This is a genomic window from gamma proteobacterium symbiont of Lampromicra miyakona (assembly GCF_059730895.1).
Genome location: NZ_AP035932.1, coordinates 569,027 through 626,697 on the forward strand (window position 1 = coordinate 569,027; position 57,671 = coordinate 626,697).

General features: G+C 57.5%; 44 protein-coding genes (2 of these 44 running past the window's edge). 20 read left to right on the forward strand and 24 right to left on the reverse strand.

The genetic code is table 11. The features are described 5' to 3' along the window. Window positions 1-52, reverse strand: the 5' portion of a protein-coding gene (gene zupT, locus AC6I8P_RS02720; protein WP_021509618.1) for a zinc transporter ZupT. The gene continues 716 nt to the left of window position 1, outside the view; only the first 52 of its 768 coding nucleotides appear in the window; the start codon lies at window positions 50-52; the stop codon falls past the left edge of the window. Window positions 53-262: 210 nt separating this feature from the next. Here zupT and ygiD point away from each other — a divergent pair, with 210 nt between their 5' ends. Beyond that, window positions 263-1,033 carry a 4,5-DOPA-extradiol-dioxygenase gene (gene ygiD, locus AC6I8P_RS02725; protein WP_370445707.1) on the forward strand — a complete coding sequence of 257 codons (771 nt, stop codon included), beginning with the start codon at window positions 263-265 and terminating at the stop codon, window positions 1,031-1,033. A 35-nt stretch (window positions 1,034-1,068) separates the two neighbouring features. Here ygiD and AC6I8P_RS02730 read toward each other — a convergent pair whose 3' ends face one another. From AC6I8P_RS02730 to tolC, 3 genes are all read right to left on the reverse strand, one after another. After that, window positions 1,069-2,232 carry a glutathionylspermidine synthase family protein gene (locus AC6I8P_RS02730; RefSeq protein ID WP_021509615.1) on the reverse strand — a complete coding sequence of 388 codons (1,164 nt, stop codon included), beginning with the start codon at window positions 2,230-2,232 and terminating at the stop codon, window positions 1,069-1,071. Window positions 2,233-2,240: 8 nt separating this feature from the next. Continuing rightward, a complete protein-coding gene (locus AC6I8P_RS02735; RefSeq protein WP_021509614.1) occupies window positions 2,241-2,915 on the reverse strand; it encodes a DUF1190 family protein in 675 nt (224 codons plus the stop codon). Window positions 2,916-3,056: 141 nt separating this feature from the next. Further along, window positions 3,057-4,529 (reverse strand): outer membrane channel protein TolC, encoded by a 1,473-nt coding sequence (tolC, locus tag AC6I8P_RS02740; protein WP_058776524.1) that lies wholly within the window; start codon window positions 4,527-4,529, stop codon window positions 3,057-3,059. Window positions 4,530-4,742: 213 nt separating this feature from the next. Here tolC and nudF point away from each other — a divergent pair, with 213 nt between their 5' ends. The 9 genes from nudF to AC6I8P_RS02785 all read left to right on the forward strand — a co-directional run bounded on the left by nudF (window position 4,743) and on the right by AC6I8P_RS02785 (window position 17,032). Next, window positions 4,743-5,378, forward strand: coding sequence for an ADP-ribose diphosphatase (gene nudF, locus AC6I8P_RS02745; RefSeq protein WP_021509612.1), 636 nt, complete (start codon window positions 4,743-4,745; stop codon window positions 5,376-5,378). Beyond that, window positions 5,375-5,800, forward strand: a complete 426-nt coding sequence (locus AC6I8P_RS02750; RefSeq protein WP_021509611.1) for a DUF1249 family protein — start codon at window positions 5,375-5,377, stop codon at window positions 5,798-5,800. The genes nudF and AC6I8P_RS02750 overlap by 4 nt, the downstream gene beginning before the upstream one ends. A 64-nt stretch (window positions 5,801-5,864) precedes the next feature. Continuing rightward, the gene (cpdA, locus tag AC6I8P_RS02755) at window positions 5,865-6,692 is read left to right on the forward strand and encodes a 3',5'-cyclic-AMP phosphodiesterase (RefSeq protein ID WP_136547119.1); all 828 of its coding nucleotides are present in this window, start codon (window positions 5,865-5,867) and stop codon (window positions 6,690-6,692) included. Between the two features lie 3 nt (window positions 6,693-6,695). Further along, on the forward strand, window positions 6,696-7,277 hold the full coding sequence (gene yqiA, locus AC6I8P_RS02760) for an esterase YqiA (RefSeq protein ID WP_058771368.1): 582 nt from the start codon (window positions 6,696-6,698) through the stop codon (window positions 7,275-7,277). 46 nt (window positions 7,278-7,323) lie between these two features. Continuing rightward, window positions 7,324-9,219 (forward strand): DNA topoisomerase IV subunit B, encoded by a 1,896-nt coding sequence (gene parE, locus AC6I8P_RS02765; protein WP_021509608.1) that lies wholly within the window; start codon window positions 7,324-7,326, stop codon window positions 9,217-9,219. A gap of 271 nt (window positions 9,220-9,490) precedes the next feature. After that, window positions 9,491-10,390, forward strand: a complete 900-nt coding sequence (locus AC6I8P_RS02770; RefSeq protein ID WP_058776526.1) for a LysR substrate-binding domain-containing protein — start codon at window positions 9,491-9,493, stop codon at window positions 10,388-10,390. Window positions 10,391-10,648: 258 nt separating this feature from the next. Continuing rightward, the gene (locus tag AC6I8P_RS02775; protein WP_394521361.1) at window positions 10,649-12,772 is read left to right on the forward strand and encodes an Ig-like domain-containing protein; all 2,124 of its coding nucleotides are present in this window, start codon (window positions 10,649-10,651) and stop codon (window positions 12,770-12,772) included. 47 nt (window positions 12,773-12,819) lie between these two features. Next, on the forward strand, window positions 12,820-13,698 hold the full coding sequence (locus AC6I8P_RS02780) for an OmpA family protein (protein WP_249219474.1): 879 nt from the start codon (window positions 12,820-12,822) through the stop codon (window positions 13,696-13,698). A 205-nt stretch (window positions 13,699-13,903) separates the two neighbouring features. After that, window positions 13,904-17,032 carry an Ig-like domain-containing protein gene (locus AC6I8P_RS02785; RefSeq protein ID WP_481657326.1) on the forward strand — a complete coding sequence of 1,043 codons (3,129 nt, stop codon included), beginning with the start codon at window positions 13,904-13,906 and terminating at the stop codon, window positions 17,030-17,032. Between the two features lie 72 nt (window positions 17,033-17,104). On the opposite strand, the gene AC6I8P_RS02790 is transcribed toward AC6I8P_RS02785, so the two are convergent. Both AC6I8P_RS02790 and AC6I8P_RS02795 read right to left on the reverse strand, forming a co-directional pair. Next, window positions 17,105-17,413, reverse strand: a complete 309-nt coding sequence (locus tag AC6I8P_RS02790; RefSeq protein WP_058759782.1) for a putative quinol monooxygenase — start codon at window positions 17,411-17,413, stop codon at window positions 17,105-17,107. Window positions 17,414-17,449: 36 nt separating this feature from the next. Continuing rightward, on the reverse strand, window positions 17,450-18,031 hold the full coding sequence (locus AC6I8P_RS02795) for an NAD(P)H-dependent oxidoreductase (protein ID WP_211725067.1): 582 nt from the start codon (window positions 18,029-18,031) through the stop codon (window positions 17,450-17,452). A 162-nt stretch (window positions 18,032-18,193) separates the two neighbouring features. On the opposite strand from AC6I8P_RS02795, the gene AC6I8P_RS02800 reads away from it, so the two are divergent. Beyond that, a complete protein-coding gene (locus tag AC6I8P_RS02800; RefSeq protein WP_481657327.1) occupies window positions 18,194-18,958 on the forward strand; it encodes a transporter substrate-binding domain-containing protein in 765 nt (254 codons plus the stop codon). A gap of 169 nt (window positions 18,959-19,127) precedes the next feature. Here AC6I8P_RS02800 and AC6I8P_RS02805 read toward each other — a convergent pair whose 3' ends face one another. The 6 genes from AC6I8P_RS02805 to AC6I8P_RS02830 all read right to left on the reverse strand — a co-directional run bounded on the left by AC6I8P_RS02805 (window position 19,128) and on the right by AC6I8P_RS02830 (window position 24,441). Continuing rightward, on the reverse strand, window positions 19,128-19,991 hold the full coding sequence (locus tag AC6I8P_RS02805; RefSeq protein ID WP_021509600.1) for a ketose-bisphosphate aldolase: 864 nt from the start codon (window positions 19,989-19,991) through the stop codon (window positions 19,128-19,130). Window positions 19,992-20,091: 100 nt separating this feature from the next. Next, window positions 20,092-20,943, reverse strand: coding sequence for a class II fructose-bisphosphate aldolase (locus tag AC6I8P_RS02810; RefSeq protein ID WP_058776532.1), 852 nt, complete (start codon window positions 20,941-20,943; stop codon window positions 20,092-20,094). Window positions 20,944-20,952: 9 nt separating this feature from the next. After that, a complete protein-coding gene (locus AC6I8P_RS02815; RefSeq protein ID WP_058759786.1) occupies window positions 20,953-22,044 on the reverse strand; it encodes a PTS fructose transporter subunit IIC in 1,092 nt (363 codons plus the stop codon). Window positions 22,045-22,055: 11 nt separating this feature from the next. Beyond that, a complete protein-coding gene (locus AC6I8P_RS02820) occupies window positions 22,056-22,370 on the reverse strand; it encodes a PTS fructose transporter subunit IIB (protein WP_021313325.1) in 315 nt (104 codons plus the stop codon). A 23-nt stretch (window positions 22,371-22,393) separates the two neighbouring features. After that, entirely contained in the window at window positions 22,394-22,864 is a 471-nt protein-coding gene (locus AC6I8P_RS02825) for a PTS sugar transporter subunit IIA (protein ID WP_010618474.1), read from the reverse strand. 17 nt (window positions 22,865-22,881) lie between these two features. Next, window positions 22,882-24,441: a BglG family transcription antiterminator gene (locus AC6I8P_RS02830; protein WP_498030946.1), complete on the reverse strand. Its 1,560-nt coding sequence runs from the start codon at window positions 24,439-24,441 to the stop codon at window positions 22,882-22,884. A 408-nt stretch (window positions 24,442-24,849) separates the two neighbouring features. Here AC6I8P_RS02830 and parC point away from each other — a divergent pair, with 408 nt between their 5' ends. The 3 genes from parC (at window position 24,850) to ftsP (ending at window position 29,554) form a co-directional block, all read left to right on the forward strand. Further along, window positions 24,850-27,123: a DNA topoisomerase IV subunit A gene (gene parC / locus AC6I8P_RS02835; protein WP_021509596.1), complete on the forward strand. Its 2,274-nt coding sequence runs from the start codon at window positions 24,850-24,852 to the stop codon at window positions 27,121-27,123. A 38-nt stretch (window positions 27,124-27,161) separates the two neighbouring features. Beyond that, window positions 27,162-27,899, forward strand: a complete 738-nt coding sequence (locus AC6I8P_RS02840; protein WP_132464300.1) for a 1-acylglycerol-3-phosphate O-acyltransferase — start codon at window positions 27,162-27,164, stop codon at window positions 27,897-27,899. Between the two features lie 227 nt (window positions 27,900-28,126). Further along, window positions 28,127-29,554: a cell division protein FtsP gene (gene ftsP, locus AC6I8P_RS02845; protein ID WP_282996580.1), complete on the forward strand. Its 1,428-nt coding sequence runs from the start codon at window positions 28,127-28,129 to the stop codon at window positions 29,552-29,554. A 275-nt stretch (window positions 29,555-29,829) separates the two neighbouring features. On the opposite strand, the gene dkgA is transcribed toward ftsP, so the two are convergent. Continuing rightward, complete coding sequence (dkgA, locus tag AC6I8P_RS02850; RefSeq protein ID WP_021509593.1) at window positions 29,830-30,657, reverse strand: 2,5-didehydrogluconate reductase DkgA; 828 nt, start codon at window positions 30,655-30,657, stop codon at window positions 29,830-29,832. A 205-nt stretch (window positions 30,658-30,862) separates the two neighbouring features. On the opposite strand from dkgA, the gene AC6I8P_RS02855 reads away from it, so the two are divergent. After that, window positions 30,863-31,780, forward strand: coding sequence for an AraC family transcriptional regulator (locus AC6I8P_RS02855; protein ID WP_058771382.1), 918 nt, complete (start codon window positions 30,863-30,865; stop codon window positions 31,778-31,780). 21 nt (window positions 31,781-31,801) lie between these two features. On the opposite strand, the gene AC6I8P_RS02860 is transcribed toward AC6I8P_RS02855, so the two are convergent. After that, entirely contained in the window at window positions 31,802-32,461 is a 660-nt protein-coding gene (locus AC6I8P_RS02860; protein WP_021509591.1) for a DedA family protein, read from the reverse strand. 105 nt (window positions 32,462-32,566) lie between these two features. Further along, entirely contained in the window at window positions 32,567-33,757 is a 1,191-nt protein-coding gene (gene metC / locus AC6I8P_RS02865; protein WP_498030947.1) for a cystathionine beta-lyase, read from the reverse strand. An 838-nt stretch (window positions 33,758-34,595) separates the two neighbouring features. Here metC and exbB point away from each other — a divergent pair. Together exbB and exbD are read left to right on the forward strand one after the other, a co-directional pair. Beyond that, complete coding sequence (exbB, locus tag AC6I8P_RS02870) at window positions 34,596-35,324, forward strand: tol-pal system-associated acyl-CoA thioesterase (protein WP_031280126.1); 729 nt, start codon at window positions 34,596-34,598, stop codon at window positions 35,322-35,324. A gap of 5 nt (window positions 35,325-35,329) precedes the next feature. Beyond that, window positions 35,330-35,752, forward strand: a complete 423-nt coding sequence (gene exbD, locus AC6I8P_RS02875; RefSeq protein ID WP_021509588.1) for a TonB system transport protein ExbD — start codon at window positions 35,330-35,332, stop codon at window positions 35,750-35,752. A 112-nt stretch (window positions 35,753-35,864) separates the two neighbouring features. Here the strand turns inward: exbD and AC6I8P_RS02880 are convergent, their stop codons facing one another. From AC6I8P_RS02880 to AC6I8P_RS02895, 4 genes are all read right to left on the reverse strand, one after another. Further along, window positions 35,865-38,207 carry an Ig-like domain-containing protein gene (locus tag AC6I8P_RS02880; protein WP_338670733.1) on the reverse strand — a complete coding sequence of 781 codons (2,343 nt, stop codon included), beginning with the start codon at window positions 38,205-38,207 and terminating at the stop codon, window positions 35,865-35,867. A 192-nt stretch (window positions 38,208-38,399) separates the two neighbouring features. Next, a complete protein-coding gene (locus tag AC6I8P_RS02885) occupies window positions 38,400-40,205 on the reverse strand; it encodes an Ig-like domain-containing protein (RefSeq protein WP_498030948.1) in 1,806 nt (601 codons plus the stop codon). Between the two features lie 12 nt (window positions 40,206-40,217). Next, on the reverse strand, window positions 40,218-43,352 hold the full coding sequence (locus AC6I8P_RS02890) for an Ig-like domain-containing protein (RefSeq protein WP_498030949.1): 3,135 nt from the start codon (window positions 43,350-43,352) through the stop codon (window positions 40,218-40,220). A 192-nt stretch (window positions 43,353-43,544) separates the two neighbouring features. Next, window positions 43,545-45,389, reverse strand: coding sequence for an Ig-like domain-containing protein (locus AC6I8P_RS02895; RefSeq protein ID WP_498030950.1), 1,845 nt, complete (start codon window positions 45,387-45,389; stop codon window positions 43,545-43,547). Window positions 45,390-45,790: 401 nt separating this feature from the next. Between AC6I8P_RS02895 and AC6I8P_RS02900 the strand changes: the two genes are divergently transcribed. Further along, window positions 45,791-47,113 (forward strand): MFS transporter, encoded by a 1,323-nt coding sequence (locus AC6I8P_RS02900; RefSeq protein ID WP_211725074.1) that lies wholly within the window; start codon window positions 45,791-45,793, stop codon window positions 47,111-47,113. 550 nt (window positions 47,114-47,663) lie between these two features. Here the strand turns inward: AC6I8P_RS02900 and AC6I8P_RS02905 are convergent. The 5 genes from AC6I8P_RS02905 to AC6I8P_RS02925 are packed head-to-tail and all read right to left on the reverse strand — an operon-like array spanning window position 47,664 to window position 52,873. Next, complete coding sequence (locus AC6I8P_RS02905) at window positions 47,664-48,626, reverse strand: Csu type fimbrial protein (RefSeq protein WP_059012047.1); 963 nt, start codon at window positions 48,624-48,626, stop codon at window positions 47,664-47,666. Continuing rightward, window positions 48,623-51,055: a fimbria/pilus outer membrane usher protein gene (locus tag AC6I8P_RS02910; protein ID WP_481657330.1), complete on the reverse strand. Its 2,433-nt coding sequence runs from the start codon at window positions 51,053-51,055 to the stop codon at window positions 48,623-48,625. The genes AC6I8P_RS02905 and AC6I8P_RS02910 overlap by 4 nt, the downstream gene beginning before the upstream one ends. Next, window positions 51,055-51,753 (reverse strand): fimbrial biogenesis chaperone, encoded by a 699-nt coding sequence (locus AC6I8P_RS02915; RefSeq protein ID WP_481657331.1) that lies wholly within the window; start codon window positions 51,751-51,753, stop codon window positions 51,055-51,057. Before AC6I8P_RS02915 ends, AC6I8P_RS02910 begins: the two co-directional genes overlap by 1 nt. 24 nt (window positions 51,754-51,777) lie before the next feature. Next, window positions 51,778-52,281, reverse strand: coding sequence for a Csu type fimbrial protein (locus AC6I8P_RS02920; protein ID WP_021509579.1), 504 nt, complete (start codon window positions 52,279-52,281; stop codon window positions 51,778-51,780). A gap of 22 nt (window positions 52,282-52,303) precedes the next feature. Then, on the reverse strand, window positions 52,304-52,873 hold the full coding sequence (locus tag AC6I8P_RS02925) for a spore coat protein U domain-containing protein (RefSeq protein WP_021509578.1): 570 nt from the start codon (window positions 52,871-52,873) through the stop codon (window positions 52,304-52,306). A 547-nt stretch (window positions 52,874-53,420) separates the two neighbouring features. On the opposite strand from AC6I8P_RS02925, the gene AC6I8P_RS02930 reads away from it, so the two are divergent. Both AC6I8P_RS02930 and AC6I8P_RS02935 read left to right on the forward strand, forming a co-directional pair. Beyond that, window positions 53,421-55,520: a putative bifunctional diguanylate cyclase/phosphodiesterase gene (locus AC6I8P_RS02930; protein WP_481657332.1), complete on the forward strand. Its 2,100-nt coding sequence runs from the start codon at window positions 53,421-53,423 to the stop codon at window positions 55,518-55,520. A 162-nt stretch (window positions 55,521-55,682) separates the two neighbouring features. Further along, a protein-coding gene (locus AC6I8P_RS02935; RefSeq protein WP_498030951.1) for a putative bifunctional diguanylate cyclase/phosphodiesterase crosses the window boundary here: on the forward strand, window positions 55,683-57,671 show its 5' portion. 102 nt of this gene lie beyond the right edge of the window; the window shows 1,989 of its 2,091 coding nt (coding positions 1-1,989); it begins with the start codon at window positions 55,683-55,685; its stop codon lies beyond the right edge, outside the window.

A 57,671-nucleotide genomic window follows, 5' to 3' on the forward strand; every position in this document is an offset into this window, starting at 1 on the left:
CGACGAAGGTGGCACCGCCAGCCAGGATGGTTAGCAGCAAAGGTACTGACATAATGGGCTCCTTAATGATAATGATTACCAGTTACAATATAGTTAACCCCATAAAATATCGAGTTATTTAGCGTAAAGTTATGTCGGCAAAATCTTGTTCAAATTTGCTGATAAACATCATCACGCTTATCAGCGTTTTTCCCCTGGCGAAAGCGCGTATCGTGACAGTCATTAACGCGATCCCGACGCCAGAGGATGAATAATGACCCGCATGCCCGCTCTGTTTCTCGGCCACGGCAGCCCGATGAACGTATTAGAAGACAACCGTTATACCCGCGTATGGCAGCAGCTGGGCGAAACCCTGCCGCGTCCGCGCGCTATTCTCGCCATCTCGGCGCACTGGTACACGCGCGGCACGGCGGTGACGGCGATGAGCAATCCGCGCACCATCCATGATTTTGGTGGCTTCCCGCAGGCGCTGTTCGACGTGCGCTATCCGGCGCCGGGTTCGCCAGCGCTGGCACAGCGCGTTATCGATCTGCTGGCGCCGGTGGCGGTGCAGGCCGATCAGCAGTGGGGCTTTGATCACGGCTCGTGGGGCGTGCTGGCGAAGATGTATCCACAAGCGGACATTCCGTTGATTCAGCTCAGCATCGATGGCACCCAGCCGGCGGCGTGGCATTTTGCGCTGGGACGTAAACTGGCGGCGCTGCGTGACGAAGGTGTGATGCTGGTGGCCAGCGGCAACGTGGTGCATAACCTGCGCATGATTCGCTGGCAGGGTGCGGAAAGCGCTTATCCGTGGGCGGAGAGCTTCAACCAGTTTGTGCGCGATAATCTGGACTATGAAGGCGAGGCGGCGCAGCATCCGCTGGTGAATTATCAGCAGCATGAAGGCGCGCAGCTGGCTAACCCGACGCCGGAGCACTATCTGCCGCTGCTGTATATTCTCGGCGCGCGAGCTGAAGGTGAGGCGGTGAGCATCCCGGTGGAAGGCATGGAGATGGGTTCGATCAGTATGCTGTCAGTGCAGGTTGGCTGACACCTGTGCCGCCCGCAGACCGGGCGGCACGTGCATTACTCAATAAATGTGTGCGGATAGAAACGCGACAGATCCTGGGTGATCAGCGCACGATCTTCGCGCAGACCGATACCGGCAGGCTGATCGTCAATCAGCCAGCTGCCAATCAGCGTATAGCTGTCGCCAAACTTCGGCAGCGGCCAGAACTGCTGGACGATCATGCCCTCTTCGCCATAAGGGCCATCGGCGCGCGCGATTTCCTGACCGTTTTCCACGATGGTGATATTGGCACCTTCGCGGGAAAACAGCGGTTTCACCACATATTTTTCCATCTGCGGCGCGCTGGCATCATCGGCAAACCAGGCGGGCAGCAGGTTAGGATGGTTGGGGAACATCTCCCACAGCAGCGGCAGCAGCGCTTTGTTGGAGAGAATGCTTTTCCACGCCGGCTCCAGCCAGCGCACGCCGGCATCGGCCAGCTTGGTCGAGAACATCTCGCGCAGCATGAATTCCCACGGATAGAGCTTGAACAGGTTACTGATCACCTGATCGTGCTGATCGGTAAACTGACCTTTTTCGCCCAGCCCGATCTCATCAATGTAGAGAAATTCACTCGGCAGACCGGCTTCAGTGGCGCAATCCTGCAGATACTGTACCGTGGCGCGATCCTCTTCCGTATCGCGACAGCAGGCAAAGTGCAGCCAGTTAAAACCGTGCTGCTGGTGCAGCGTGGCGAAGCGCTCAATCAACTGCTCTTGCAGGCTGTTGAATTGATCGCTGCCCTGCGGCAGGTTGCCGGCGTTGAGCTGATCCTCCAGCCAGATCCACTGGAAAAACGCCGCTTCGTACAGCGAGGTTGGCGTATCGGCGTTGTTCTCCAGCAGCTTGATCTCGCCTGTGCCATCCCACGCCAGATCGAGACGTGAATAGAGCGACGGCTGACGCTGCTGCCAGGATTCGCGCACGAAGTCCCAGGTGTGTTTCGGAATACAGAAACGGGTGAGCAGCGCTTCGCTGTTCACCACTTTTTCGACCGCCTGCAGGCACATCTGGTGCAGTTCGGCGGTGGCCGCTTCCAGCTGTTCAATTTGCGCCAGCGTAAACTGGTAATAAGCGTCTTCGCACCAGTAGGGTTCGCCATACATGGTGTGAAACTGAAAGCCGTACTCGGTCGCCTTTTCGCGCCAGTTCGGACGTTCGCTGATAGCAATACGTTGCATGCGCGGGCTTAGCCTCCCAGCGAGCGGCTGCCGGTGCTGGTGGCACTGCTACGCTGCATGGTGTTCTGTTTGGCTACCGTCTCACCAAAGCCGCCACGGGTGATGGTGGACGTAGTGGCCGGTTTCGGCGCCAGCGCGGTTTTCGGCACGTTTACCGTCCGGCCGGAGGTGGCCGCACCGTAGTTCTTACCGGAAGCATCAACAAACTGGCCGTTTGCCGGGCTGTTAGGGGTTTTTGGCGAGAACAGCGGCTGCTGCGCAAAGCCGGCACCGCCGCCCATCAGACGACCCATCATGTAGCCGGCCATCAGAGGCATCCAGAAGCTGCCGCTCTGCTGCGCTTCAGCGTTGTTCGCCGTGGTACCGACGCCCGCCTGTGCCGGGGTTTGCTGACACTGGTTTTCGCCGAATTCCGCGACGCAATCTTCACGCGTGGCGTATTTTGGCGCGGTGCGCTCAGCCTCTTTCAGCGCGTTGTTGTAAGCGGTGGTGCACTGGGCGCTTTGGCCCGGATTGGCTTTCGCACAATCATCGGCGTTCTGGTACATCGAAACCGTTTCATCGCTCTGTTCGCAGCCTGCCAGCATAAACACGGCGGTGACCGCCAGTGCGACCGGCGTTAAATGGCGTGCCTGCCAGCTTTTACGGAAAGCGGCATGACGAATATTTTTTGTCCGTTTCATTATCTTCATCCTGTGCCCAAAGGTGGGGCTTAGGATAGGTGATGAGTGGTGGAAAATGAAGCGGGAAGCCGGGTGGCAAGGGGATCTTTACGTTGTTATACGTTTGAATGCGAAAGGGGCCGCAAGCGGCCCCTTGAAGGCTTAATTAGCGAAAGGATTGGCACTGTTACGTGCCGCGGCCGGACGGGCCTGAGCGGCGGCGGAAGCGGAGGTCGCTTTCGGGCCGTTATCCACGCGCGCGGCCTGCTGGCTGTTTTCCGGCGCGACCACTTCTGGCGAGGTCGTCACTTCTTTGCCCAGCGTGCTGTTCAGCTGCTGCAGATCCTGCTCGTTCAGCGTGCCCAGCGCATATTTGATGTTCAGCTGGTTGATCAGGTAGCTGTAACGCGCATTCGACAGCTGCTGTTTAGCGTTAAACAGCGTGGTGGTCGCGTCTAACACATCAACGATGGTACGCGTACCCACCTGATAACCGGCTTCCGAGGCATCTAATGAGCTCTGCGCCGAGATAACCGACTGTTTGTAAGCGTCGATGCTGCTGATCGAAGCGTTCACGTTATTGAACGAAGAACGGACGGTCTGGATCGCGCTACGATGCGCGCCTTCCAGCTGCTCGCTGGCGGCGACAAAGTTATACTGCGCCTGTTTCACCTGCGAGGTCACTGAACCGCCGCTGTACAGAGGCAGTGAGAAGCTCAGGCCAACCTGGTTGGAGCCCGTGATTGAATCAGTGGTACCGGCGCTCTGATTAGCGCGACTGCCGCCGTATTTGCTGTTCGACAGACCGGTAGAAGCGGTCAGATCCAGCGTCGGCATGTGGCCGGACTCGGCGGAGCGAATCTGCTCACGCGCCAGATCCTGGCTCAGACGGGCAGACAGCAGGTTGAGGTTACGGCTCTCAGCCTGTTTCAGCAGACTGGACACCGCTTCCGGACGCGCCGTTTTGAAACGATCGATATTCAGTGACGCTAGCGACAGATAATCCATGCCGGTGATCTGACGCAGCGATTCCACCGCGTTATCCAGATCGTTACGCGCGGTTACTTCGTTGGCCAGCACGCTATCGTATTGAGCACGGGCGTTCTGCACATCGGTGATGGCCACCAGACCGACGTTAAAACGCTGGGTGGTCTGATCCAGCTCGCGGTAGATCGACTGTTTCTGCGCTTCAGTGTAAGAAAGCGTATCAATGGCCTTCAGCACGTTGAAATAGGCGGTTGCGGTGTTCAGGATCAGATCCTGCTGCGCTACCTGATAAGTAACGTCCTGAATGCCGGCCGTTTTTTCCTGCAGCGTCAGCGCACGCCATTTCGACATGTCGAAAATCGTTTGCGTTAATTGCAGCGAGGCGCTGGTCGTGTTGGAATGGAGACCGCTGTTGTCGCGATAGCCGCTGTTATAGGTATAATCTGCACCCAGACCCAGCTGCGGCAGCAACGGGCTACGCGCTTCGTTAATTTTCTCAAAAGCAGCGTCGCGATCGGCGGCTGAAGCACGCAGATCCGGGTTGCTGAGGCGCGCCTGCTGGTAGACCTGCAACAGGTTTTCTGCCTGGCTGGCAAGGCTGAAACCGCCCAGGCTCAGTCCAATAAAAAGTGGGAGCAGTTTTTTCATTTGCATTCCTTGTGTTGCAGCAAATGCACAGAGAGTGTGCTGCAGGTAAGCCAAAAAATAATCGCCGATTCTACAGAGGCGGCGTCAGAGATAAGTTGGCTGAACGTGCCTTCTCCCCCTAATTTACGTAAATAATTCAGAAAGAACCACTCGGACGGAGCACAAGGGTTGGCTTTTCTTCGCTCCATCCCAATCTGCATAAGGAACCAGATGATGGCGGGTGAAAAAAAATCCCCTGTGACTTTCACAAAAAACGATGTAGAAATTATTGCACGCGATACTCGCTACGATGGTTTTTTTTCCATCGTCAGTTACCGCTTCCGCCACCGCCGTTTCAATGGCGACATGAGCGGTGAAGTGGTGCGCGAAGTTTTTGAGCGCGGACACGCTGCCGTGCTGCTACCCTATGATCCCCTGCGCGACGAAGTAGTGCTGATCGAACAGATCCGCATCCCGGCCTATGATTCCAGCGCCACGCCCTGGCTGCTGGAGATGGTGGCCGGCATCATTGAACCGGGTGAAACGCCGGAAGATGTGGTGCGTCGTGAAGCGGTCGAAGAGGCTGGCCTCAAGGTTGGCCGCGTCAAACCGATAGTGAATTACTTAGCCAGCCCCGGCGGAACCTCTGAGCGTTTGTCGGTGCTGGTGGGCGAAGTGGATGCCAGCCAGGCAGAGGGAAATCACGGGCTGGAGGAAGAGAATGAGGATATTCTTGTGCATGTGGTAAGCCGCGAACAGGCTTATCGCTGGGTGGAAGAGGGGATTATTGATAACGCGGCATCTGTCATCGCTCTGCAATGGCTGGCGTTGCACCATGAGAAACTAAGAGAAGAGTGGAAGCCAACATGAAACAGCGCTATACCCCTGATTTCCCCGAAATGATGCGTCTGTGCGAAACCAATTTCGCTCAGCTGCGCCGCCTGCTGCCGCGCAGTGACGAGGCAGGTGCGTCGGTGATGTATCAGGTGAACGGCGCCAGTTATCAGCTGACTATTGAAGAGTCGACGCGCTATACCACGCTGGTGGAGATCCGCCAGGTGGCACCCGCAGTGAGCTACTGGAGCCTGCCGTCCATGTCGGTGCGGCTCTACCATGATGCGATGGTGGCTGAAGTGTGTTCCACTCAGCAGATCTATCGCTTCAAAGCGCGCTATGATTATCCTAATAAAAAATTGCATCAGCGCGATGAAAAACATCAGATTAACCAGTTCCTTGCCGACTGGTTGCGGTACTGCCTGGCGCACGGCGCGATGGCCGTGCCGGTGTGCTGATAGCGATACCCTGAATCCGCACGGGTATATAACGCAACGATAGCGTGGAGAGAAAGGAAACGCTTTGGATAGCCTGCTAACTCTTCCTGCGGCAAATGGGTCCGATATCAGGATTTTACAAATTACGGATACCCATCTTTTCGCGGGAAAACATCAATCGCTGCTTGGAGTGAATACCTGGTCGAGTTTTGATGCGGTGCTGGACGCCATCGCGGCGCAACAGCGCGATTACGATCTGATTATCGCCACTGGCGATCTCGCCCAGGATCACACCGTCGAAGCTTATCAGCATTTTGTTGCGGGCATTGCGCGTCTGCCGAAGCCGTGCGTCTGGCTGCCGGGCAATCACGATTTTCAGCCAGCGATGGTGGATACGCTGGCACAGGCCGGCATCGCCGCGGACAAGCATGTGCTGCTCGGCGAGCACTGGCAGCTGGTGTTGCTGGACAGCCAGGTTTTTGGCGTGCCGCACGGCATGCTGAGCGACTATCAGCTGGAGTGGCTGGACCGCACGCTGCGTCAGTTCCCCGAACGCTACACGCTGGTGCTGCTGCACCATCATCCGCTGGCCTCTGGCTGTACCTGGCTTGACCAGCACAGCCTGCGCAATCCGCATCAGCTGGATGCGGTGCTGCAAAACTTCCCGCTGGCGCGCCACCTGGTGTGCGGCCACATTCATCAGGAGCTGGATCTCGACTGGCACGGCCGCCGCGTACTGGCGTCGCCTTCGACCTGCGTCCAGTTCAAACCGCACTGCACCAACTTCACCATTGATACCGTGGCGCCCGGCTGGCGCTGGCTGACGCTGCAGGCGGATGGCACGCTGCACACCGAAGTGAATCGTCTGCAGAGCGATCTGTTCCGTCCGGATCTGGATTCCGAGGGCTACTAAACCATGGCGGCGCTGATTTATCTGCACGGATTCAACAGCTCACCGCAGTCGGCTAAAGCGACGCAGTTACAGCAGTGGTGTCAGGCGCAGCATCCGCACATTGAGGTGCTGGTGCCGCAGCTGCCGACTTTTCCCGCTGAGGCTGCTGCGCTGCTGGAAGAGTTGGTGATGCAGTATGCCGGGGAACCGCTCGGGCTGGTGGGGTCATCGCTCGGTGGTTATTTTGCCACCTGGCTGTCGCAGTGTTTCATGCTGCCGGCGGTGGTGGTGAATCCGGCGGTGCGGCCGTTTGAACTGCTGGTGGATTATCTGGGTGAAAACCGGAATCCCTACACCGGCCAGCAATATGTGTTAGAGTCTCGCCACATTTACGATCTGAAAGTGATGCAGATTGACCCTCTGGAAGCGCCCGATCTACTCTGGCTGCTGCAACAAACCGGCGATGAAGTGCTCGACTATCGCCAGGCGCTGGATTACTACAGCGCGTGCCGTCAGACGGTAGAAGAGGGCGGCAATCATGCCTATATCGGATTCGAACGCCATTTTGCGCAGATGATTGATTTTCTGGGACTGAATACTCCCTGATGCTGCGGGATGGGCCCATTTTCCTATTGCTAATCAGACTGTTACGATGAGCCAATCTAGCTATAATGCTGACGCCATTGAGGTTTTAACCGGCCTCGAACCGGTACGTCGCCGTCCGGGCATGTACACCGATACCACACGCCCTAACCATCTGGGCCAGGAAGTGATCGATAACAGCGTCGATGAGGCGCTGGCCGGTCACGCCAAACGCGTGGAAGTCATCCTGCACGCCGATCAGTCGCTGGAAGTGATCGATGATGGCCGTGGTATGCCCGTCGATATCCACCCGGAAGAGGGCGTGCCAGCGGTCGAACTGATTCTCTGTCGCCTGCACGCCGGCGGTAAATTCTCCAACAAAAACTACCAGTTCTCCGGCGGCCTGCACGGCGTGGGGATTTCGGTGGTCAACGCCCTGTCGAAGCGTGTGGAAGTCACGGTGCGCCGCAACGGTGAGATTTACCAGATCGCCTTCGAAAACGGCGATAAAGTGCAGGATCTGGCGGTGATTGGTACGGTAGGCAAACGTAACACCGGCACCAGCGTTCACTTCTGGCCAGACGAAAGCTTCTTCGACAGCCCGCGCTTCTCGGTCTCCCGCCTCAAGCACCTGCTGAAAGCCAAAGCGGTGCTGTGCCCGGGCGTCGAAATTGTCTTTAAAGACAAGGTGAACGATACCGAGCAAACCTGGCTGTATCAGGATGGCCTGACGGATTACCTGAGCGAAGCGGTGAACGGCCTGCCAACGCTGCCGGAAAAACCGTTTGTCGGCAGCTTTGCCGGCGATGTGGAGGCGGTCGACTGGGCGCTGCTGTGGCTGCCGGAGGGCGGCGAGCTGCTGACCGAAAGCTACGTCAACCTGATCCCAACCATGCAGGGCGGAACGCACGTTAACGGCCTGCGTCAGGGCTTGCTCGACGCGATGCGCGAATTCTGTGAATACCGCAATATTCTGCCGCGCGGCGTGAAGCTGTCGGCGGAGGATATCTGGGATCGCTGCGCCTACGTGCTGTCGGTCAAAATGCAGGATCCGCAGTTTGCCGGACAGACCAAAGAGCGTCTCTCCTCACGCCAGTGCGCGGCGTTTGTCTCGGCGGTAGTGAAAGATGCCTTCAGCCTGTGGCTCAACCAGAACGTGCAGGCTGCCGAAATGCTGGCCGAGCTGGCGATCTCCAGCGCACAGCGTCGTATGCGCGCGGCGAAAAAGGTGGTGCGTAAAAAGCTGACCAGCGGACCGGCGCTGCCCGGCAAGCTGGCCGACTGTACCGCGCAGGATCTGAATAAAACCGAACTGTTCCTGGTGGAAGGGGATTCTGCGGGCGGCTCCGCCAAGCAGGCGCGCGACCGTGAATATCAGGCGATCATGCCGCTGAAAGGCAAGATCCTCAACACCTGGGAAGTGTCGTCGGACGAAGTGCTGGCGTCGCAGGAAGTGCATGATATTTCGGTGGCGATCGGTATCGATCCGGACAGTGAAGATCTCAGCCAGCTGCGCTACGGCAAAATCTGTATCCTCGCGGATGCCGACTCTGACGGCCTGCACATTGCCACGCTGCTGTGCGCGCTGTTTGTGAGGCACTTCCGCTCGCTGGTGCAGCAGGGCCACGTCTATGTGGCGATGCCGCCGCTGTACCGCATCGACCTCGGTAAAGAGGTGTATTACGCGCTTGATGAAGACGAAAAAGAGGGCGTTCTGGAGCAGCTGAAGCGGAAAAAAGGCAAGCCGAACGTGCAGCGCTTTAAAGGTCTGGGTGAGATGAACCCGCTGCAGCTGCGCGAAACCACGCTCGATCCCAATACCCGTCGTCTGGTGCAACTGACGGTCGACGAAGAAGACGTCGAGCAGACGTTACGGATGATGGACATGCTGCTGGCGAAGAAACGCTCGGAAGACCGCCGCAACTGGCTACAGGAAAAAGGCGACCTCGCCGACCTCGAAGTGTGATGCAAACGGGACGCTGCGGCGTCCCTTTTTTATGCCGGCAACACGCGCTATCGCTGCCCGTCCCGATCTATCCCATCGCCGCATGTCCGTTAATAAAAACCGCGTGTGCGCGGCATAACCAGGCCGCCTGCTGACCCGGGTCAGCGATAATCCCTGCGTTTTGCTGCATTGTGGTATCCTGCCGCTGCTGAACGTGGAGCAATCTACCTCAGCAGCCGTGAGAACGAGGCTAAGACCGGTCTCGAAGTAGCAATGCGCTGAGGTAGGAAGAGTGAAAATCACACTGGAAGAGTTACGCGCCTGGGTCGCGGTGGTGGACACCGGTTCGATTACCGCCGCAGCGGAACAGCTGGATCAAACCAGCTCCGGCATCAGCCGGGCGCTGAGCCGCCTCGAAAGCAAACTGCAAACCACACTGCTGCACCGCACCACGCGTCGCCTGGCGCTGACCGAAGAGGGGCTGATTTTTCTCGATCACGCGCGGCAAATCCTCGCGTCGGTGGAGCAGGCCGAAGAGCATATCGCGCAGCGGCGCGACATTCCCTCCGGACGGCTGCGCGTCAACGCCAATACGCCATTTACCCTGCATGTTATCGTGCCGTTGGTTGCCGAATTTTGCGCGCGCTATCCGCAAATTCAGCTGGAGCTGAACACCGATGACATTGTCATCGACCTGCTTGAGCAGCAAACTGATATCGCTATTCGCATTGGTGAACTGCGCGACTCCACGCTGCGCGCGCGCGTGCTGGGCAGCAGCGCGATTCGCCTGCTGGCCAGTCCGGCCTATCTGGAAAAAGCCGGCGCGCCGCAGAGCGTGGAAGATCTGCTGACGCACCAGCTGCTGGGATTCAGCCAGCTGGACGCGCACAATGTCTGGCCGGTATGGCAGCGTGAAGGCGAGTTTTTGCGCATCAAACCCACGCTGTGCGCGTCGAGCGGCGAAACCCTGCGCCAGCTGGCGCTGGCCGGGCAGGGCATTGTGCGGCTATCGGATTTTGTCAGCCGCGAGGATCGCGCCAGCGGCCGGCTGGTGCAGGTGCTGGAAAATGACACGCGCGAACTGCGCCTGCCGATTCACGCGGTGTACTATCGCAACCAGTCGCTCAGTTCCCGCATCACCTGTTTTCTGGATTTTTTACGGGAAAAAATTCAGGAAAATCATCTGTTATAGTCCTGTTCTGTTTGAATAACCTTTCCTGTTATGTTCTGCCCTCATCGATAAAAACGCTTTAATTCAATCGGTTAATGATTTAGCTATCTTTCGGCCGCCCATTTAAGAATTTTTTCCTAACGGGACATTTCTTATGTCTCGGATTTATCTCTTTCCGGATTATGTCGCAACTTTGAGCCCACCCGTGGGCAGAGCCAGGGAGATTGCGGCGCTTGCCTGCAAACGCGCAGTCAAAATTAATCGACGGAAGGAAGAATCATGAACGTTTCACCCGTAAGTGTGGCGGTTATCGATAAGAAAACCATAACCAAAGCGGAAGTGCTGCGCGCCGGTAAAGACGGCAAAGCAGTGAAGATTCAGGCAATTACCAACGGTAAATATCTGCTGACGCAGAACCAGGACGGCACCGCGCCTGAAAACATCACCGTTAAACGCGCAGGGAAAAACCTGCTGGTGATGCTGGAAGGCTCAGACGCCAGCAAGCCGGATCTGATTATCGAAGATTTCTTCGCTAAATCCGGCACCTTAGTGGGTAAAGCGGAAGACGGCGAAATGCACGCTTACGTCGCGACGGACGGCAATGCCGACCACGAAGCGGCCGCGCTGGCCGACGGCGAAACCACCGCGCTGGCGCTGGGTGAAGGCAGCGTTGATGATAATTCCGGCTACGCACTGGCCAGCGGCTTTGAATGGTCGCCGGCGCTGATTGCGCTGGGTGGCCTGGCGGCTATCGCGGCAGCGGCAGGCCTCGGCTATGTCGCGGCGAAACACCACTACGACAATAACGACGGCAGCCACAGCGGCAAAGGTGAAGGCGGCGGTGGCAGCGGCGGCGGCGATATCAGCAAGCCCACCATCAGCGATGTGATTGATGATATCGGCGACGTAACCGGTTCGGTAGCAAATGGCGGCCGCACCGACGACACCATGCCCACCTTCAACGGCACCGGTACGCCAGGCAATACCATTGAAATATGGGATGGTGAGACGCTGCTGGGTGAAGTGCTGGTGGATGACGAGGGTAACTGGACCTTTACGCCGGAAAAACCGCTGGCGGCTGGCAATCACAGCATCGTTACCGCCGAGCGTAACGCCGAAGGCGTGGTGGGTGAAGAGAGCGATCCGTGGGAATTCATCATCGATCTGACTGCACCAGCCAAAGGCACCATCGGCAGCGTGATGGACGATATGCAGGATCCGCCGGTGCTGATCGAAAAAGGCGGCGTGACGAAAGACAATACGCCAACGCTGACCGGTAAAGCTGAAGCGGGCTCGACGGTAGAAATCTGGAACGATGGCGTGAAGCTGGGCACCGCAAAGGTGGACGCCGAGGGTAACTGGACCTTTACGGCTCCGGCGCTGCAGGATGGGCGACACGAGCTGAGCATCGTGGTGGTCGATCAGGTGGGTAACAAATCTCTGCCATCCGATCCGTTCATCGTTGATGTGGACACCGTGGCGCCGGAAAATCCGGGCATTGGCGTGATCAAAGACAGCGAAGGTAATCCGCTGGAAGACGGTTCCACCACAAAAGATCTGCGTCCGACGCTGGAAGGCACCGGTGAAGATGGCGATATCGTGGTGATTATCGACAACGGCAAGCCCATTGGTTCGGTGATTGTAGAAGACGGCAAGTGGACCTTCACGCCAGAAAACAATCTGAAACCGGGCGAGCACGAGCTGGAAATCGTGGTGCGCGATCCGGCCGGTAACGAATCGCCGGCCTCAGAAAAGGTCACTATTGGGTTTGAAGGCGACACGCAAGTGCCGGGCGATCCTGATCCTGTCGACGGCCTGCCCGATCCGGACGTTCCGGTTTCTGGCATGATTGAGCATATCTTTAAAGACAACAACGACGCCGGCGTGCGTACGCCAATCGAAAACGGCGGCGCGATGAACGATCCGAGCATCATTGTGGCCGGTAAAGGCGTGCCGGGTGAACTGGTAACCATCTACATTGTCGGTCTCGAGAACAGCTACAGCTTCACTACCACGATTGGGGCTGACGGCAAATGGGAGCTGACGACGCCGGATCTGGCGGATGATGTTTATCAACTGCGCGGCGTGTTCTCCAGCGATGGCGAAGTGACCGGCAAAACGGACATTTATGAAGTGGAAGTCGACACCATTCCACCGCCGCCGCCGGAGATTAATGCGCTTGAGCTGGCCGGTCTTGATATTTCCGCTCTGCTTTCCCTGGACAATCATGAACTGTTCAATGAGGCCGACGATCAGCCGCAGCCGATTAATGCGGAATTACTGCAGCTTAATAACGATGCGTTTAATGACTGGAATAATCAGGAAAGCCAGAGTGGTGTGATAGCTGAAAATAATTCCCAATCAGATGCGCTGTTCTTACAGAACGAAATCGAACAATTCTAATTTATCTGGAGCATACAGGTGCAATTTATTGCACCTGTGAAACTTAAATGAAAATTGCAAAAAAATTACTTTTAGCTTCACTGGTGTGTGCGCCAGTATTCACGACTTTTTCAACCCAGGCGCAAAATTCATTTGGTGCCGCATGGCGTAGTTTATCGCCGGTATCGGCAGAGCAGGCGCGGGTGGTTTATTATCGTCCGGCTTCATTAACCGGGGAAAAACCGGCGAATATTTATGTCGACGGTGAATTCCATACGTCGTTACTGGCCGGTGGCTATACGGTGTTTTGTGTTGCGCCGGGAACGCATTCGCTGGGCAGTTATGTCAACGATGCGCCAGATTATCAGGGTAAACGCGCGCAATCGTGGACTGATAAACTGGCTGCCGGTAAAACCTACTATATTCGTGCTAACCTCGATGACAGCGGTCGTCCGCTGGTGGTCAGCCAGCAGCAGGCGCAGCAGGAGTTACTGAGCACCAAACGGCAGGCTCATCTGCTGTCGCGCGCATCGTCGGTACAGCGCTGTCAGGAACGAACGACTGAATCTTATGATAACTATGCGTTTTCATCCGACCTGCTGTTCCGTTTTGGCAGTGCCAACAGCAACGACATTTCTGCACAGGGGCGCGAAGCACTCAGCAGCTTTGCCGGCATGCTGAAAAAGGAAAGTGCCGCTCAACGCCACATCATCGTCACCGGCTTTACCGATCCTATTGGCAGCGACAGCAGCAATATGGCGCTGGGCCAGCGTCGCGCTGAGGCGGTGAAAACACTGCTGATCGCTCAGGGAATGAATGCGGCCAATATCACCGCGCAGAGCATGGGTGAATCTCAGGTCGAAACTAATTGTTCAGGCAGCCTGCAGGAGCAGAAAGCATGCTATGCCAGCGAGCGCCGGGTTATTATCAGTGTAGAAAATAAGTGATCTGATTTAATTATTTTAGCAGCACATTCTCACATCTCATATTGATGAGGTGTGAGGCACTGTGCCTCGATAAAGTTATTAAGGGTTCATATAACTTAATCGATTAAGACGTTTCTCGTATTGTCTGCAGGCATAAAAAGCGAAATTAAACCTGTATTCGGCTGGAAATCCCGAAGCATTATTTAACGTAAAAGGAATGCACATCATGGCTAATATTCAAGGTAAATTAGAGAACGCCCGCGTTATCTCGACCAAAGATCAGTTTTATAATTGGATCGATAAGGAAGTAAAAAATGCCAACGGCGGCAAGCTGGAAATCACAATTGATGGTGAAGTGCACATGGTTGATATCAGCGAGGACGGTAAATGGTCATTCGACCCGAAAACCAGCTGGTTAGACGGCACCCATGTCATTCAGCTGGTATCGATTGATAAAGCGACTAATCCGAGCGACCCGGCTATCTATATTCTTGATATGGATACAACGCCTCCGGCGAAACCGGAAATCTGGCGCGTAATTGATAATGCGGCGGAAGATCACTATCTGACGCCGGGTGATGCCACCAGCGATAAAACGCCGGCGCTGTCCGGTGTGGCAGAGCCTGGCACCATTGTTACCCTGTACGATAACGGTGAAGAGATCGGTTCAGTGGTAGCAGACAAAATGGGTGCATGGAGCATCACGCCGGAGCTGGCAGACGGCGAGCACAAACTGACCGTGATGGCGAAAGATAAGGTTGGCCATGAAAGCCCGGTTTCTGATGCTTTCAACCTGACGATTGCCGACGGTGTGATCACTCAGGCAGTGAACGAAGCGGTATCTGAAACGCCGGCAGAATCAATCACTATGGACGCGGATCCGTTTCCGGGTAAACCCATTAAAACCATCAATAAAAACATTATCTCGTTGAGTGCTGATAATGCTGAACCCAATGCATTAGTACAGATCGTTATTGATGATACAGTTTACACTACCCGTGCTGATGCCAGCGGCAAATGGCAGTTTGAGTCACCGGAGCTGAAAGAGGGTTTGCACGTTGCCGGCATTCGTTATCTGGACCGTGCGGGCAACTGGGGACCATCGACTCAGCTTATCCGCAATATCGACACCTCTGCACCAGAAGCACCGCAGATTATGCGCGTGATCGATAATGAAGGCAGCGCGGATAGCTATCTGACGCCGGGCAACTACACCAACGACAAAACACCAACCCTGTACGGTGTTGCTCAGCCGGACAGCGTAGTAAAAATCTACGATATTCGCTCCAATGTGATTGGCAGCGTAAAAGCCGGTGCCGATGGCCGCTGGAGCTTCACGCCGGAACTGACCACCGATGGCACCCACGTGTTTAGCGCCAGCTACACTGACCGCTTCGGCGCCGAGAGCCCGCGTTCTGACAACTTTACGCTGTCGCTGGATACTTCCGTACCGGGTACGCCAGAGCTGGCTCAGGTTTACGATGATGAAGGACGCGTTACCGGTCCGCTGAAGTCAGGTGACATCACCGATGACAAAACCCCAACCCTGTCGGGCGTGGCAGATGCGGGCGTGATTGTGCGCGTGTGGGATGGCGACAAACTGATTGGCTCTACCGTGGCGAACAACCGCGGTCAGTGGAGTCTGGATATTGAGCTGGGTGAAGGTGAGCACTCGCTGGTCGTGGATTCCATCAGCAAAGGCGGCACCGTTTCTGAGAAAACCGATCCGTTCAAACTGGTTATCGACAGCAACATCCTGCCGGCACCGGTGGTGGATGAGATGGTCGCCAACAACGGTGATGAAGAGCGTGTTCTGCAGCCAGGCGATTCCACTAACGACACCACGCCAGTGCTGCGCGGTGAAGGCAACGACGGCGACATCATCTATGTAATTGTTGACGGCGAAAAAGAGCCGGTGGCTTCAACTGTCGTTAAAGATGGTAAATGGGAAATTGAATTGCCAGAGCTGGCGGAAGGTTCACACGATATTGAACTGATCGCTAAAGATCCATCCACCGGCAAAGAGTCACCGACCTCAGATCCAATTAACGTGATTATCGATATTACGCCTCCGGATCAGCCGCAACCACCAACGATTGTCGATAACGAAGGTGACAACACCGGTCCGGTTGAACCAGGTAAGCCAATTGATGACAACCGTCCAGGTTTCGGCGGCGAAGGCGGTACCCCTGGCGACAAAGTGGAAGTCATCATTGATGACGGTAAAGGTAATCCGGTGGTGATTGGTACCGGTATCGTGGGCGAAGACGGCAAGTGGGAAGTGAAACCTGAGAACCCAATCGATGACGGTAACTATCAGGTTATCATCGAGATCACCGATCCGGCCGGTAACGAATCGCAGCCATCCGATCCTATCGATCTGATCATCGACACCAAAAAACCAGGCTCAATGGAAGGTTCGTACATACTGGAGGATAACGTCGGTCCTATCCAGGGTGAGATCGAAAATGGCACGGTCACCGATGACAAACAGCCAACGCTGAAGGGCACGTCACCGGATCTGTCGCAGGTCATCATCTACATCGACGATCGGGAACCTGTCGTGGTTGATGTTAAGGATGGCAAGTGGAGCTATGAGCTGCCAGAACTGGGCGAGGGCAACCATAAAGTTGAAGTACAGCCAGTGAGCCAGTCCGGTGTGAAAGGCGATAAAGAGGCGGCGATTAACTTTGACGTTGATACCACTAAGCCGGAGCCAGTAGAAGGCGGCGACAAGGCTAACTTCGAAGGCGTCTTCGCGGATAAAACCGGCACTGAAATCCCAGTGCGGCCGGACACCAACGATGACACGCTGATCTTCAGAGGTAAGGGCTCAGAAGACGGTACTATCGTGATGATTTGGGGCGACGAAGCGCGTACCCAGCTGATCGGTTCTACCGTGGTAGAAAACGGCGTGTGGCGCTATGAGTCAGACAAACTGGCAGAAGGAGATTATGCCTTTAACGTCACGGTTCGCGATGCAGCCGGAAACGAACTGGTCATCGACCATACCGTTAAGACCAACGTCGACGTCACCCCGCCGCCGCCGCCAGAAATCAACTCGATCTTCGCTGCGGGTGCTACGGATGTAGAAGGGCTGATGAGCATGTCGCTGAACGACATCATGACGCAGGGTCAGGATTCACTGTTCATCGACAACGGCAAGTCACAGCTGGTAGTGAACGCTAAACAGGGCGAGGCGCTGACGCTGGAAGACATCCTGCCAGCCGGTGAAGATGCCAGCTCCTGGCAGCAGGCGACAGGTACCGTCACCGTCGGCGGCACCGAGTATAACGTCTACAGCAACGGTGATGCGGAACTGCTGGTGCAGAACCTGCACAACGAACAGCACTGATCATTGATTAGCTGCTAAACAAAAGCCCCGGTCGCAAAACCGGGGCTTTTTTTATGCCTGCATCGGAGAAAATCAGGCGGTCGGTTCCAGCACCAGGATTTTCACGTCTACCACGTCATCTTTGATGGTGGCGCGGTGCGCATCCATGTGCGGCATCTGCTGATGCTGCTCCAGATGGCGCAGCGATTCCCACTGCTCGAGCATAAAGATCGAGTCTGGCGAGTTCTGCTTCCACGGCACCTGCGCCTGGTGATCGACCAGCGCATCGTACTGATGGCAACCCTCTTCTTCCAGCACGACAGGGATCAGTTTATTAATCGCCTCCAGTACCTCCTGACGGCGGCCCGGCTTAACGCAAATTTCTGCAACCACAGTTAACATAACGCTTCCTTCTGTTTTTTCCCGGTGTGCTTACAGTTAAGCAAAGATCTGGCTGAGATGAGTCCGATAACGTGCGATATCGCGCGGCACGTCAGGCTGTTTAATCACGTCGTTACAGATAAAGGTCGGCAGACTTTCCATACCGAGGAACTGATTGGCTTTATGGAAGTGCAGGTACAGACCGTCCACGCCGACGCCTTCGAAGAACTGGTCGGGATCGGTAAAGGCTTCCAGCGGCGCGTTCCAGGTCAGCGACAGCATGTATTTTTTGCCCTGAATCAGGCCGCCGGAACCGTATTTTTTGCTGGCATCGCTGCGCGAACGGCCATCGCTGGCGTACAGCGCGCCGTGGCCCAGAGTAAACACCTCATCGATGTACTTTTTCACCGTCCACGGCTCGCCCATCCACCAGCCCGGCATCTGATAAATCACCACGTCGCTGTCGAGGTATTTCTGCACTTCGTCCGCCACGTTGTAGTCGCTATCAGCAACGGTCACCTGAACCTCATGGCCCAGATCGCGCAGCTGGCTGGCCGCCACTTCGGTCAGGGTATGGTTCAGCTCGCCTTTGGAATGGGCAAAGGTCTTGCCGCCGTCGATAATCAAAATATTGCTCATGGATAATTCGCTCCGTTTCTCATAGATGCCGCCCACTCTACGCGCGCGCGCGGGGCAAAAAAATGCGTGATTGATCACAAGACTTTTGCTCTTAAAGCAATAATGCCGTCACTTATGCAACAATCCGCACGCAAACCAACATCCACTTAAAAAGAACACACCATGAAAACTGTGATACTGAGTGCTTTACTACTGATGGCCGGCGCGGCTCAGGCGCAATCCCACCTTGATAACGTTCGCCAGAGCAAAACCCTGAAGGTCTGCACCACCGGCGATTACAAGCCTTACACCTTTCTGCGCAGCGACGGCCAGTATGAAGGGCTGGATATCAGCATGGCGCAGTCGCTGGCCGCCAGCCTCGGCGCAAAAGTAGAGTGGGTGCCGACCACGTGGAAAACCCTGAGCGAGGATTTTGTAGCGAAGCAGTGTGATATCGCGCTGGGCGGTGTTTCGGTGACGCTTAAACGTCAGCAGATCGCCTGGTTCGCCCAGCCGCTGGGTGTCGATGGCAAGATTCCGCTGGTGCGCTGCGCGGATAAAGCGAAGTACCAGACGGTTGAACAGATCAACCAGCCGCAGGTGCGGGTAATCGAGCCGGCTGGTGGCACCAACGAAGCGTTTGTGCACGGTCATTTGCCGCAGGCCAGCCTGCAGCTGGCGGAGAACACCGGCATTTTCCAGCAGCTGGTGGATAACAAAGCCGACGTGATGATCACCGATGCTTCCGAAGCGCTGTTCCAGCAGCAGCACTATCCGTCGCTGTGCGCCATCAATCCGCAACAGCCGATGCAATATGGCGAGAAGGCTTACATGATTCCGCGTGATGATATGAGCTGGAAGCTGTATGTCGATCAGTGGCTGCACCTCAGCACCGCCACCGGCGAATATGCGCAGATCGCCAGACAGTGGCTGGGCGTGGTGAAGTAATCGTTAGCGATAAAGGGTATTACGACAGGCGTTACCGTCCTGTCGCGGCGCAATTTATTGCGCAATCAGCAGCAGTGAGGCGGGTGAATACGTGTGATCAATCGCGCCGCTACGGCATGTGCAACTGACATCCTGCACTTGCGTAGCGGCCCTATTTATTGTTTTGAAATCAACGATACAATCCGGCTTTACCCAGCCCGCCAAACAGATTCATCTTGTAGCGAATCACCGCTTTCGCGGCGGCGATGGCGTCCGGATAAATCACATTCGGATCCCACCAGCTCTCCCGCGCGAGGATCTCGCGCAGTCGGGCGAAATAGGCAAACTTCATGTCGCTGGAGATATTGATCTTGCCCACGCCTAGCGTCACCGCCTCGGCGATCTCCGCGTCCGGATTGGCCGAACCGCCGTGCAGCACCAGCGGAATGTCTACGCGCTGGGAGATATCCTTCAGAATGTGCATCTGCAGCTCGGGTTTCATATCTTTGGGATAGATACCGTGCGCGGTGCCAATCGCCACCGCCAGCGTATCGACGCCGGTGCGCTGCACAAAATCTTCCGCCTGCGCCGGTTCGGTGTAGATCACCTTGCTCACGCCGCCTTCCACCGTGGTGCCGGTATCGCCGATGGTGCCGAGCTCGCCTTCCACCGACACGCCCACCGCGTGCGCCAGCTTCACCACCTCTTTGGTCAGCGCCACGTTCTCTTCGTACGGCAGCAGCGAGCCGTCAATCATCACCGAGGTAAAGCCGCACTGAATAGCGCGCAGCACCTGCGCAATTGAAGCGCCGTGATCGAGGTGAATGGTAAACGGCACGCGGCTTTTCAGAGTGCGTTCGCGCACGTAGCCAAAAAATTCATCAGTGACAAATTCCAGTTCGCTCGGATGGATAGAAATAATGGCGGGCGTATTGGTGGCTTCGGCTTCTTCCACCACGGCCCGGATAAAGCAGCTGTCAGCGACGTTAAATGCGCCGATGGCGAAGCGATGTTCACGGGTCGGGGCCAGCATCTCTTTCATTGAAATCAACATGTTTATGTTTCCTTAGCGTGAGTTTTACCAGAGCCGGCGCACGCGCCGACCCGATGAGGGATAAAAAGAAACCGGTGGAGATTGCGCTGCGATCGGGGCGTCAGTAGCGGTTTGCCGACCCTGACCAGCTCAGATATTCAATAACCACTTCGCGACAGGCGGATTCCATCAGCGCCAGCACATCTGCCAGCTCGGCCTGCGGATGCTGGCGCAGCGCCTGCTGCACCGCGTGCTTACCGGCGTCGAACACCGCAGCGCCGACGTTGATCTTGGCGACGCCACAGGCGCTGACGCGGCGTATATCCTCCGCCGGGGTGCCCGAGCCGCCGTGCAGCGCCAGCGGCCGCGTCGTCACCGCGTGCAGCTGCTGCAGTCGCTCGAAGTCGATCTTCGGCTTTACGCCCGGCGGATAAAGCCCGTGCGCGGTACCGACCGAAATCGCCAGCAGATCGATGCCGGTCTGCTCAATAAACGGCAGCACGTCTTCTACCCGCGTCATTTTCACGGCGGCATCGGCCAGTTCATATGTGGGCGCATCGGCGATATGCCCCAGTTCGCCTTCAACGCACACGCCAGCGGTATGCGCCATCTTCACTACCGCTGCGGTCTGACGAATGTTGTCCGCCAGCGGCTCGGCCGATGCGTCAATCATCAGCCCGGTAAAGCCGGCGCGAAACGCCTGACCAATCAGCGGAAAAGCTTTGCCGTGGTCGAGCGCCAGCGCCACCGGCACCGCGGCCTGAGCGGCCAGCGCCTGTACCAGCGGCGCCGCCACCGCTGGCGGAAAATGCGCGCTGTGACCCTGATACACATTGAGGATCAGTGGCGCGCGCTGCTGTTCCGCCGCCTGAATCGCCGCGCGGGCGGTTTCGAGGTTGAAGCAGTTGATCGCCAGCACCGCGTACTTGTGCTGGAAGGCGGCCTGAATCAGGTCATTCATCATGGCAAACATGCGGGCTCCTTATTCCAGAGTGAATTTGATCTCTTCATCGCGGACGCCGGGTGCTTCCACGTCATCGAACTCTTCATCCTGCTGCGTGACCGGTTTTTTCATCACCGACAGCATCACGCCGCACACCACGGTGCCAATGCCGAGCGCCAGGCAGAACAGCCACGGTTTGGTGAACAGCGGCACCACGAACATGCCACCGTGCGGCACCGGCGCTTCCACGCCCCACACCATAATCAGTCCGCCGGCCAGCGCTGAGGCCACCACGCAGCTGGCCACTACGCGCAGCAGGTCGCGTGCCGCAATCGGAATCACACCTTCGGTAATCATGCAGATGCCCATCGGGAAGGCGGCTTTCAGCGCCTCTTTCTCTGCTTTGGTGTATTTGTGGCGCGTCAGCAGATAAGAGAGGGTGATGCCGAACGGCGGAATGATGGAGCCGACAAATTTCACCGCTTCCGGACCGTAAATGCCGTCGACCAGCATGCCGTCGGCGAACAGCGACATGGTCTTATTGATCGGCCCGCCAAAGTCGAAGGTGGCCATCGCGCCGAGGATGGCGCCCATCACGAACTTTGAGCCGCCCTGCATGGACTCCAGCAGATGAATCAGCGTCTTTTGCAGCCAGACGATCGGCTGGCCGATAAAGGTCATCATCAGCAGCCCGGCGATAATGGTGCTGAGCAGCGGCAGCACCATGATCGGCATCAGCCCCTGCATCGACTGCGGCAGCCTGATCACCCGGCGCAGCAGCAGCACGGTATAGCCGACGAGGAAACCGCCCAGAATGCCGCCGATAAAGCCGGTGCCGATCTGGCCGCAGATAAAGCCGACGATCAGGCCAGGCGCAAAGCCGGGACGATCGGCAATCGAGTAGGCGATGGCGGCGCTGATCAGCGGCACAATCAGCCCCATGCCCCAGCCGCCGATCTGGTTCAGCATCCACGCAATGCTGCCGGTCTGCTTGCCGACGTCCGGCCCGCCAATCACCTGCCCGAGCGCGATGCAGATGCCGGCGGCGACGATCAGCGGGATCATCCATGAGATGCCGGTGAGCAGATGGCCTTTGATCTCCTGGCCGTACTGACGTTTGTGATCGCTCATGATCGATCTCCTCAGGCGCGCGCCAGTGAATCCGCCACTTTTTCGAGGAATTTCACCGGTGACTTGATCACCACTTCGGTTTTCACTCGCACGATGGGTTTGCCCTGAAAGCGCTCTTCGCCGTTGATCTTGACGTCAACCGCGAGGATCACCACGTCAGCGGCGTCGATCTGCTCGCGCGTCAGCGGCGTTTCAGTGCCGATGGTGCCCTGGGTTTCAACGTGGATGGTGTGGCCCAGCGCGTGAGCCCCCTTAATCAGTTTTTCGCGCGCAATGTAGGTATGCGCGATGCCTGCGGTGCAGGCCGCTACACAGACGATATTCATGTGGCACCTCAAGATGTTGGGTGTTAACAGAGGTCGGTTTCGGCGTACTGACTAAACAGCCGGATGATATTGCCGGGGTCATTCTCCGCCAGCAGTCGGGCTATCACCTCATCATCGGCCAGCGCGCTGGCCACCTGCGACAACAGGCGAATATGGGTGGTGTTCTGATCTTCCAGCCGCACGGCGAACAGGATGATGCAGCGCACCTGGCTGCCATCCAGCGTTTCCCACGGAATGTCCTGCTGGGTGCGGCCGATGGCGAGCGTGGTTTGTTTGACCGCCGACGATTTGCCGTGCGGAATCGCGATATGGTTTTCGAAGCCGGTCGAGCCTTCCGCTTCACGCAGCCAGACATCGGCAATAAACGCGGCGCGATCGCTGATGGCGCCGTCACTCACCAGCAGATCGGTGAGTTCGTTGATCGCCTCTTCTTTACTGGTGGCGCTGAGCGCCAGGTTAACGCGGCGCGGCGTCAGAATGCGGGAAATGTCCATGGTTGCTCCTCATTCAATCAGTGTGCGGCCAACGCGCAGGGCGTGCCGTTGGGCAGCTGGCTGCCAATCATGGCGTCAGTGACCCGCCGGATATCGTCATCATTAAAAAAGGCGCTGACATACACGGCCGGAATGGCACCGGCGTCGAGGTGGATGGTGGTGATCACCAAATCCACCGCGTGGTGCTGACAAAACGCCGCCTGATTGCTGGCTGACACCACGCCGGCAATTTCCCAGTCCGGAAAGGCGCGTAAAATGCGGCTCTTGAGCAGGTGTGAGGTGCCCACGCCGCTGGAGCACACCACTAGGATGCGTTTATGAGCAATCTGCCGCTCCAGTGCCGCCTGGAAATGAACGCACAGATAACCAATTTCATCCTCAGCCACCGGCGACAGGGCGAAGGTGCGCGCGGTCAGCTGCATTGCCTGCTGAGTCAGAGAAAATATCTCTTTCATTTCCTGTTTAATATCATCCAGCAGCGGATTGCGAATATGAATGTGATATTTAAGCCGGTTTAATAATGGTTTTATGTGCACCAGTAAACCGTCAAATAATAAACGGTCCTGAGATAAGTCCTGCTGAATAAACGCCGAGAAACGATCAATTAATTCGCAGGTTATTTTAACCGACTCGGCAGTAGAAAATTGATTATGCAGCGTCACCTGATCGCCACGCTCTTCCACCACAATGCCGGAGGAGACGATATATTGATAAATAAAACCGACTTCATCGGCTGGCAATGCACAGCCGATGCGCTGCTCAATGCGCACCACCATCTGCCGGGCAATGGTGAGAATCGACTGATCGAGATCGTGCGCGGTGGTGAGAATGTCCAGCGCCAGCGCGTTGCCCTGCGCCATGCGGTGCATCATGATCAGGATGTGCGTGCACAGATTGAGATACCAGGCATCGCCCAGCGGATAACTCAGCTGCTGCTCCATCTGTTGCAGCAGCTTCTGCACAAAGGCCACATCCTCTTCGCCAAAATAGTGCACCAGCGCCTGCTGGCTGCCGGGATCGAGCCGCGGCAGCAGCGGCGTACCGGCGACCTGTTGCTGCATCACATCGTTGATCAGCGACACCATCGCCTGACGCAGCGCCTGCTCATGGCCCTCTATATGCGTACCGCCCGGGCCGCGCTGCAGCGTTAATCCCAGCGGCTGCAGCCACTCTTCAATCACTTTCAGGTCATTCACAATCGAGGCGTGGCTGATAAAGTAGCGCTCGGACAGCTTGCTGATTGACGTAGCACGCGGCGCATCGCTCAGGAGCTGGGAGGCGATTTTTATCCGCCGGCTGTTATGACTGAGCGCGTCGCCGGCCTCGTCGCCGTTCAGCTGCTGCTCCAGCTGCAAACGCTGCTGCATATCCTCAACCCGCAGCCGCACACCGCGGCCAGGGGTTTTCTCCAGCGTCAGCGCCCAGTTGCTGAGCCAGCTCTCCAGCCACTGCAGGTCGCGCTGAATGGTCTTTCCGGAGACACCGAGCTGTAACGCCAGCTGACCAATCGGCTGCGGCGCCGCCTGTTGCAACAGCAATTTCACTAACCGGTGTTGTCGCGAAGTCAGTATTTGCATTCGGTCACCCTTTATTTTGGTAAAACCTAATGGGATTTTTCCTTGTGGCATTTATTTCATTGCCAGCAAGCCGTCGCGAAAAAGGTGTGTCGTATGGAGTATGAATTTAGGAAAGGATGGCGGTAGCAACAATACTAAATGTTGTCCCGTCAGGCGGACAGCATTAATACACCGCGATGACAGGAAATTAAATGCGAGTTTGCTCACACAATGACGCGCTAAATAAGTGTGATGATGCTCCCAATCCTTTTTATTTTTCCAACCGGCGTCACGTTATTTAAAGCCGGGAGATTCTTTCTGTCCTCAACGGCTTCCCTGTGACTAAATCCCGCGAATAAGGTACTATCCTCGCCAAATGACCGCCGGATGACCCGCCGTTGCGGGCCACGAAGTGAGGATGCCAGCTTAATGAGTGAAATGACACAGGATGGCGCAGAGCGTCTTGCCCTGCACAAGTTTACTGAAAACGCGTACCTGAACTACTCCATGTACGTGATCATGGACCGTGCGCTGCCGTACATCGGTGACGGTCTCAAGCCGGTGCAGCGCCGCATTGTTTATGCCATGTCCGAGCTGGGGCTTAATGCCAGCGCAAAATTCAAGAAATCGGCGCGTACCGTGGGTGACGTGCTGGGTAAATACCATCCGCACGGCGACAGCGCCTGCTACGAAGCCATGGTGCTGATGGCGCAGCCGTTCTCCTACCGTTATCCGCTGGTGGATGGTCAGGGCAACTGGGGTGCGCCGGACGATCCAAAATCCTTTGCGGCGATGCGTTACACCGAATCGCGCCTGTCGAAATATGCCGAAGTGCTGCTCAGCGAACTGGGGCAGGGCACGGTGGATTACATCCCGAACTTCGACGGCACGCTGCAGGAGCCGAAAATGCTGCCGGCGCGCCTGCCGAACATCCTGCTCAACGGCACCACTGGCATCGCCGTGGGTATGGCGACCGATATTCCGCCGCACAACCTGCGCGAAGTGGCCGAAGCCGCGGTGCGCCTGATCGACAAGCCCAACACCACGCTGGATGAGCTGCTGGAAATCGTGCAGGGGCCGGACTTCCCGACCGAAGCCGAGATCATCACGCCGCGCGACGAGATCCGCAAGATCTACCAGAACGGCCGTGGTTCAATCCGCCAGCGTGCGGTGTGGAAAAAAGAAGACGGCGAGGTGGTGATCACCGCGCTGCCGCATCAGGTGTCGGGTGCGCGCGTGCTGGAGCAGATCGCCAGCCAGATGCGCAATAAAAAGCTGCCGATGGTGGAGGATCTGCGCGATGAATCGGATCACGAAAACCCGACGCGGCTGGTGATTGTGCCGCGCTCCAACCGGGTGGATCTCGATCAGGTGATGAACCACCTGTTTGCCACCACCGATCTGGAGAAGAGCTACCGTGTTAACCTCAACATGATCGGGCTGGATAACCGTCCGGCGGTGAAAAACCTGCTGGAGATCCTCTCGGAATGGCTGGTGTACCGCCGCGATACCGTGACGCGCCGTCTCAATCATCGTCTGGAACGTGTGCTGCGTCGTCTGCATATCCTCGAAGGTTTGCTGGTGGCGTTCCTCAATATTGATGAGGTGATTCACATCATCCGCAGCGAGGATGAGCCGAAGCCGGTACTGATGTCGCGCTTTGACATCAGCGAAACCCAGGCCGAAGCGATTCTGGAACTGAAACTGCGCCATCTCGCCAAACTGGAAGAGATGAAGATTCGCGGTGAACAGGCCGAGCTGGAAAAAGAGCGCGATCAGCTGCAGGCGATCCTCGCCTCCGATCGCAAAATGAGTAACCTGCTGAAGAAAGAACTGCTGGCCGATAGCCAGACCTACGGCGACGATCGCCGTTCACCGCTGCACGAACGTGAAGAAGCGAAAGCGCTGAGCGAGAACGAGCTGGTGAGCGCTGAGCCGGTCACCATTGTGCTGTCGCAGATGGGCTGGGTGCGCAGCGCCAAAGGTCACGATATCGATCCGGCAGGATTAAGCTACAAAGCGGGCGACAGCTACCGTGCCGCCGCGCGCGGCAAGAGCAACCAGCCGGTGGCGTTTATTGACTCCACCGGCCGCAGCTATACGCTGGATCCGACCTCGCTGCCGTCGGCACGCGGGCAGGGTGAGCCGCTCACCGGCAAGCTGACGCCACCGCCAGGTGCGGTGATTGAGCAGGTGCTGATGGAAGCGGACGATCAGAAGCTGCTGATGGCCTCCGATGCCGGCTACGGCTTCATCTGTACCTTTGCCGATCTGGTGTCGCGCAACCGCGCCGGTAAAGCGCTGCTGACGTTGCCTGAAAACGCCAAAGTGATGACGCCGCTGGCGGTGCACTCTGGCGACGACATGCTGCTGGCCATCACCCAGGCGGGGCGGATGCTGATGTTCCCGGTGGCCGATCTGCCGCAGATGTCGAAAGGCAAGGGCAACAAGATTATCTCGATTCCGTCCGCGGACGCCGCCGCGGGCGTGGACAAGCTGCAGTGGCTGCTGATTCTGCCGCCGGGCAGTTCCATCACTATCTACGTCGGCAAGCGTAAGCTGATCATGCGTGATGAAGATCTGCAGAAAGTGCGTGCTGAGCGCGGCCGTCGCGGTAGTGTATCGCGCGGACTGCAGCGGATCGATAGCGTGGAAGTGAATGCGCCAGCGCGGCCAAAAAGTGACGCGAATAGCGAAGAGTAAGACTGAAAAGGCGAAGGACTGCCACATTTGAGGAAGCTATGTTACTAATTTTACGCACGTTGATCGTTGTGATTTATTCGATTCTGGTTTGTATATTAGGCAGCATCTGGTGTCTGTTTTCACCGCGTAATCCGCGCCACGTGGCGACCTTTGGTCACATGTTTGGTCGTCTGTCGACGGTGTTTGGCGTCAAAGTCGAACTGCGTAAACCGGCGGATGCCGAAAGCTACGGTAACGCGATTTACATCGCTAACCATCAGAACAACTACGACATGATCACCGCTGCCAATATCGTGCAGCCGACCACGGTCACGGTGGGCAAGAAAAGCCTGCTGTGGATCCCGTTCTTTGGCCAGCTCTACTGGCTGACCGGTAACCTGCTGATCGACCGCGATAACCGCGCCAAAGCGCACGGCACCATCGGCGAGCTGGTGGCGCAGTTTAAAAAGAAGAAAATTTCCTTCTGGATGTTCCCGGAAGGGACGCGCAGCCGCGGACGCGGTCTGCTGCCGTTCAAGACCGGCGCCTTCCATGCGGCGGTGGCGGCGGGCGTGCCGATCATCCCGGTGGTGGTCTCTAATACTCACGGCAAAATCAAACTGAATCGCTGGAACAATGGCTTAGTGATCGTAGAAATGCTGCCGCCAGTGGATACCACGCAGTTTGAAACCACGTCGGTACGTAAACTGGCGACCCACTGCCGTGAATTAATGTCTGCTAAGCTGGAAGAGTTGAACGCTGAAGTCGCCGAACGCGAAAAAAACGGTAAAATCTAGCCGGCAAAAAATGGCTCACCCGCAGCGCTATGGCTCGATCTGTCGGGTGCATTGCTTTGCTGCGGATCCCGCCATTTGTAGGGTGCGCATTCATGCGCACCGGGTCCCGGATGCGCATTTACCTGACCCGGACACACAGCCGCGCCTTTCGGGCGCTTCACAACACGATTAAAAATAACAACATGGACACGGCGTCTTCACGCCACGCTCAAAAGGTCTGAAGTTTTATGTCTTGCAGCAGACGTCAGTTTATTCAGCTTTCTGCCGGTATGGCGCTGGCTTCCAGCGTTATGCCTTACGCCGCCCGCGCCGCCGCGCCATTGGGCGATGTGCCTTTGCCGGTGCCGCCGCTGATCGAATCACGCCGCGGTCAGCCGCTGTTCCTCACGCTGCAGCGCAGCCACTGGTCCTTCAACGGCAACAGCAACAAAGTGCCGGTATGGGGCATTAACGGCCTGTACCTTGGCCCGACGGTGCGCGTTTACAGCGGCGATGATGTCAAACTGATCTACAGCAACCGCCTCAATGAACCGGTGGCGATGACCGTCAGCGGTTTGCAGGTGCCGGGCGCGCTGATGGGCGGTGCGCCGCGCATGATGTCCGCCGGCGTAGACTGGGCACCGGTGCTGCCGATTCGTCAGGGCGCAGCCACGCTGTGGTATCATGCCAACACGCCGAATCGCATGGCGCCGCACGTCTATAACGGCCTGGCGGGCATGTGGCTGATTGAAGATGACATCAGCAAAGCGCTGCCGCTGCCGAAGCATTATGGCGTCGATGATTTCCCGCTGATTATTCAGGACAAGCGCCTCGATAACTTTGCCACGCCGGTTTATAACCCACCGTCGGACGGCGGTTTCCTCGGCGATACGCTGCTGGTTAACGGCGTGCAAAACCCGTATGTCGAAGTGTCGCGCGGCTGGGTGCGTTTGCGCCTGCTGAATGCGGCCAACGCGCGCCGTTTCGATCTTAGCTTTAGCGACAACCGGCCGTTTACGGTGATCGCCAGCGATCAGGGCTTCCTGCCCGCGCCGGTAGCGGTGCAGACGCTGTCGCTCGCACCGGGCGAACGCCGCGAAGTGCTGGTGGATATGTCGCAGGGCGATGAAGTGTCGATCAGCGCAGGCACGGCGGCAGGCATTATGGATCGTCTGCGCGGGCTGTTTGAGCCCTCATCGATTCTGACCAATACGCTGGTGCTGACGCTGCGTCCAACCGGCCTGCTGCCGCTGGTGACCGACAATCTGCCGATGCGCCTGCTGGCGGATCAGATTCTTGATGGCGTGGCGGTGCGCACGCGTGAATTCCGCCTCGGCGACGGTACGCCGGGGATTAACGGTGTGCTGTGGGACATGAATCGCATCGATACGACGGTGCAGCAGGGCACCTTTGAGCGTTGGATCATTCACGCCGATCGTCCGCAGTCGCTGCATATTCAGGGCGTGATGTTCCTGATTAAGAGCGTCAACGGCGCGCAGTCGATGGGAGAAGATCGCGGCTGGAAAGATACGGTGTGGGTGGATGGCGATGTCGAACTGCTGGTGAGTTTCCCGCAGAGTTCGTCAGAGCATTTCCCGTTTGTCTATTACAGCCAGACGCTGGAACTCGCCGATCGCGGCACGGCAGGGCAGATGGTGGTGAATCCGGTCGGGTGAGGTGCGTTTCTTTTCCCTCACCCTAACCCTCTCCCGCCAGCGGGAGAGGGAACCGTTTTGTGCAATATTACACACTGGCACACCGTTTCAGATTTGCGCGGACATCTCCCTCTCCCGCGTGCGGGAGAGGGCCGGGGTGAGGGTGCCTGGTTGCACAGTGTTACCCACTGGCACACCGCTTCAGATTTGCGCGGACATCTCCCTGTCCCGCATGCGGAGAGGGCCGGGGTGAGGGGGCAAACCGCACCTTTCACCCATCGCATCCTTAACCCACGTCACCCATTAAACTCTTCCGGATCCGGTCCCAGCCGCTTGCCTTTATCCAACTTCGCGATCTCGCTCACTTCTGACTTATCCAGCCGGAAATCAAACACCTGGAAGTTCTCCTGAATGCGTGCCGGCGTTACCGACTTCGGAATCACCACCAGGCCGCTGTCCAGATGCCAGCGAATCACAATCTGCGCCGGCGTCTTACTGTACTTCTTCGCCAGCTCGCGAATGATCTCCTGATCAAACACGCCTTCACCGCCCTGCGCCAGTGGGCTCCACGACTCGGTCTGAATCTGATGCAACGCATTCCACGCATGCAGCGTGCGTTGCTGCAGCATCGGATGCAGTTCGATCTGATTCACCACCGGCGACACGCCGGTTTCATCAATCAGCCGCTTGAGATGCGCTTCATGGAAGTTACACACGCCGATGCTTTTCGCCAGGCCCTGCTGCTGCAGTTCCACCATTTTCTTCCACGCATCGACGTAGTGGTCTTTCTGCGGGCACGGCCAGTGCATCAGATACAGGTCCACCTGCTCCAGCTGCAGCTTCTTCAGGCTGGTCTCCATCGCCTGCTCAACGTTCTGCTGGTCATCATTCCACAGTTTGGTGGTGATAAAGATCTCATCGCGCGCCACGTCGGTTTCCTGCAGCGCCTGGCCAATCGCCTCTTCATTTTTATACGCGGCGGCGGTATCGATGGAGCGATAGCCGACCTTCAGCGCTTCCAGCACGGCATTGCGCGCTTCATCAATGCTGGCCTGCCAGACGCCAAGGCCGAGTTGCGGCATCATGTTGCCGTCGTGCAGTTTAATCCGGGGTTGCTCTGCCATAGTGACTCCTTATCGGTTGCAGTGACTTACCGTAAAAACGATGTGCTTAAGTCTAGTCAACAAACCTGACCTGAGGATCATTGTGGCAACCGAACGGCACTTTCGCCCGGTGCAATCCTGCAAAAATCTTGCCTGATTCTCCAGCCATCTGGAGCTTTATGCAGCAATGCGGCACACTGCGTTTTTTGCTGCCCGAGAGAGTGCCATGCCGAACGATGCCCTTTGCCGCCAGCTGGCGCAGCGCGTGATCACGTTGATGCGCGAGCCACAAAAGCCGCTGTGTGCGGTAGAAAACGTGCGGTTAATCTACGCAGAGGAACCGCTGCCGCGTACGCCGATGTTGTATCCGGCGGGCATCGTGATCCTGTTTCAGGGACACAAAACCGGCTACCTCGGCAGCACGGTGTTTCGCTACGACGCCACCAAATATCTGATGCTCACGGTTACGCTGCCGGTGGAGTGCGAAACTGACGCCACGCCGCAGCAGCCGCTGGCCGGCATGAGCCTCACCGTGGATCCGGCCAGTTTGCAGGATCTGCTGTTAAGCATTGGCGATGACGAGCAGTTTCAGCCGCAGCCGCAAACCTCCGGCATTCACTCTGCGTTCCTGAGCGAGGAGATGCTGTGCGCCGCGGAACGGCTGCTGGATGTGATGGATAAACCGCGTGACGCCCGCGTGCTCGGCCCGCAGCTGGTGCGTGAAATCATCTATTACGTACTGACCGGACCGATTGGCGGCGCGCTGCTGTCGCTGGTCAATCGCCAGACGCAGTTCAGCCAGGTGGCCCGGGCGCTGCGCCGCATCGAGAACCACTTTGCCGAAAGCCTGAGCGTGGAAATGCTGGCGGCAGAGGTCAACATGAGCGTCTCGGCGTTTCACCATAACTTTAAGGCGGTGACCCAGACCTCGCCGCTGCAGTATCTCAAGCGTTACCGGCTGCATCAGGCGCGGTTAATGATGCTGCAGGATGGGCTGAAGGCCAGCGCCGCCGCCGTGCGCGTCGGCTATGAAAGCCCGTCACAGTTTTCGCGGGAGTTTAAACGGTACTTTGGCGTGACGCCGGGAGAAGAGGCGAGCCGCGCGCGCCAGACCGGGGCGCTGCAGCCGTTTGACGCCGCCTGAAACGGCGGCGCTTTACAGAGGTCAGGCTTTCTGGCGCCGCTTTTTCCAGATCACCACAATGCTGCCGCCGAGGCCGAGAAACAGCAGCACAATAGGCAGCACCATCAGGATCGCCATCACCTGATCTTCGTGGCGCTTGATAAACGGCACCTGGCTGATGCCATAGCCCATCGCCACCACAATCCCGACCCACAGCGCGCCGCTCAGCCAGTTGAAGAACTGAAAACGCCCGTTCTGCAAACCCGAAATGCCCGCCATGGTGGGCAGCAGCGTACGCACAAAGGCCAGAAAGCGGCCAACCAGCAGTGCCATCAGGCCGTGGCGGTTGAACAGGTGCCAGGCGCGCTGATGGTACTGCGCTGGCAAATGCATCAGCCAGCTTTTGACGATTTTAGTATTACCAAGCCAGCGCCCCTGCAGATAGCTCAGCCAGCAGCCGAGGCTGGCAGCGGTGGTCAGAATCACCATGGTTGGCACAAAATCCATCACGCCTTTGGCGATCATCGCCCCTGCCAGCAGCAGCAGGCTGTCGCCGGGCAGGAACGAGGCAGGCAGCAAACCGTTTTCCAGGAACAGCGTCAGAAACATCACGCCGTAGACAATCCACACTACATCCGGATTGGCCAGCGCGGCAAAATCCTGATGCCACAGCGCCTGGACAATCTCATGTAAAACACCCATCAGCTATCCCATCGAGTCACAAGGCTTGTATTTTAACCGTCCGGGACGGCGTAATCGTTGATCTCCGCTACGCCGCACCGGATGGTTTAAGTTTGGTTTATCTTTTTACGCTTTCAGGCGGGCAAAACCGGCTTTCAGGTCATCCAGCAGATCGTCAACGTGCTCGAGCCCGATATGCAGACGCACCAGCGTGCCGTCAAAATCCACGCCGCCCGCCGGACGAATTGCCGCCAGCTCTTCCGGCTGGTTCGCCAGAATCAGCGATTCAAAGCCGCCCCACGAGTAGGCCATACTGAAATGGTGGAAGCGATCGAGATAATTTGCCAGCTGCGCCGGGGTGAGTTTTTCATGCAGGATGAATGAGAACAGCCCGCTGCTGCCGCTGAAGTCGCGCCGCCAGAACTCGTGGCCTTTGCACTGCGCCAGCGCCGGATGGTTGACGCGCGCCACTTCCGGCTGCGCCGCCAGCCATTCGGCCACGCGCAGACCGCTTTCTTCGTGCTGACGCAGACGCGTAGCCAGCGTGCGCAGGCCACGGCTGGCCATGTACGCGGTGTCCGCATCCACCATCTGGCCCATCAGGTAGGAGTTTTCGCGCAGCTGCGCCCAGCAACGTTCGTTGGCCACCGCAGTGCCGATCATCGCATCGCTGTGGCCGATGATGTATTTGGTGCCGGCCTGGATAGAAATGTCGATGCCATGCTCCAGCGCGTTAAACAGCACGCCCGCCGCCCAGGTATTATCAATCATGATCACCGCATCTGGCGCTTTGGCGCGCACCGCCGCGACAATCGCCGGAATATCCTGCACTTCCATGGTGATGGAAGCCGGTGATTCAAAGAACACCACGCGAGTGTTCGGCTGCACCAGCTCGCCGATTTCACTGCCGATGCAGTGATCAAACCAGGTGGTGGTGACGTTAAGCTTCGCGAGAATTTTGGTGCAGAAATCCTGGGTGGGTTCGTATACCGCGCCGCTGACCAGAATATGATCGCCACTGGTGACAAACGCGAGGATGGCATTGGCGACCGCGGCCGCACCGCACGGATAGAGCACGCAGCCGGCGCCGCCTTCCAGTTCGGTCATCGCATCCTGGAAGGAAAAATGGGTGAGGGTGCCGCGCCGGCCATAAAACAGTTCACCGCTGGCGCGTCCGGCGGTGGCGCGTTGTTTGTCCGCGACGGAGTCAAAAACCAGTGAGGATGCGCGCTGAATGACGCTGTTAACCGAGCCCTGAGTGTAACGTTTGCTGCGTCCCGCGGTGACAAGCCGGGTATCAATTTTTTTCGTTGCCATCACTGCCTTTCCTGACACGTCTCACAAAGCATTCAACTTACCACGAATCGCGGCGCGGGGTTGAGCCCGTTTGCCGAATATCAGAGTGACGCCAGCACAATCGCGGAAAGAGGCTGATTGCGGCTTTTATTACGCGGCGGAAAAGCAAAGCGCAATAAATTGCGCCGCTACAACCCGTGCGGGATGTTCGTCCATGCCAGTTGCACCATTCCGCAAACCGCATCTAACCGTAGCGGCGCGATTCATCGCGCGACCGTGCCTGCTGCTGCATCCCACAGACCGCACCCAACCGAAGCGGCGCGATTTATCGCGCAACCGTGCCTGTTGCTCCATCCCGCAAGCCGCACCAAATCGTAGCGGCGCGATTTATCGCGCAATCGTGCCTGTTGCTCTATTCCACAAACCGCACCAAACCGTAGCGGCGCGATTCATCGCGCAACCGTGCCTGTTGGTCTATTCCACAAACCGCACCCAACCGTAGCGGCGCGATTTATCGCGCAATCGTGCCTGTTGCTCTATTCCACAAACCGCACCAAACCGTAGCGGCGCGATTTATCGCGCAGCTACGCCTGTTGCTCCCTTCCGCAAATCGCACCCAACCGTAGCGGCGCGATTCATCGCGCAACCGTGACTGCTGCTCCATCCCACAGACCGCACCAAACCGTAGCGGCGCGATTTATCGCGCTAAATATTGCGCCGTATCAATTCAGCGGGTTACAGCTTTGTAAATAGTAATGAGAACCACTATCACTTCGGTCGGTTTTTTTGCTATGATCCGCGCTTCAATCGTGAACGGTGCAACAGAAGTCGGAGACGCAGCGTGGTAGCCAGTGACTTGATGCAAACGGACCTCTCCGTTTGGGGCATGTATCAGCATGCCGATATCGTGGTAAAAATTGTGATGATCGGCCTGTTGCTGGCCTCGGTCGTCACCTGGGCGATTTTCTTTGGCAAATACGCGGAGCTGAGCGGGGCGAAACGTCGCCTGAAGCGTGAACAGCTGGCGCTGGGCGAAGCGCGCTCACTGAATGACGCGTATCGCGCTGCCGAAAACTTCAAAGCCAACAGCCACAGTGCTGTGCTGCTCGCCGACACGCGTAACGAACTGGAACTCTCCGCTGGCAGCGAAGACCTCGACGGCATCAAAGAGCGCACCAGCTTCCGCCTTGAGCGTCGCGTTGCAGGCTTCAGCCGCCACGCCGGTCGCGGTAACGGCTTCCTCGCCACCATCGGTTCCGTCGCGCCGTTTATCGGTCTGTTCGGTACCGTGTGGGGCATCATGAACAGCTTTATCGGTATCGCGAAAACCCAGACCACCAACCTCGCGGTGGTGGCACCGGGCATCGCGGAAGCGCTGCTGGCGACGGCGATTGGCCTGGTAGCGGCAATCCCGGCTGTGGTGATCTATAACGTCTTCGCCCGCATGATCGCCAGCTACAAAGCGTCGCTCGGCGACGTGGCGGCGCAGGTACTGCTGCTGCAGAGCCGCGATCTGGACCTCGGCAACGTCGATACCGCAAAAGAAGTTAACCGTCCGGCGGCGGCCCAGAAACTGCGCGTAGGGTAAGTATTATGGCGATGCGTTTAAACGATGATGCGGTCGGCGATGGCGAAATGCACGAAATCAACGTAACGCCGTTTATCGACGTCATGCTGGTGCTGCTGATCATCTTCATGGTCGCCGCGCCGCTCGCCACGGTGGATGTGCGCGTCAATCTGCCTGCTTCCACCAGCGCGCCACAGCCGCGTCCGGAGAAGCCGGTTTATCTGTCGATCAAAGCGGATAAACAGATTTACATCGGTAACGATGCGGTGACCAAAGAGACGCTGGTGAATGCGCTCACCGCGCAAACCGAAGGCAACAAAGAGACCACCATCTTCTTCCAGGCGGACAAATCAGTCGATTATGAAACGCTGATGTCGGTGATGGATCAGCTGCGTGAAGCGGGTTATCTGAAGATTGGTTTAATGGGCATGGAGACGGTGAAGAAATAGTTTCACCGGCGTAATACCAGCACCATATCTGTAGGGTCGTCATTCATGACGACCTTTTTTATTATGGCGGCCAGAGCAGGCCGCCATGTCATTATGCGGTGGCGAACCGCGGTTAAACCAGATTCACCGTTACGCCGTCCTGCACCAGCAGTTCCGCGTCGCCGTGGCTGAACACGTGGTACTGGTTGCCGGCGATGGTGACGGTGCCGGTTTGCTCAGTCCAGCCCTTCTGCTCGCGGCCTTCAGGCAGGATATCTTCGAGACGTACGGTATCGCCCTGGTTGCCGTTGACCATTAACTGGGTTTTGCCGTCGTCAATGAAATGATCCTTTTGGCCTTTGGATAGGACATCTTCCATGGAGAAATCTTTGAGAATGTTTTCGCTGTTAAAATCAAATACTGAAGTTGCATTGTCTTCAATATCTGTTATTGAGTTGATTTGTTTATTCCATGCGAAGTTATCAAAGAAAAGGCCGTTCACATTCATAACCTTGATGTCAAAATAACTTATTATTTTATCTTCAAAGTAAAATTCTTTATGGTGTACTCCATCTCGAGGTGCGGTTATTTTTTCCTGGCTGATGAGTCGGCCATCTTTGTCATAAAATGAGATAGAGAAATAGCCACCATGCCCATGAGCAAAATCTAGTTCAAATTTTTTTGAACCGGGTATTGTGAACCTAATATCTGCACCGTAAGCGATATAAAGGTTATGGCTTCCGTCAAAGTAGTTGTAATTGGATAAGTAGGCATATCCATAATTCGAGCGAAAAGAGAAACCATTGTCAAATACATAGGTTTCATACATGCTAAAATTTTTCCCAATAGCTTCGAAGGTTTTAGGAAGAAATTCATTTAAATGGGCCGGAATGTAGTCAAAGTTACACCCTGACATAACATATTCTTTTGTTTCAACATGGATAACATAACCAGCGCTTTTTTCGGTACTCCCCTGAGTCTTTGAGGAAAATGTCCACTTTCCAATTTCAAGCTGGCCTGGCGTATAAGACCAGTTCCCTTTGTAATCTGCCTGAACCGATGCAGTATGCGTAACAGTGTTATCCGTAAACTCAATAATAACGATGCTGTTTGCTTCAGCCTTTCCTGACAGGGTAGGTGTGGTGTCGTCGGTGAAACCGCCATTTTTAATCACGCCATGATAAAGACCGGCATCGTCCCATGCTGAATGAATTGCCGGAACGATGCTGCCTGATGCCGCAATGGTCAGTTCAAAAAGTTTGCCATTCGTATCCCGCGTAGCAGAGGCTCCCGCCTGAAATTCATATTTGCCGGATGTCAGACGTGGCGCGTCGTATTGCCAGCGGCCGTCGGCACCTGCGATGACGCTGCCCAGTAACTGCCAGGTGCCAAGTGTATTACGGTTATGGATATAAACGATGCTGTTCGACTCGGCGCGGCCATGCAGATCTAACATTTGGTCATCGGTAATGGCGCCGTTACCGAGCATGCCAGTATATAAACCAAAATCGTCCCAGGCATGAGTAATTTCTGTCTTCGTGGACGCAGAAAGATTAATATCCAGGGTAAATTCATCACTCCAGCCGCTGCCAGCGTTAGCGCGGAATTCCCAACTTCCGGCGCCCAGCGCCGGGTTTGGCGTCCAGACCCAGTGGGTACCGTCCATCACTGCGTTGCCGCCGTCAACCCACTCGCCCCGCGCATTTCGGTACTGGATGCGCACCGTACTGCCTTCCGCTGCGGTGCCATGCAGCTCCGGCATGGTGTCATCAGTCAGTCCGCCACTTTTCAATTCGCCAGTTGCATTGCCGACATTATCTATTGCGTGAGTGATTTCCAGAATGGCGCCGGGATCGGGCGGGGTTGAGCCATCTTTTCCGATGATGATACTAAAAGCATCCGAAACCTCACCCTCACGCACCTTACCGGCAAAGGTTTCACTCGCCACCAGCGTCAAATCATGCTGGCCGTCGGTGAGGTCAATCTCCGGCTCGATCTTCCACATCCCGGTATTTTCATCCGCCTTCGCGCTGCCGATAACCGTATTGCCTTCTTTCAGATAAACAATTACGCCTTTTTCCGCGATACCGGTCAGGGTGGGGCGGCGGTCGTCGGTCATTTTGCCAGAATCAAAACTGCCGGTGATGTCACCCTGATCGTCGTACATGTTCAGCAGCGTCGGCGCTGCTGGCGGTGTGGTATCAACAATCAGCGTACGCAGACTGGGTGTACTGACGTTGCCGGCCTTATCAACCGACTGAAAAGACATGTTGTAGTAACCATCCTCCAGCGGTGTTGCAGGTGTCCAGCTCCAGTAGCCGTTGGCAGGGTCGATATCTACCGAAAAGGTCTCTTTGCCGACGGTAATCAGCATGGTGCCGCCCTTACCAATTTCTGAATTTGCATAGCCAAAAAACGTGGGGGTGTTGGTGTCGCGCTCGAGGTATTTCACCTCTTCATAATTGAACAGTTCCATGGAAGATATTCCTGTGTTGGTCGTTGGTTTATTGCAGCGAAAGCCGCCGCGCTTTGTTATTGAAAGCGCATTTTGTAATAGATGACGTAACACGCCGTATGAGATACGTCCCGAAGGGAGAAAAATCCGAACGAATTCAAAACAGAGGAAAAGGAGAAGATGATGCCGTGCTGTGCGCACGGCATCGGGGGGTTACACCAGCTCGATTTTCACGTCGTCCTGTACCAGCAACTCGGCGTCGCCGTGGCTGAACACGTGGTACTGGCTGCCGGCGATGGTGACGGTGCCCGCCTGCTGCGTCCAGCCGCTGACCGCTTCGCCTTCCGGCAGGATGTCGCTGAGCTGCACGCTGTCGCCGGCCTGGCCGCTGACGCGCAGCTGGGTTTTGCCGTCGTCAATGAACAGGTCCTGCTGGCCGGCTTCCACCACGTCACTGAGCGTCAGGCCGAGCGGGGCGAGCGCGTTGATTTCCACCTCGCCCGGAGGCGTGGCGTCCACGACGATGCTGTACGCCGGCAGGCCAGCGTCGTAAGCGCCGTAGCTGACGCTGAGGCTGTGCGAGTCATCGCTGAGCTCTGGCGTGATAAAGCGCCAGTTGCCGTCTGCGCCGACCTGCACGCTGCCGATCAGCGTGCTGCCGTCGTAGACGTTGAGCACGCTGTTAGCCTCGGCAACACCGCTCAGCTCCGGCTGGCGGTCATTAGTGATGCCGCCGTTGCTGACTTCGCCGATATACAGCGCCACGTCATCGTACACGCGGAGGATTTCTGGCGTGTGCTGGCCGCCCGGCATCAGGATGAGCTCAAAGGTGTCGCTCCACTGGCTGTCGCCCTGCGCCTGCGCGGCAAACGACCAGACGCCGTACTCCAGCGCCGGCGGTGTGAAGCTCCAGTTGCTGTCCGCGCCCACTGTCACCACCACGGAATGGGTGAACTCGCCAGCAATGCCGTAGCGCACCACCACGTTGCTGTTGGCTTCGCCGCGCCCGCTAAGGGTTGGCGTGGTGTCATCGGTGAGCGCACCGCTCAGCAGCGTGCCGGTGACCGGCCCGAAATCGTCGGTGGCGTGGGTCAGCGTGGCGTGCAGCGCGTCGCTGCCGGCGAAGGCGATATCGAGCGTAAAGCTGTCGCTCCAGCTGCCTTCCTGACCGGCGCGGAACTCCCAGCTGCCGGCGTCCAGCTCAGCCGGTGGCGTCCAGCTCCAGCGGGTGCCGTCGATCTGCGCCGCGCCGCCGTCAACCCACTCGCCGCTGGCGTTGCGGTACTGCACGAAAACCGTGCTGCCCGCCGGGGCGCTGCCGTGCAGCTGCGGCGTGGCGTCGTCGGTGAGCGCGCCGCTCAGCAGCGAACCGGTGACCGGGCCGGCGTCATCCACCGCGTGGGAAATGACCGTGGCGGCAGCGCCGTCGCGACCAATCAGCAGCTCAAACGGCGCAGAAGGTTCGCCCTCGCGCAGCTTGCCGTTAAAGGTTTCGACCGCCACCAGCGTCAGCTGATGGGTGCCGTCGCTCAGGTCGGCGTCCGGCTCCAGCGTCCAGATACCGGTGATGGCGTCGGCCTGCGCGCTGCCGATCACCGTATCGCCCTCTTTGAGGTACACCACGGTGCCCTTTTCGGCGACGCCGGTCAGGGTAGGGCGACGGTCATCGGTCATGCGCCCGGCATCGAAGCTGCCGGTGATGTCGCCCTGGTCATCGTACATGTTGAGCAGGCGCGGCGCGTCCGGCGCCGTGTAGTCGACCACCTGAATGAACTGGGCGGGATTACCAATGTTGCCGGCGGCATCAATCATGCGCACCGACACGATGTGCTCGCCCGGCGTCCAGTCGGCGGGCGGCGTCCAGCTCCAGCGGCCCTCTGCATCGACCTTGACGGTGTACGGCGGCTGGCCATCAATAGCGATTTCCGCGAAGCCGTTGCGCGCCTGCGCGGCGGTGCCGCTGTAGCCGCGGCGCGGATCGTCGGTGTAGCGGTAAGATGCATTAAGAATCTGGTTCATGATGGCTCTCCCTTACACCAGCTCGGTTTTCACGCCGTCCTGCACCAGCAGCTCAGCGTCGCCGTTGCTCCAGACGTGATACTGGGTGCCGGCAATAGTCACGGTGCCAGCCTGCTCGGCCCAGCCGTTCTGCTCACTGCCCTCCGGCAGGATGTCTTCGAGGCGCACGGTGTCGCCTTGATTGCCGTTGACCATCAGCTGGGTTTTGCCGTCGTCGATGAAGAGATCTTTTTGACCGGTTGAGAGTAGCTCTTTAAGGCTTAATGATATAACGCTGTCTACATCATCATTCAAATCCATAATTGCTGTGGCTTCGTTAGACATTGTATTAGCTGACGGATCATTGTTAGTCATACCAGGTGTCCAACTGAAATTGTCAATGTACATTGCACCCGGATCGTTTGTCTCTAAAGTTACATTATAAATAAGCTGTCCTCCTGCAGAAAATTTATGGCGATAAATGTCATACATATAACCTCCAGGAGGTTGAATGGTTTCAGTCCCAATAATTTCACCGTTAATGTTATAGTAAGTTGCTTTTATTTTTCCTGGCTTTTCGCCTCCAGTGCCACTACCTAATCCTGACATGTCGAATGAGAAGTCTAAAACGCCTTTGAACTTTAATTCAAAGGTGGTGTCCGGTTCGACTCGTATATAATGGCTTCCAAGATTCGGGCGAAGGTTGTTGTCTGTTGTAAAATCAGAGGCCATGCCGTGAATGATATTGATGGAAATATTTTTTGAAAATTCAAATTCATCTCCGGCAGTAAGTGTGGGCATTCCACCGTTATATTCATGGCTGGTGCTTTTAAATTCTATAGGGCTGATTTCTAATTTTTTAGTTTCACTCCATGCGGTATCACTTTGCGCTTTCACATTAAAAGACCAATTCCCATAATCCAGTGATGTAGTTGGGGTAAATGTCCAGTTTCCTTGTGAATCAGCAACAACAGTGGCTGTATATACAGCGGGATCGTTCTCTAACTGATATTTAACCATTACAATATTGTTAGGCTGTGAGTATCCTTTCAATGTTGGCGTGCGATCATCCGTATAGCTGTCATAGACAGCTCCCTGATATTGACCATAATTATCCCATATGGAATCAATCATAGGTAGTGCTTTGATTCCTGGGGTCCAGTGAAAGTTATCTATATATAACGATCCTGGATCGTTCACTTCAATCAATGCACCAAATATAAGACCTGAATTTGATGAGAACGTATGTGTGTATATTTTGTTTTGGTATCCAGTAGGAAGGTTTACAAGCTCATGTCCAATTACATTTCCATTCTTGTCAAAATAAGTGACTTTAAAATTACCAGGATTGGTTCCAGCCATTGTCGATCCAATGCCATAAGTATCAAATGTGAAATCCTTAACGCCTTTGAATTTCAATTCAAATGTGGTCTTGTCTTCCACTCTGAGCTCTTTTTTTCCCAAGATTGGATCAAGTGAGTAGCCGGTTTCATGCTCGGATATTTTTCCGGAAATAACTTTCATTGTGAAGTTTTCCAGGAAATTAATGCTCTCGCCAGTTAAAAGTTCAGTTATTCCACTTTCATAGTTAAACTTATTAGTGCGAAATTCATTAGGATTGATTTCCAGTATAAAGTCACTACTCCAGTCATAGCCATTTTCAGCTTTGGCCTTAAATGTCCAGTTGCCGTAATTTAAATTGTCCGGTGGAGTAAAGCTCCAGTGACCGTTACTGTCGGCGGTTACGGAAGCGGTATAAATGCGAGCATCATTGACTTTTTGATATTCGATTACAACTATTCCATTAGCTTCTGCCAGGCCTTTCAGGGTAGGTGTTTGATCATCAGTGTAACTATCACTGATTTTGCCATGAAGCATGCCAGAGTCATCCCATGCACCTTCAATGACAGGAATAGTGCTGCCTGGTGCAACAATTTTTAAGCCGAATGGCTTACCGCTACTGTCACGAGTTGCTGACGTCCCCGCCTGGAACTCATACGTACCCGGCGTCAAACGATCCGACTCATATTCCCAACGCCCATCGGCACCAGCAGTCACGCTGTCCAGCAGAGCCCATGCGCCTGATGCGTTGCGATAATGGATATACACCAGGCTGTTTGATTCGGCGCGGCCGTGCAGGTTTGGCGTGCGGTCATCGGTGATGGCGCCGTTGCCCAGCGTGCCGGTGAACGGGCCAAAGTCATCGTAAGCGTGGGTGATTTCCGTTTTTGCCGCCGGTGCGAGATCGATATCCAGCTTAAATTCGTCGGTCCAGCCGCTGCCGGCGTTGGCGCGGAATTCCCAGTTACCGGCACCCAGCGCCGGGTCTGGCGTCCAGCTCCAGCTGGTGCCGTTCATTACCGCATTGCCGCCGTCGATCCATTCACCTTTATCGTTACGGTACTGAATACGCACCACGCTGCCTTCCGGCGCTCTGCCGCGCAGCTCTGGCGTGGTGTCATCGGTAATGCCGCCGCTTTTCAAAGAGCCGGTCAGGCTGCCGGCATTGTCGATCGCCTCAATGATTTTGGCCACGCCGCCCGGATCGCTCGGCACGTCGCCGTCTTTACCAATGATAATACTGAACTCGTCCGACGGCTTACCCTCGCGCAGCTTATCCGCAAAGGTTTCCGCAGCTACCAGCGTCAGGTTGTGACGACCATCCGCCAGATCCACCGTCGGCTCCAGGGTCCACAGACCAGTTTTCTCGTCGGCTTTGGCGCTGCCGATCACGGTGTTGCCCTCTTTCAGATACACCACGGTGCCTTTTTCGGCGATGCCGGTCAGGGTCGGGCGGCGATCGTCGGTCATTTTACCGGCGTCAAAGCTGCCGGTGATGGCGCCCTGATCGTCGTACAGGTTGAGCAGCGTCGGTGCGACCGGCGGCGTGGTATCGACGATCAGTGTGCGCTGCGACGGCGTACTGAGGTTACCGGCGGTATCGATGGTCATAAAGGAGAGGCTGTATTCACCGTCGGCCAGCGCTTCCGGTGGCGTCCACTTCCAGCTGCCGTCCTGCGGGTTGATGTCAACAAAGAAATTCCTGTCGCCAAGCGTAATCATTACCTGGCCGCCTTTACCTACTTCTGAATCGATTTTACCGAAAAACGTTGGGGTGTTGGTGTCGCGCTCGAGGTACTTCACCTCTTTAAAATCAAACAGATCCATGGAGTTTTTCCTGTGTTTTATGTTGGGTCTATTGCAGCAAAGCCCGCTGCGCCTTGTTATAAAGTGCGCATTTTGTAATAGATGACGTAAAACGCTGTATGAGACCTGTCCCGAAGGGAGAAAAGTCCGAACGGGTGAAAAGCCGGGGAAAGAGGGCAGGGTGATGCCGTGCTAAGCGCACGGCATCGGGGGTTACACCAGTTGCAGTTGCACGCCGTCCTGCACCAGCAGTTCGGCGTCGCCGTGACTCCAGACGTGGTATTGCGTACCGGCGATGGTCAGGGTGCCGGTCTGCTGCGTCCAGCCATCAACCGCTTCGCCTACCGGCAGAATATCCTGCAGCTGCACGCTGTCGCCCGGCTTGCCTTTCACCAGCAGCTGGGTGCTGTCATCCTCAATGAACAGCCCTTTGCCACCTTCGCTCAGCAGCTGGTGGAGCGTCAGCGCGTCCGGCTGGGCTTCATCCTGCGCCTGCTGATCGAACGCGGCGTCCGGGCTGACGTCGAGCACGAATTTGCTGCTCCAGTTGCTCTTCATCTCACCGGTCGAGGCGCGCGCCTGATATTCCCACACGCCAGGCTGATGCAGATACGGCGAGGTGAAGCTCCATTTGCCGTCGGCATCGACCAGCACGCTGCCGGCGTGGCGCAGGCCTTCACCCTGCACGCCATATTCGATCTCAATCACCTGGCCCGGCGTGCCGCTGCCGTGCAGCGTTGGCGTGGTGTCATCGGTTGAGTCATGCTGATAAACCGGCCCCTGTAGCGGACCCGCGTTGTCCCAGGCGTAGTCGATGGTCGGTTCCAGCGGCGCGCCGGGGATCACCAGCAGCTCAAACTTATCGCTCCACGCGCTGGCTTTGCCATCGGCCACGCCGCGCGAGCGGAAACCCCATTCGCCAAAATAGGTGAGTTCGAAGCCGGCGAACTGCCAGTTGCCCTGCGCATCGACTGTCACGCTGCCCGCGCTGTGCCAGCCGCTGTTACTCAGGTTGTACTCAATCTCAACGATGCTGCCCGGCGCACCGCGACCTTCCAGCACCGGCGTTTTATCGTCGGTGGTGCCGCGATGGTACACCTGGCCGGTATGGGCGCCGGTATCGTCACGCGCACAGTCGATAGCCGGACGCAGATTTTCCAGCGCCGACATATTAAGGCTGAAATCAGGACGGTAGTCGTCTTTGCTGTTCTCGTAGGAAGCGTAGAAGGTGTAGATGCCGTCACCGCTGATCATCGCGCGTGACTGAATTACCCAGTCGCCGTTGGCATCGGTTTTAACGCTGCCTTTATAGCCGATGCCGCCGTGATCGTTCTGCGCGAACAGATAAACGATGCTGTTCGGCTCCGCGCGGCCCACGATCAGCGGCGAGAAGTCGTCGGTGGTGGAACCGCTGGCGAGCTGGCCCTGCACGGTGCCGACATCGTCAATCGCGTAGCTGATGGTCGGCGGCACCGGTCCGCTCTCAACCACAGTGATGTCAAAGTGGTCAGAAGGTTCGCTGACGCGGCCAAACTCGTCGGTGGCAGTGACGGTTAGCTGATGACCGCCCGCGCCCAGCAGCGGCTCCAGCGACCATTCGCCGCTTTTACTGGCCACGGTGCTGCCAATCAACCTGTCGTGATCGTACAGCCGCACCGTGCTGCCCGGCAGCGCATAGCCCTGCACTTTGGGCGTGGTGTCATCAATGGTGTGACCGCGCCCGACCGGGCCGGTTTCGCTGCCGACATCATCAAACAGTGCGGTGATTGCCGGTTTGTCCGGCACCGAGAGCGCGACATCGACAGAGAACGGATGCGGTTCGCCGCTGTTGCCGATTTGCGCCACCATGTCGTGGCTGCCTTCGCTCAGAGAGAACGGCGGCTGAAATGACCAGCTGCCGTCGGCGGCAATCGGCGTGCTGTAGCGGTGATCGTTGATAATGAATTCAATGATTTCACCGGCCTGCGCCGGCAGGCTGCCGCTCAGCAGCGGATAAGGTGTGCCCACTCGCAAGGTATTAATGGATGAAAAGGGGTCAAAGCTGAGAGGTGTTAGCATAAGTATTCTCCACCAAAATCATCAACGGCGTGATTACCGTTGCCTGCCCAGCATAACGGGGGAGGGGATGGCGCCATGTACCAGAATCGTCTCGTTTCTAAGACTGATCTTAATAAGTTCTGCTAATGAAAAAGGCATTAAAAAGAGCAGGATAAGGCTCATGATATTGCTTGCTGGGGTTTGATATCGCTGAATTTATACCACTGGTAAAGTCGATAGTCTGTGCTGCACCTGTCACCTGGAAAGCTCAGAATTATTAACTTTCCTCATAAGCTGATCGGACCGGCTGTGTTAATTATTTGTTACCTTTGTTTGTACTTTTGTAAAGTGCAATGGTGAACAGGATCACATCTATTCGCGCGCCGGCAGGCTAAAACAGGAGAAAAACCAGGAAGGACGATATGAGCTCAAGTCACGCTTTACAAAAGTCATCGCAGGGCGGTGCCAAAACCATCTTTAGCGTTACCAGCGGTAACTTCCTTGAGATGTACGATTTTATGGTGTTTGGCTACTACGCCACCGCCATTTCAAAAACCTTTTTCCCGGGCGACGATCCGTTTGCCTCGCTGATGCTGACGCTGATGACCTTTGGCGCCGGCTTCCTGATGCGTCCGCTCGGGGCGATTATACTGGGGGCCTACATTGACCATCACGGGCGGCGCAAAGGGCTGCTACTGACGCTCGGCCTGATGGCGCTCGGTACGCTGACTATCGCGCTGGTACCAGGCTACGCCACGCTGGGCGCGGCGGCACCGATTCTGATTCTGCTGGGTCGCCTGCTGCAGGGTTTCTCGGCAGGCGTGGAGCTGGGCGGCGTTTCGGTTTATCTGTCTGAAGTGGCTCCTAAAGGCCGCAAAGGCTTTTACGTCAGCTGGCAGTCGGGCAGCCAGCAGGTAGCGGTAATCTTTGCCGCGCTGCTGGGGCTGGGGCTTAATCATCTGCTGGCGAAGGACGCGGTGACCGAATGGGGCTGGCGTATTCCGTTTGTGGTCGGCTGTCTGATTGTGCCGTTCCTGTTCTGGATTCGCCGCATGCTGGAAGAGACCGAAGCCTTTAGCCAGCGTAAATCGCACCCGTCGATGGGCCAGATTGTGCGTTCAGTGGGACAGAACTGGGCGCTGGTGCTGGCCGGCATGCTGATGGTGGTCACCACCACGGTGATGTTCTACATGATCACCGCATTCACCCCGACCTTTGGTAAAACCGTGCTGATGATGAGTGACAAACAGAGCTTCCTCGTGACGCTGTTTGTCGGCATCTCGAACCTGTTCTGGCTGCCGGTGATGGGCGCGCTGTCGGACCGCGTTGGGCGGCGGCCGCTGCTGATTACCTTTACCGTGTTGATGATCCTGACGACCTGGCCGGTGCTGCACGGGCTGGTGGGATCGCCGACCTTCGCGCACCTGGTGGAAGCGGAGCTGTGGTTATCGTTCCTGTACGCCAGCTATAACGGCGCGATGGTGGTGTATCTGGCGGAGATCATGCCGGCTGAAGTGCGTGCTTCGGGCTTTTCGCTGGCCTACAGCCTGGCGACCGCTCTGTTTGGTGGTTTTACGCCGGCGATTTCGAGCTATCTGATTCATGCTACTGGCGATAAAGCGATGCCGGGCGTCTGGCTGTCGTTTGCCGCGGTGTGCGGCCTGGTGGGCACGCTGCTGATCGGCCGTATGGTGAAACAGTATCAGGCGCGGCACAGCGCAACGGTAGTGGGCGCGTCGCTGTAGTTAGAGTGCGCGCGCGCTGGACTCACCCTGACTTTCTCTCACTGGCCCTCACCCTAACCCTCTCCCGCACGCGGGAGAGGGAACCGCTCGGTGCGGTTTCGCAGACCTGTATTTCACCTTAACACTCGCTCGATCGGCCTCTTCTCCCGCTGGCCCTCACCCTAACCCTCTCCCGCACGCGGGAGAGGGAACCGTTCGGTGCGGTTTCACAGACCTGCGCTTCACCTCAACACCCGCGCGATCGGCCCCTTCTCCCGCACGCGGGAGAGGGAACCGCTCAGTGCGGTTTTGCAGACCTGCACTTCACCTCAACGCCCGCGCGATCAGCCCCTTCTCCCGCTGGCGGGAGAAGGCGGGGGATGAGGGTGCCAGCGAGCTCCTGCTCTGCCTGCAGGCCCTCACCCTAACCCTCTCCCGCATGCGGGAGAGGGAACCGTTCAGTGCGGTTTCACCAACCTGCGCTTCACCTCAACACCCGCGCGATCGGCCCCTTCTCCCGCTGGCGGGAGAAGGCGGGGAATGAGGGAATCAGCCACTCCTTACCCGCCCGCTAAAACGCCACATCCACCACCACGCTATCGCTGTAATTGCCCGCTGCGGGCGTATTCTGCGTAGTCAGAATCTGCGCCGTATAGGTAAAATTGCGCGTCACGGTATCCGCGTTGAGCGATGTCGAGGTCGCGCTGCTCCAGCGGTCGCTGCCGCTCGGGCCCCAGCGATTAGTGGTGGTGGTGCCTTTATAAATATCGTACGCCAGCCGGTTGGTGCCGCTCGCCATCTGGCGCGTGGTGCCGCTGAAATAGCTGCCATTACTCAGTCCCACCGTATACGTGCTGCCCTTTGAACACACCACGTTAATCGTCTGCTGCACAGTAGAAAAACTGCCGACCAGCGGCGCACTGCCGAAGCTGACGTTCGGCGCCGTAATCGTGGTGCAGTCGTTAGTGATCACCATATTCACGGTGATCGGCATCGCCGTCCCGCTGCTGCTCTGTACTGTGCCGACGCACACGCCGGCCACGTTCAACCCGGCGCACACGTTATAACTCACCGTCAGCGTGATGGTGGTGGTGTAACTGCCGGCGGCAATCACCTGGCCAGGCACGGTGCGGAAATAGAGTGGAATGACAAAATTGAGGCTGTTGCCGAGCGCCAGCAGCGCGGAAGAGTTCCAGCGATAGCTGCCGCCCTGGCGCAGTTCGGTGGCACAGGCACTGTCGATGCACAGCTGAATCGGCACGTTATCGGTGCCGCTGGCAGACGCCTTCATAGTGGCGCGCGTGCCGCTCAGGTAGTTGGCGGTGGTAAACGCATAGGCGACGTAATCGCTGCCCAGCAGGTTGAGTGTGCCGGTGCCGCAGTTAACGTTGGTGTTACTGGAGGTATTGACCGCCGTGGATTGCACGTAAAACGTGGTTTGCGTGCCAAAGCTGGCGCTGGGGGCCGAAAGCGAACAGAGCGCGTAGCTGCTGGCCGGCAGCAGCCACAGCAGCAAGAACAGAAATTTCCTCATGGCGAGATCCCTGACTGTGAGTTGTTGGCGGCATCCACGGTCGTACCGGGCGCGGCAGGCGGCAGCGGGCAGGTGAGTGGACCGTAAGTTTGCAGCGCTTTAGGCTGACCCTCAGCGATAGCCAGCGTGGTCTCGCACTGGCGGCCGTCCGGCGTCACCACGCGCATCGGGTTGCTGGCGCTGAGATCTTCCATCCACACGAGGCCGTCCCAGCCGACAGATTCAGTGGCGCGATCGCGGCGCAACACCTGGCTGGAGACCGGCAGCGGCTGGCCGTCGCTGTCGTGCAGGATCACGCTGGCGGCGCGCAGACGCTCCACCGGGAAATTCAGCAGATAGCCACTTTTGCGCTTCACCGCGAAGCGCTGCTCCACTCTCGGCGCGGTCATGTCAGCCGGCAGATCGAGGGTATCGATATCGTACTTCGCACCGTAGTAGCTGCTGATGGACGGCACCAGCAAATAGCCAGCGTCATCGGTGCGGCCCATCGTCTGGTTTTCGTAGCGCACCGTCACGTCCGGATAGCGGGTTTTCACCACCACAAAGGCATCGTTGATGTTGTTGGCGGCGAACACATGGTTGTCCATCAGCACCAGCGAGCCGGTGAAATCGGCCCATTGCGTGGTGTTGTCATCGTCGCCGTAAAAGCCGGCGGAAGTATCGATCTTGTTATTGCGATAGCGCAGGCTGCCCTGACGATAATCGCCGCTGTCGCCGCCCTGATGCGCCCATGACGCATCATAAGCAAAACCGCCGTCGCTCGGCATGGCGCGCGACACGTACAGGCGCTGATTGCTTTGTCCCTGCTGATCGCGCTCGACGCTGATCGATGCGCTGCTCTGTTCGCCAAACGGAATCACCAGCGAAATCGCGCCGCTCCAGTCGCCCTGTTGCTGGTCGCGGCTGGCGGAGATGTACAGACTGCTGTTGCCCCACAGGTTTTTACTCCACGATAAATTCCACAGGCGGGTGCGATCGCCGCTGCCGCCGGCGATGTCCAGATACGCCAGACCGAGGCTGCCGTACTGGCTGAGCGACAGGCTGGCGGTGTACTGCGCGCTGCGTCTGGCGAGCGAATAGCTGGTATTGGCGCTGTCGCCGCGGCTGCCGACCAGCGCCAGGTTGCCGAAATCCGCGCTGCGCAGCGTGTGCTGGGTGCCGAGGCTGAACCAGCTGTTGTTGTACTGGTAACCCCAGCTGTACTGGGTACCGGGCCTGCCGTCCAGCTGGCTCTGCGCCAGCGCGGCGTTGATGACGCCCAGACTGCCCAGCTTCACCAGTGCGCCGGCACCGCCCATCGCCACGTCACTGCTGCCTTCGGCGTGCGATTCCAGCGTCAGCCAGTCGCGCAGGCCGTAGCGATAGGAGCCGCTGGCCGCCGCCGCGCCGTAATCAAAGTTTTTGATGCCGTAATTCTCGCGAATCGCCCCGGCGGAGAAGGCGTAATCGGACAGGCCGGTTTTCAGCAGGCTGCTGGAGACGTAGAACGGCAGCGTCGTCGTCACCTGACGGCCGACCGCGTCGGTGGTGGTGATCACCGCATCGCCCGCCCCGTTAACGAATGGCACATTGGTCAGCGACCACGGTCCCGGCTGCACGCTGGCCTGTGCGCTGCGGTAACCATTGATAAACAGATCGACTGACGACGGCACCGCCGCCTGGCCGCTAAAGGCCGGCAGCGGGTAGGTGACCAGATCCGGCCGTACGCTGAAGTCACGCGCGATCTGCACGCCGCCAAGGCGCACGCTGTTGCTCCAGCCCAGCGCATCCGTAATCAAATCCCCGGCGCGCCAGCTCAGCGCGGCGTTCTCGTTCTCGTTGCTGTACCAGGTGTCGTAGCGAATATAACCCTGCTGCTGGCCGCGGGTATCGCCCGCAAGCTGCTGGATATAGACACCGTTGCTGGAGAACTGGCCGGCCGGGCCGAACAGGCGTAGCTCGTTCCAGCTGGAGAGGCGCGAACCGGCGTTGTCGGTGCGCGTAGCGTAGAAGTCGTAGTTGAGCAGCGCGCCGTTGCTGGCCTGGCCGGGATAGCGCGGACCGTTTTGCGGCTGACCAAGCGTCTGCTCTGGCAGCCAGGCGGGCGGTACCGTCAGCAGCAGGCGCTGACGGCGTTCATCGTATTCCACTTTAACCTCACCCAACTGACCGGGAGCGACCTGTTCGCCAGCCAGCTTCGCCGCCGGAATGCCGGCGCGCTGCAGATCGCCGCTGCGCAGCCAGAACTCACCGTCGCGCCGCTCTACCGGCACAATCTCGCCCCGTTCGCGCTGGTTCACCACCAGTTCCAGCATGTATTGCTGGCCGCTGGCGCTGTGGCTGACGGCAGGCGGCGGTGGCAGCTCAGAGAAAGTCTCTGCGCTGCTCAGCGGGGAAAAGCACAGCACGCTGGTCACCGCCAGCGCGCAGGGAGGCGGCGTCAGCTTCATCAGCGCGCGGCAGCGCTGCGCCAGTGATTTTTATTCACCTCGGCCGCGAGTTCACCGCTCACCGGGCTGTTCAGCGGCCAGCGGTGGCTGCTGTTAGCCAGCACATAGCCAAACAGGCCGTTGCCGAGCGCGCGACCGCCGACGGTGACGTTGCTCAGGCGCGCGTGGCCGTTGCCGCGATTGGTCAGCTCCAGCCAGCGTTTGCCGTCGCGGCTGACCTGACGCCAGCTGAGATCGGCTTTGGCGCTGTCGCGCGTCAGGCCATCGCCATAGACAAACAGCGGCACCGAATAGCGCATCTGAAACGTCAGCCCGGCCTGATTCTCGCCTGGCGAGCTCGGCGTCGGGATCTCATCCAGCACCACGCGATAGGCTTGCTCTACGCCTGCAGGCGGCGCGCTCTGGCGAATCAGGCGCACCAGCTGCTTCTGCCCCGGTTCCAGCCGCACCATCGGCGGGCTGGCGACCACCTGCTGCTGCGTTTGATACTGCTCCTGGCCGTCAATCTGCTGCCAGTTGAAGATGCGCACCTGCATGATGGTGGTGGCGTTACCGCGATTCTCCAGCCACAGTTCGCTGGCTTTTTCCTGTGGGTTGATGGCGGGATCGATCGGCCAGATCATCAGCGAGTTGGCAGCGAAGCTGGCGGGCGACAGGGCCAGAAGAAACCACAGAAGCAGGGCGCGCAGGCTCATCATCTTTCATCCTTTTTTATGCTGCCGTCACCAGCTCAGGGTGACGGTTAACGTATCGGTATAGGTCCCGGCGCGCGTCGGGCCGGGCAGGGTTAACAGGCCGTAAATCGGCAGCACGATGTTATTGGCGTTGCTGTAACTCAGCGCCACCGGCGAGTTAACCGGAATCGCCGTGGTGTGCGCTGCGTTGGTATACAGGCTGTAGGCCACGGTATCGGTGTTACTGGTGTGTTTGAGATTGCGGCTGCTGGTGTAATTGCTGCCGCCGTTGATGCTCATGCTGAGGGCGGTACCCGGCGTGCAGGCGAGGGTGAGGGTGGTGCTTTGCACGTAGCTGGCGCTGACGCTGCTGCTCGCCACGCCCGACTGGGTACCAAAATTCAGCGTGCCAAACACGCCGGTATTGGTACCGGAAATCACGCAGCCTGCCACCACTGACGCAGAGACCTGGAAGGTGGCCGTCGGCAAACTCCAGGCCGGGACGCTCCCTATCAGCAGGGCCAGGCTGCCAGCACGCAGCAGCCAGACCATCCTTCTTACCCCACCGCTGGCGTCAGTAATTCACCGCCACGTTAATGGTATCGGTGTAGGTACCGGCCGGAATAAGTGGGTTAAAGCCGCCGCCGACTACCCGACCGTAAATGGCATAGTTGGTGCCGAGCGTCGGATCGGTGGTGCCGCTGGCGGCAATGTTGGTGTTGTTGGCGATGGCGGTGGTAAACGCGGCGTCGCTGTACAGCGTGTAAGCAATGCCCTGCGTATTGTTGGAGCCGAGGATCAGGTAACGCGGCTGGCCGCTCACCGTACCGTAAATAGTGGCCGGTGCCGGATTACTGCTGGTGACCTGCACATTGAAGGTTTGCCCGGTGGTGCAGCGGACAAAAATGCCGTTCCCGGATGCGCCCACCAGGGTGGCGTTTAAGGTATCAAAGGTTGCAGCGCTGCTACCGAAGTTCAGGGTACCGAAGTTAACTCCGCTGGTGGCAGACTGACCGTTCACCAGACAGCCGGTGGTGAGCGTCAATGTGGCATTGATGGTTCCCGTTGTGGTGGCAGCAAAAACCGTTGCAGGGGCGAGCGCGGCGCTCAGGCTGGTAGCCAAAAGAAAAAGCTTGAGTTTCATAATCAATCCTTACTGATTATCCAAGGTCAGTGCTTTTTCGCCTGGTGATTTATTAATGAAACGAACCCGTAAATAACAAGACGCCGCGATCGGCAAACAAACTTAATGCCCTGTCACCTAAGAAAATTCTTAAAGGCTGAGTTAGTGATTTATATCAGTTTTATTTACTATAGAACACCCTTTTGCCGCTTGTACAACGCCCCGGAGAATTTTCGCTAATCAATTCTCCCTTTTCGCCGATAACGCAGTCATAACAAGGGCTGGCGGCCCGTTAAAAAAACCAAACGGCAAGTGTTTTCCCCCTCTACCGCGACTTCAGGTTCAATGCTATGTTCATGCATTAATCAGATATCATTACTTTTCCCGGCCGCGACAGACGATGAGAATAAAAAATAGCCGTGCAATACCTCCAGTTATTTATGGAGCTGTTTTTGTGTCGCCACAGCGCGGGTGGTCATTAGCTGCCTCTCATTGATGTTTTCACTTTTTCTGTTGTTAATTGACGATACCGCACCTGCGCTGCCGCGGGTTGAGTTGAGGAGCGCACATGTTGCTGGTTACCTGGGATAGCGTTCTGGTTGCCGTTTCGCTGATTGTGGCGTTTATCGCGGCGTTTACGGCGCTGGATACCGCCGGGCGCGTCGCCGTGTCGCGCGGCCTGCTGGCGAAGCTGTGGCTGGTGGCCGGCGGTACGGCGATGGGCATTGGCATCTGGGCGATGCACTTCATTGGCATGCTGGCGATGATGATGCCGATGACCATGCGCTATGACATTCCGCTCACCGCCTTCTCGCTGCTGCTGGCAATTCTCACCAGCATCTTCGCCTTTGCGCAGGGCCTGCAGGGCAGCCATCTGACGCGCCGCCGGCTGCTGCGTGGCACGGTGATCCTCGGCAGCGGCGTGGTTGCCATGCACTATCTCGGCATGCTGGCGCTGCTGATCGAACCCGCCATTCACTGGGATTTGCGCCTGGTGGCGTTGTCGGTACTGATTGCCTACGGCGCATCCGGTGCCGCGCTGTGGCTGGCATTCCATCTGCGCCATGGCGAGAGCCTGCTGCTGATGCGCGCCTGCGCGGCGCTGGCGATGGGGGTGGCGATTGCCGGCATGCACTACACCGGCATGGCGGCCGCGCAGTTCAGCGCGCCCGGCAGCATGCAGCACCACGGCATGGGACAGGAGGGGCTGGCGGTGTGGGTAACCATCATCACGCTCACCATTCTCGGTCTGACGCTGCTGATCTCGATGCTGGATGCCCAGCTGCGCGCGGCGCGTCTTGCCGCCCGGCTGCGGCGCGCCAACAGCGAGCTGCGCCAGCTGGCGCTGCACGATACTCTCACCGCACTGCCCAATCGCGTGATGCTCGACCAGCAGCTCAGCACGCAAATCAAACAGGCGACGCTGGATGACCAGCCCTTTGCCCTGATGTTTATGGATCTCGATGGCTTCAAAGCGGTGAACGATACCTGGGGGCATCACGTCGGCGATCGTTTGCTGGTTGCCGTGGCGGAACGGCTGCGCACCCAGCTGGAAGCGGACATTTTGCTGGCGCGCCTTGGCGGCGATGAGTTTGTCATGCTGTGTCCGCAGTACGCGGCAACCCAGGCTGAAGCGCTGGCGCAGCGGCTGGTGCACAGCATTGATGCACCGTTTGAGCTGGATCGTTACTCGCTGCGCGTCTCGCTCAGCATCGGCATCGTGATCTTCCCGCAGCATGGCCGCAGCCCGCAGGAGATGATGTTTAACGCTGACTCGGCCATGTATCACACCAAGCACAGCGGGCGTAACGGCTGGAGCCTGTTTGAGCCAGTGATGAGCGCGGTGGCGCAGCATCAGCTGGCGCTGGCCAACGATTTATGGAACGCGCTGGAGTGCCAGGAGATGCGCCTGTTCTACCAGCCGAAGTTTCGCGCAGGCGGGACCATTCTGATGGGTTTTGAGGCGTTACTGCGCTGGCAGCATCCGCGCCGCGGCTTGCTGATGCCGGATATGTTTCTGGCGCGCGCCGAGAAAACCGGCCAGATTGTGGCGCTCGGCAACTGGGTGATCAACGAAGCCTGCCGCCAGCTGCGACAGTGGCAGGACGAGGGCAACCGTGACTGGAGCGTCTCGGTTAACCTGTCCGCACTGCAGTTTCATCAGCGCGATCTGATCGACACGCTGCGCCAGACGCTGCAGCGCTATCAGCTGCCGGAAGGCGCGCTGATGCTGGAAATCACGGAAAACATCGCCATGCGCGACCCGCAGTTCAGCCAGCAGCGCATCGCCGAACTGCAGCGGCTTGGCGTCAAAGTGGCCATCGACAACTTCGGCATTGGCTACGCCAATCTGCTGCACCTCAAGCATCTTGAGGCCAGCGAGCTGAAAATTGATCGTGCCTTTATTAATAGCCTGCGTGCCGACAGCGAGGATGCAACCGTGGTAACCGCCATGCTGACGCTGGCGCAAAGCCTTAACCTGCGCATGGTAGCGGAGGGCGTGGAGACCGAAGAGCAGCAGCGCCTGCTGACCGGTCTCGGCTTTGACACGCTGCAGGGGTATCTGCTGGGCAAACCGACGCCGGCGGAGCGCATCGGCGAATTCACCACATCACCGCCAGTGACGGCGCTGTATCCTGATAACGTGCTGCCGCTCACCGGCGCCTGACCAGCAATTTTTGTTCTCCTTCACATCGGAAGCTTTCATCGTTCAGTGACTCATATCGGCAGCCGGTCTGCCGATAATTTCAATTATAAAACCAACATTTTCTTTTTCATTTCAACAACACCACAGCTGACTTAACACAGCTTTTTTATATGGGAAATCACTATGTTAGTGACTTCGTACGATGCGTTTACCGTTCTCGTTTCGATACTGGTAGCGATGCTGGCCTCGTTTACCGCGCTGGATATGGCGGGACGCGTCGCTTCCTCCACCGGCCGGGTGGCGCTGGTCTGGCTGCTGGGCGGCGGCTTCGCCATGGGCGTGGGCATCTGGGCCATGCACTTTATCGGCATGCTGTCGATGAGCCTGGATATGGTGATGAGCTACGATCCGCTGCTCACCGCCGCCTCAATGGTGGTGGCGATTCTTGCCTCCATCTTTGCCCTGTGGCTGGTGTGCTCGTCCGGCGACTTGCCGTGGCGACGACTGCTGGGCGGCGCGCTGGTACTGGGTTCCGGCGTGGTGGCGATGCACTACACCGGCATGGCGGCGCTGATGTTTGAGCCGGGCATCAGCTGGAACTGGGGCTGGATTGCGGTTTCGGTGCTGATTGCACTGGTGGCTTCCGGTGCCGCGCTGTGGCTGGCGTTCAACCTGCGCGAAGGGCATGGCCGCGTCACGCTACTGCGCGTCGGGGCGGCCGTGGTGATGGGCTGTGCCATTGCCGGTATGCACTATACCGGCATGGCGGCGGCGAACTTTCCGATGCACAGTCACGCCACGCATCACGGCGTGAACAGCGACTGGCTGGCGATGCTGGTCACGGTGGTGACGCTGGCGATCCTCGGCATTACGCTGCTGGTTTCGATGCTCGACGCACGTATGCAGGCACGCACCTCAATCCTCGCGCGCTCGCTGGCGGAGGCCAACCGTGAGCTGGCACAACTGGCGCTGCACGATAACCTGACGCGACTGCCGAACCGCATCCTGCTGGAGGATCGCCTCGAGCAGGCGATCAACAAGGCCAACCGCGAGCGCTCGCAGTTTGCGCTGATGTTTATGGATCTCGACGGTTTCAAAGCGGTCAACGATGCCTTTGGTCACCACGTCGGCGATAACCTGCTGATTGCAGTAACCGAACGCATGACCGACCAGATGAAAGGGCATTACACGCTGGCGCGACTGGGCGGTGATGAGTTCGTGCTGCTGATTGAGATCGGCGATCCCAACGATGCCGCAGCGGTGGCGGATGCGCTGGTAAAAGCCGTGGATCGCCCGTTTAGCGTGTCACGCTACGAGCTGATGGTGTCGCTGAGTATCGGCATCGCCGTTTATCCTGGTGATGGCAAGGACGAGCGCGAGCTGATGTTTAACGCCGACGCCGCGATGTATCACACCAAGAACAACGGCCGCAACGGCTACAACTTCTTCCAGCCGTCCATGAACACGCTGGCACAGTCGCAGCTACAGCTTAATAACGACCTGTGGCAGGCGCTGGATAGCAACGAGCTGCGTCTGTTCTATCAGCCTAAGTACTGCGCGCCGAGCGGGCCGATCATTGGCTTCGAAGCGCTGCTGCGCTGGCAGCACCCGACGCGCGGCCTGCTGACGCCGGACAAGTTTTTGCCGATTGCCGAGAAGACCGGCATGATCATTAATATCGGCAACTGGGTGATCAACGAGGCCTGCCGCCAGTTGCACATCTGGCACCAGCAGGGCCATCCGCACTGGTCGGTGGCGGTGAACCTCTCTGCCTTGCAGTTTGAGCAGTGCAACCTGGTCGACACCGTGACGCAGGCGCTGGAACAGCACCAGATCCCGGCAGAGCTGCTGACGCTGGAAGTCACCGAAACCACGGCGATGCGCGATCCGGAAGAGAGCGTGCGCATCCTCACCGAGCTGACCAGTATGGGGGTAAAAGCCTCGATTGATGACTTCGGCACCGGCTACTCCAGCCTGCTGTATCTCAAGCGCTTACCGGCCAGCGAGCTGAAAATCGACCGCGCTTTTGTTAACGAGCTGCAGGCGAAATCGGAAGATGCCACCATCGTCTCCACCATCGTCGCGCTGGCGCAGTCGCTGGATCTCAAAGTGGTGGCCGAAGGCGTGGAAACCCAGGATCAGCAGGCGTTCCTCACCGGGCTCGGCTGCGAC

Excerpts from the sequence above, each read along its gene's own strand:
- ygiD (WP_370445707.1), top strand. The coding sequence starts at position 263 with ATGCCCGCTCTGTTTCTCGGCCACGGCAGCCCGATGAACGTATTAGAA.
- AC6I8P_RS02730 (WP_021509615.1), bottom strand. The coding sequence starts at position 2,232 with ATGCAACGTATTGCTATCAGCGAACGTCCGAACTGGCGCGAAAAGGCG.
- AC6I8P_RS02735 (WP_021509614.1), bottom strand. The coding sequence starts at position 2,915 with ATGAAACGGACAAAAAATATTCGTCATGCCGCTTTCCGTAAAAGCTGG.
- tolC (WP_058776524.1), bottom strand. The coding sequence starts at position 4,529 with ATGAAAAAACTGCTCCCACTTTTTATTGGACTGAGCCTGGGCGGTTTC.
- nudF (WP_021509612.1), top strand. The coding sequence starts at position 4,743 with ATGGCGGGTGAAAAAAAATCCCCTGTGACTTTCACAAAAAACGATGTA.
- AC6I8P_RS02750 (WP_021509611.1), top strand. The coding sequence starts at position 5,375 with ATGAAACAGCGCTATACCCCTGATTTCCCCGAAATGATGCGTCTGTGC.
- yqiA (WP_058771368.1), top strand. The coding sequence starts at position 6,696 with ATGGCGGCGCTGATTTATCTGCACGGATTCAACAGCTCACCGCAGTCG.
- parE (WP_021509608.1), top strand. The coding sequence starts at position 7,324 with ATGAGCCAATCTAGCTATAATGCTGACGCCATTGAGGTTTTAACCGGC.
- AC6I8P_RS02775 (WP_394521361.1), top strand. The coding sequence starts at position 10,649 with ATGAACGTTTCACCCGTAAGTGTGGCGGTTATCGATAAGAAAACCATA.
- AC6I8P_RS02780 (WP_249219474.1), top strand. The coding sequence starts at position 12,820 with ATGAAAATTGCAAAAAAATTACTTTTAGCTTCACTGGTGTGTGCGCCA.
- AC6I8P_RS02785 (WP_481657326.1), top strand. The coding sequence starts at position 13,904 with ATGGCTAATATTCAAGGTAAATTAGAGAACGCCCGCGTTATCTCGACC.
- AC6I8P_RS02790 (WP_058759782.1), bottom strand. The coding sequence starts at position 17,413 with ATGTTAACTGTGGTTGCAGAAATTTGCGTTAAGCCGGGCCGCCGTCAG.
- AC6I8P_RS02795 (WP_211725067.1), bottom strand. The coding sequence starts at position 18,031 with ATGAGCAATATTTTGATTATCGACGGCGGCAAGACCTTTGCCCATTCC.
- AC6I8P_RS02800 (WP_481657327.1), top strand. The coding sequence starts at position 18,194 with ATGAAAACTGTGATACTGAGTGCTTTACTACTGATGGCCGGCGCGGCT.
- AC6I8P_RS02805 (WP_021509600.1), bottom strand. The coding sequence starts at position 19,991 with ATGTTGATTTCAATGAAAGAGATGCTGGCCCCGACCCGTGAACATCGC.
- AC6I8P_RS02810 (WP_058776532.1), bottom strand. The coding sequence starts at position 20,943 with ATGTTTGCCATGATGAATGACCTGATTCAGGCCGCCTTCCAGCACAAG.
- AC6I8P_RS02815 (WP_058759786.1), bottom strand. The coding sequence starts at position 22,044 with ATGAGCGATCACAAACGTCAGTACGGCCAGGAGATCAAAGGCCATCTG.
- AC6I8P_RS02820 (WP_021313325.1), bottom strand. The coding sequence starts at position 22,370 with ATGAATATCGTCTGTGTAGCGGCCTGCACCGCAGGCATCGCGCATACC.
- AC6I8P_RS02825 (WP_010618474.1), bottom strand. The coding sequence starts at position 22,864 with ATGGACATTTCCCGCATTCTGACGCCGCGCCGCGTTAACCTGGCGCTC.
- AC6I8P_RS02830 (WP_498030946.1), bottom strand. The coding sequence starts at position 24,441 with ATGCAAATACTGACTTCGCGACAACACCGGTTAGTGAAATTGCTGTTG.
- parC (WP_021509596.1), top strand. The coding sequence starts at position 24,850 with ATGAGTGAAATGACACAGGATGGCGCAGAGCGTCTTGCCCTGCACAAG.
- AC6I8P_RS02840 (WP_132464300.1), top strand. The coding sequence starts at position 27,162 with ATGTTACTAATTTTACGCACGTTGATCGTTGTGATTTATTCGATTCTG.
- ftsP (WP_282996580.1), top strand. The coding sequence starts at position 28,127 with ATGTCTTGCAGCAGACGTCAGTTTATTCAGCTTTCTGCCGGTATGGCG.
- dkgA (WP_021509593.1), bottom strand. The coding sequence starts at position 30,657 with ATGGCAGAGCAACCCCGGATTAAACTGCACGACGGCAACATGATGCCG.
- AC6I8P_RS02855 (WP_058771382.1), top strand. The coding sequence starts at position 30,863 with ATGCCGAACGATGCCCTTTGCCGCCAGCTGGCGCAGCGCGTGATCACG.
- AC6I8P_RS02860 (WP_021509591.1), bottom strand. The coding sequence starts at position 32,461 with ATGGGTGTTTTACATGAGATTGTCCAGGCGCTGTGGCATCAGGATTTT.
- metC (WP_498030947.1), bottom strand. The coding sequence starts at position 33,757 with ATGGCAACGAAAAAAATTGATACCCGGCTTGTCACCGCGGGACGCAGC.
- exbB (WP_031280126.1), top strand. The coding sequence starts at position 34,596 with ATGCAAACGGACCTCTCCGTTTGGGGCATGTATCAGCATGCCGATATC.
- exbD (WP_021509588.1), top strand. The coding sequence starts at position 35,330 with ATGGCGATGCGTTTAAACGATGATGCGGTCGGCGATGGCGAAATGCAC.
- AC6I8P_RS02880 (WP_338670733.1), bottom strand. The coding sequence starts at position 38,207 with ATGGAACTGTTCAATTATGAAGAGGTGAAATACCTCGAGCGCGACACC.
- AC6I8P_RS02885 (WP_498030948.1), bottom strand. The coding sequence starts at position 40,205 with ATGAACCAGATTCTTAATGCATCTTACCGCTACACCGACGATCCGCGC.
- AC6I8P_RS02890 (WP_498030949.1), bottom strand. The coding sequence starts at position 43,352 with ATGGATCTGTTTGATTTTAAAGAGGTGAAGTACCTCGAGCGCGACACC.
- AC6I8P_RS02895 (WP_498030950.1), bottom strand. The coding sequence starts at position 45,389 with ATGCTAACACCTCTCAGCTTTGACCCCTTTTCATCCATTAATACCTTG.
- AC6I8P_RS02900 (WP_211725074.1), top strand. The coding sequence starts at position 45,791 with ATGAGCTCAAGTCACGCTTTACAAAAGTCATCGCAGGGCGGTGCCAAA.
- AC6I8P_RS02905 (WP_059012047.1), bottom strand. The coding sequence starts at position 48,626 with ATGAGGAAATTTCTGTTCTTGCTGCTGTGGCTGCTGCCGGCCAGCAGC.
- AC6I8P_RS02910 (WP_481657330.1), bottom strand. The coding sequence starts at position 51,055 with ATGAAGCTGACGCCGCCTCCCTGCGCGCTGGCGGTGACCAGCGTGCTG.
- AC6I8P_RS02915 (WP_481657331.1), bottom strand. The coding sequence starts at position 51,753 with ATGATGAGCCTGCGCGCCCTGCTTCTGTGGTTTCTTCTGGCCCTGTCG.
- AC6I8P_RS02920 (WP_021509579.1), bottom strand. The coding sequence starts at position 52,281 with ATGGTCTGGCTGCTGCGTGCTGGCAGCCTGGCCCTGCTGATAGGGAGC.
- AC6I8P_RS02925 (WP_021509578.1), bottom strand. The coding sequence starts at position 52,873 with ATGAAACTCAAGCTTTTTCTTTTGGCTACCAGCCTGAGCGCCGCGCTC.
- AC6I8P_RS02930 (WP_481657332.1), top strand. The coding sequence starts at position 53,421 with ATGTTGCTGGTTACCTGGGATAGCGTTCTGGTTGCCGTTTCGCTGATT.